This window comes from Prosthecodimorpha hirschii (assembly GCF_001305515.1).
Taxonomy (GTDB): Bacteria; Pseudomonadota; Alphaproteobacteria; order Rhizobiales; family Ancalomicrobiaceae; genus Prosthecodimorpha; species Prosthecodimorpha hirschii.
The window spans coordinates 5,805,034-5,861,495 of the sequence record NZ_LJYW01000001.1 but is presented as its reverse complement, the minus strand read 5'-3'; the positions used below and the strand labels follow the sequence as shown (position 1 = coordinate 5,861,495).

General features: G+C 68.8%; 52 protein-coding genes and 1 tRNA gene (1 of these 53 running past the window's edge). 28 read left to right on the top strand and 25 right to left on the bottom strand.

Going from position 1 to position 56,462, the window contains the following annotated elements; translation table 11 throughout:
- Positions 1-81 precede the first annotated feature (81 nt).
- The 16 genes from rpsB to coaD form a co-directional block, all read right to left on the bottom strand.
- Positions 82-846, bottom strand: coding sequence for a 30S ribosomal protein S2 (rpsB, locus tag ABB55_RS25725; RefSeq protein WP_054361381.1), 765 nt, complete (start codon positions 844-846; stop codon positions 82-84).
- Positions 847-1,108: 262 nt separating this feature from the next.
- Complete coding sequence (locus ABB55_RS25720) at positions 1,109-1,693, bottom strand: hypothetical protein (RefSeq protein WP_152982188.1); 585 nt, start codon at positions 1,691-1,693, stop codon at positions 1,109-1,111.
- Positions 1,690-2,307 (bottom strand): hypothetical protein, encoded by a 618-nt coding sequence (locus tag ABB55_RS25715; RefSeq protein ID WP_054361379.1) that lies wholly within the window; start codon positions 2,305-2,307, stop codon positions 1,690-1,692. The genes ABB55_RS25720 and ABB55_RS25715 overlap by 4 nt, the downstream gene beginning before the upstream one ends.
- Positions 2,308-2,335: 28 nt before the next feature.
- The gene (locus ABB55_RS25710; RefSeq protein WP_054361378.1) at positions 2,336-2,692 is read right to left on the bottom strand and encodes a bleomycin resistance protein; all 357 of its coding nucleotides are present in this window, start codon (positions 2,690-2,692) and stop codon (positions 2,336-2,338) included.
- A 30-nt stretch (positions 2,693-2,722) separates the two neighbouring features.
- The gene (locus ABB55_RS25705; protein WP_054361377.1) at positions 2,723-3,910 is read right to left on the bottom strand and encodes a DUF2325 domain-containing protein; all 1,188 of its coding nucleotides are present in this window, start codon (positions 3,908-3,910) and stop codon (positions 2,723-2,725) included.
- A 334-nt stretch (positions 3,911-4,244) separates the two neighbouring features.
- A complete protein-coding gene (locus ABB55_RS25700; RefSeq protein WP_054361376.1) occupies positions 4,245-5,108 on the bottom strand; it encodes an isocitrate lyase/PEP mutase family protein in 864 nt (287 codons plus the stop codon).
- 4 nt (positions 5,109-5,112) lie between these two features.
- A complete protein-coding gene (locus tag ABB55_RS25695; RefSeq protein ID WP_054361375.1) occupies positions 5,113-5,814 on the bottom strand; it encodes a GntR family transcriptional regulator in 702 nt (233 codons plus the stop codon).
- Complete coding sequence (locus tag ABB55_RS25690) at positions 5,814-7,319, bottom strand: tripartite tricarboxylate transporter permease (protein ID WP_054361374.1); 1,506 nt, start codon at positions 7,317-7,319, stop codon at positions 5,814-5,816. The genes ABB55_RS25695 and ABB55_RS25690 overlap by 1 nt, the downstream gene beginning before the upstream one ends.
- 11 nt (positions 7,320-7,330) lie before the next feature.
- On the bottom strand, positions 7,331-7,807 hold the full coding sequence (locus tag ABB55_RS25685) for a tripartite tricarboxylate transporter TctB family protein (protein ID WP_054361373.1): 477 nt from the start codon (positions 7,805-7,807) through the stop codon (positions 7,331-7,333).
- 101 nt (positions 7,808-7,908) lie between these two features.
- Positions 7,909-8,913, bottom strand: coding sequence for a tripartite tricarboxylate transporter substrate binding protein (locus tag ABB55_RS25680; protein ID WP_054361372.1), 1,005 nt, complete (start codon positions 8,911-8,913; stop codon positions 7,909-7,911).
- A 113-nt stretch (positions 8,914-9,026) separates the two neighbouring features.
- Positions 9,027-10,433 carry an FAD-binding oxidoreductase gene (locus ABB55_RS25675; protein ID WP_244472126.1) on the bottom strand — a complete coding sequence of 469 codons (1,407 nt, stop codon included), beginning with the start codon at positions 10,431-10,433 and terminating at the stop codon, positions 9,027-9,029.
- A 218-nt stretch (positions 10,434-10,651) separates the two neighbouring features.
- Positions 10,652-11,806, bottom strand: coding sequence for a tRNA guanosine(34) transglycosylase Tgt (gene tgt / locus ABB55_RS25670; protein ID WP_054361371.1), 1,155 nt, complete (start codon positions 11,804-11,806; stop codon positions 10,652-10,654).
- Positions 11,803-12,888: a tRNA preQ1(34) S-adenosylmethionine ribosyltransferase-isomerase QueA gene (gene queA / locus ABB55_RS25665; protein WP_054361370.1), complete on the bottom strand. Its 1,086-nt coding sequence runs from the start codon at positions 12,886-12,888 to the stop codon at positions 11,803-11,805. The genes tgt and queA overlap by 4 nt, the downstream gene beginning before the upstream one ends.
- A gap of 99 nt (positions 12,889-12,987) precedes the next feature.
- The gene (locus ABB55_RS25660) at positions 12,988-13,464 is read right to left on the bottom strand and encodes a peptidylprolyl isomerase (protein ID WP_054361369.1); all 477 of its coding nucleotides are present in this window, start codon (positions 13,462-13,464) and stop codon (positions 12,988-12,990) included.
- 141 nt (positions 13,465-13,605) lie between these two features.
- Positions 13,606-14,157 (bottom strand): peptidylprolyl isomerase, encoded by a 552-nt coding sequence (locus tag ABB55_RS25655; RefSeq protein WP_054361368.1) that lies wholly within the window; start codon positions 14,155-14,157, stop codon positions 13,606-13,608.
- 29 nt (positions 14,158-14,186) lie between these two features.
- Positions 14,187-14,684 (bottom strand): pantetheine-phosphate adenylyltransferase, encoded by a 498-nt coding sequence (gene coaD, locus ABB55_RS25650; protein WP_054361367.1) that lies wholly within the window; start codon positions 14,682-14,684, stop codon positions 14,187-14,189.
- Positions 14,685-15,054: 370 nt separating this feature from the next.
- Here coaD and ABB55_RS25645 point away from each other — a divergent pair, with 370 nt between their 5' ends.
- Complete coding sequence (locus ABB55_RS25645) at positions 15,055-15,378, top strand: hypothetical protein (protein ID WP_054361366.1); 324 nt, start codon at positions 15,055-15,057, stop codon at positions 15,376-15,378.
- Positions 15,379-15,641: 263 nt separating this feature from the next.
- On the opposite strand, the gene ABB55_RS25640 is transcribed toward ABB55_RS25645, so the two are convergent.
- On the bottom strand, positions 15,642-16,703 hold the full coding sequence (locus ABB55_RS25640) for a COX15/CtaA family protein (RefSeq protein ID WP_244472125.1): 1,062 nt from the start codon (positions 16,701-16,703) through the stop codon (positions 15,642-15,644).
- 144 nt (positions 16,704-16,847) lie between these two features.
- Here ABB55_RS25640 and ABB55_RS25635 point away from each other — a divergent pair, with 144 nt between their 5' ends.
- On the top strand, positions 16,848-17,063 hold the full coding sequence (locus ABB55_RS25635) for a DUF2842 domain-containing protein (protein ID WP_054361364.1): 216 nt from the start codon (positions 16,848-16,850) through the stop codon (positions 17,061-17,063).
- Between the two features lie 36 nt (positions 17,064-17,099).
- Here the strand turns inward: ABB55_RS25635 and ABB55_RS25630 are convergent, their stop codons facing one another.
- On the bottom strand, positions 17,100-18,152 hold the full coding sequence (locus ABB55_RS25630; RefSeq protein ID WP_083463950.1) for a polysaccharide deacetylase family protein: 1,053 nt from the start codon (positions 18,150-18,152) through the stop codon (positions 17,100-17,102).
- A 342-nt stretch (positions 18,153-18,494) separates the two neighbouring features.
- Here ABB55_RS25630 and ABB55_RS25625 point away from each other — a divergent pair, with 342 nt between their 5' ends.
- Positions 18,495-19,658 carry a GNAT family N-acetyltransferase gene (locus tag ABB55_RS25625; RefSeq protein ID WP_054361362.1) on the top strand — a complete coding sequence of 388 codons (1,164 nt, stop codon included), beginning with the start codon at positions 18,495-18,497 and terminating at the stop codon, positions 19,656-19,658.
- 46 nt (positions 19,659-19,704) lie between these two features.
- On the opposite strand, the gene ABB55_RS25620 is transcribed toward ABB55_RS25625, so the two are convergent.
- Complete coding sequence (locus ABB55_RS25620) at positions 19,705-22,182, bottom strand: GumC family protein (RefSeq protein WP_054361361.1); 2,478 nt, start codon at positions 22,180-22,182, stop codon at positions 19,705-19,707.
- Between the two features lie 173 nt (positions 22,183-22,355).
- Here ABB55_RS25620 and ABB55_RS25615 point away from each other — a divergent pair, with 173 nt between their 5' ends.
- The gene (locus ABB55_RS25615; protein ID WP_054361360.1) at positions 22,356-22,913 is read left to right on the top strand and encodes a polysaccharide biosynthesis/export family protein; all 558 of its coding nucleotides are present in this window, start codon (positions 22,356-22,358) and stop codon (positions 22,911-22,913) included.
- Between the two features lie 164 nt (positions 22,914-23,077).
- Here ABB55_RS25615 and ABB55_RS30020 read toward each other — a convergent pair whose 3' ends face one another.
- Positions 23,078-23,524, bottom strand: a complete 447-nt coding sequence (locus tag ABB55_RS30020) for a hypothetical protein (RefSeq protein ID WP_210168262.1) — start codon at positions 23,522-23,524, stop codon at positions 23,078-23,080.
- Between the two features lie 410 nt (positions 23,525-23,934).
- Between ABB55_RS30020 and ABB55_RS25610 the strand changes: the two genes are divergently transcribed.
- From ABB55_RS25610 to ABB55_RS25595, 4 genes are all read left to right on the top strand, one after another.
- Positions 23,935-25,149, top strand: coding sequence for a glycosyltransferase (locus ABB55_RS25610; RefSeq protein WP_244472124.1), 1,215 nt, complete (start codon positions 23,935-23,937; stop codon positions 25,147-25,149).
- A 13-nt stretch (positions 25,150-25,162) separates the two neighbouring features.
- Positions 25,163-26,740 carry an undecaprenyl-phosphate glucose phosphotransferase gene (locus tag ABB55_RS25605; RefSeq protein WP_083463948.1) on the top strand — a complete coding sequence of 526 codons (1,578 nt, stop codon included), beginning with the start codon at positions 25,163-25,165 and terminating at the stop codon, positions 26,738-26,740.
- Complete coding sequence (locus ABB55_RS25600; protein ID WP_054361358.1) at positions 26,737-28,011, top strand: O-antigen ligase family protein; 1,275 nt, start codon at positions 26,737-26,739, stop codon at positions 28,009-28,011. Before ABB55_RS25605 ends, ABB55_RS25600 begins: the two co-directional genes overlap by 4 nt.
- Before the next feature lie 227 nt (positions 28,012-28,238).
- Positions 28,239-29,240 (top strand): GlxA family transcriptional regulator, encoded by a 1,002-nt coding sequence (locus ABB55_RS25595; protein ID WP_054361357.1) that lies wholly within the window; start codon positions 28,239-28,241, stop codon positions 29,238-29,240.
- A gap of 70 nt (positions 29,241-29,310) precedes the next feature.
- On the opposite strand, the gene ABB55_RS25590 is transcribed toward ABB55_RS25595, so the two are convergent.
- Both ABB55_RS25590 and ABB55_RS25585 read right to left on the bottom strand, forming a co-directional pair.
- Complete coding sequence (locus ABB55_RS25590) at positions 29,311-29,976, bottom strand: TenA family protein (protein WP_054361356.1); 666 nt, start codon at positions 29,974-29,976, stop codon at positions 29,311-29,313.
- A gap of 269 nt (positions 29,977-30,245) precedes the next feature.
- Positions 30,246-30,986: a GntR family transcriptional regulator gene (locus ABB55_RS25585; protein ID WP_160321324.1), complete on the bottom strand. Its 741-nt coding sequence runs from the start codon at positions 30,984-30,986 to the stop codon at positions 30,246-30,248.
- Between the two features lie 248 nt (positions 30,987-31,234).
- On the opposite strand from ABB55_RS25585, the gene ABB55_RS25580 reads away from it, so the two are divergent.
- From ABB55_RS25580 to ABB55_RS25520, 13 genes are all read left to right on the top strand, one after another.
- On the top strand, positions 31,235-32,239 hold the full coding sequence (locus tag ABB55_RS25580) for a TRAP transporter substrate-binding protein (protein ID WP_054361355.1): 1,005 nt from the start codon (positions 31,235-31,237) through the stop codon (positions 32,237-32,239).
- Positions 32,240-32,243: 4 nt separating this feature from the next.
- Positions 32,244-32,714 (top strand): TRAP transporter small permease, encoded by a 471-nt coding sequence (locus ABB55_RS25575; RefSeq protein ID WP_054361354.1) that lies wholly within the window; start codon positions 32,244-32,246, stop codon positions 32,712-32,714.
- A complete protein-coding gene (locus ABB55_RS25570) occupies positions 32,711-33,988 on the top strand; it encodes a TRAP transporter large permease (protein ID WP_054361353.1) in 1,278 nt (425 codons plus the stop codon). Before ABB55_RS25575 ends, ABB55_RS25570 begins: the two co-directional genes overlap by 4 nt.
- Before the next feature lie 53 nt (positions 33,989-34,041).
- Positions 34,042-34,746 (top strand): hypothetical protein, encoded by a 705-nt coding sequence (locus ABB55_RS25565; protein ID WP_054361352.1) that lies wholly within the window; start codon positions 34,042-34,044, stop codon positions 34,744-34,746.
- Positions 34,743-35,654 carry an NAD-dependent epimerase/dehydratase family protein gene (locus tag ABB55_RS25560; protein WP_054361351.1) on the top strand — a complete coding sequence of 304 codons (912 nt, stop codon included), beginning with the start codon at positions 34,743-34,745 and terminating at the stop codon, positions 35,652-35,654. Before ABB55_RS25565 ends, ABB55_RS25560 begins: the two co-directional genes overlap by 4 nt.
- The gene (locus ABB55_RS25555) at positions 35,651-36,391 is read left to right on the top strand and encodes an SDR family NAD(P)-dependent oxidoreductase (protein ID WP_054361350.1); all 741 of its coding nucleotides are present in this window, start codon (positions 35,651-35,653) and stop codon (positions 36,389-36,391) included. Before ABB55_RS25560 ends, ABB55_RS25555 begins: the two co-directional genes overlap by 4 nt.
- A 149-nt stretch (positions 36,392-36,540) precedes the next feature.
- The gene (locus tag ABB55_RS25550; RefSeq protein ID WP_054361349.1) at positions 36,541-37,812 is read left to right on the top strand and encodes an MFS transporter; all 1,272 of its coding nucleotides are present in this window, start codon (positions 36,541-36,543) and stop codon (positions 37,810-37,812) included.
- Between the two features lie 538 nt (positions 37,813-38,350).
- Positions 38,351-39,877: an HD domain-containing phosphohydrolase gene (locus tag ABB55_RS25545; protein WP_054361348.1), complete on the top strand. Its 1,527-nt coding sequence runs from the start codon at positions 38,351-38,353 to the stop codon at positions 39,875-39,877.
- A 317-nt stretch (positions 39,878-40,194) separates the two neighbouring features.
- Positions 40,195-40,288, top strand: a tRNA-Ser gene (locus ABB55_RS25540).
- Between the two features lie 719 nt (positions 40,289-41,007).
- Positions 41,008-41,985 (top strand): Bug family tripartite tricarboxylate transporter substrate binding protein, encoded by a 978-nt coding sequence (locus tag ABB55_RS25535; RefSeq protein WP_160321323.1) that lies wholly within the window; start codon positions 41,008-41,010, stop codon positions 41,983-41,985.
- 49 nt (positions 41,986-42,034) lie between these two features.
- Positions 42,035-42,508, top strand: a complete 474-nt coding sequence (locus tag ABB55_RS25530) for a tripartite tricarboxylate transporter TctB family protein (protein WP_054361346.1) — start codon at positions 42,035-42,037, stop codon at positions 42,506-42,508.
- Positions 42,509-42,518: 10 nt separating this feature from the next.
- A complete protein-coding gene (locus ABB55_RS25525) occupies positions 42,519-44,027 on the top strand; it encodes a tripartite tricarboxylate transporter permease (protein ID WP_054361345.1) in 1,509 nt (502 codons plus the stop codon).
- A 72-nt stretch (positions 44,028-44,099) separates the two neighbouring features.
- Complete coding sequence (locus ABB55_RS25520; RefSeq protein WP_054361344.1) at positions 44,100-45,737, top strand: thiamine pyrophosphate-binding protein; 1,638 nt, start codon at positions 44,100-44,102, stop codon at positions 45,735-45,737.
- A 73-nt stretch (positions 45,738-45,810) separates the two neighbouring features.
- On the opposite strand, the gene ABB55_RS25515 is transcribed toward ABB55_RS25520, so the two are convergent.
- Both ABB55_RS25515 and ABB55_RS25510 read right to left on the bottom strand, forming a co-directional pair.
- A complete protein-coding gene (locus tag ABB55_RS25515) occupies positions 45,811-46,104 on the bottom strand; it encodes a chorismate mutase (protein WP_054361343.1) in 294 nt (97 codons plus the stop codon).
- Between the two features lie 440 nt (positions 46,105-46,544).
- Entirely contained in the window at positions 46,545-47,804 is a 1,260-nt protein-coding gene (locus ABB55_RS25510) for a CoA transferase (RefSeq protein WP_054361342.1), read from the bottom strand.
- 216 nt (positions 47,805-48,020) lie between these two features.
- Between ABB55_RS25510 and ABB55_RS25505 the strand changes: the two genes are divergently transcribed.
- From ABB55_RS25505 to ABB55_RS25490, 4 genes are all read left to right on the top strand, one after another.
- On the top strand, positions 48,021-48,842 hold the full coding sequence (locus tag ABB55_RS25505) for a transporter substrate-binding domain-containing protein (protein ID WP_054361341.1): 822 nt from the start codon (positions 48,021-48,023) through the stop codon (positions 48,840-48,842).
- A 39-nt stretch (positions 48,843-48,881) separates the two neighbouring features.
- Positions 48,882-49,589: an amino acid ABC transporter permease gene (locus ABB55_RS25500; RefSeq protein ID WP_054361340.1), complete on the top strand. Its 708-nt coding sequence runs from the start codon at positions 48,882-48,884 to the stop codon at positions 49,587-49,589.
- Entirely contained in the window at positions 49,586-50,272 is a 687-nt protein-coding gene (locus ABB55_RS25495) for an amino acid ABC transporter permease (protein ID WP_054361339.1), read from the top strand. Before ABB55_RS25500 ends, ABB55_RS25495 begins: the two co-directional genes overlap by 4 nt.
- 85 nt (positions 50,273-50,357) lie before the next feature.
- Positions 50,358-51,341: a Gfo/Idh/MocA family protein gene (locus tag ABB55_RS25490; protein WP_054361338.1), complete on the top strand. Its 984-nt coding sequence runs from the start codon at positions 50,358-50,360 to the stop codon at positions 51,339-51,341.
- Positions 51,342-51,467: 126 nt separating this feature from the next.
- On the opposite strand, the gene ABB55_RS25485 is transcribed toward ABB55_RS25490, so the two are convergent.
- Complete coding sequence (locus tag ABB55_RS25485) at positions 51,468-53,006, bottom strand: amidohydrolase family protein (protein ID WP_054361337.1); 1,539 nt, start codon at positions 53,004-53,006, stop codon at positions 51,468-51,470.
- Between the two features lie 397 nt (positions 53,007-53,403).
- On the opposite strand from ABB55_RS25485, the gene ABB55_RS25480 reads away from it, so the two are divergent.
- The 3 genes in view from ABB55_RS25480 to ABB55_RS25470 are tightly spaced (at most 35 nt apart) and all read left to right on the top strand, a layout consistent with a single transcriptional unit that may run on beyond the window.
- Positions 53,404-54,447, top strand: a complete 1,044-nt coding sequence (locus tag ABB55_RS25480; RefSeq protein ID WP_054361336.1) for an extracellular solute-binding protein — start codon at positions 53,404-53,406, stop codon at positions 54,445-54,447.
- A gap of 35 nt (positions 54,448-54,482) precedes the next feature.
- A complete protein-coding gene (locus tag ABB55_RS25475; protein ID WP_054361335.1) occupies positions 54,483-55,523 on the top strand; it encodes an ABC transporter substrate-binding protein in 1,041 nt (346 codons plus the stop codon).
- A 26-nt stretch (positions 55,524-55,549) separates the two neighbouring features.
- Positions 55,550-56,462: the 5' portion of an SIS domain-containing protein gene (locus ABB55_RS25470; RefSeq protein ID WP_054361334.1), read on the top strand. It continues 152 nt past the right edge of the window; only the first 913 of its 1,065 coding nucleotides appear in the window; its start codon is at positions 55,550-55,552; its stop codon lies off the right edge, out of view.

The following is a 56,462-nucleotide window of genomic DNA, read 5'->3' as shown; positions in this document are numbered from 1 at the left end:
GATCCTTTCGAATGCCGTCAACCCGTGACGGCCGCATGACGATGCGGCCGGCGGGGTTCACGCGAACCGACGGGGTCTTGGTCAGGCCGCTTCTTCGGCGACCGCGGACTCTTCCGGCGGCACTTCGGAGGCACCGACATCGATGCCGATGTCGCCCTGGGCGCGGCCGATGCCGTCGATCGCGGCGCGCGCGATCAGGTCGCAGTAGAGCGCGATGGCGCGGCCGGCGTCGTCGTTGCCCGGGATCGGGAAGGCGATGCCGTCCGGATCGCAGTTCGAATCGAGGATCGCGGCAACCGGAATGCCCAGACGGCGAGCTTCCTGGATGGCGATCGCCTCGCGATTGGTGTCGATGACGAAGATCAGGTCGGGCAGGCCGCCCATGTCCTTGATGCCGCCGAGGGCCTTCTCGAGCTTCTCACGCTCGCGGTCGAGCGTCAGGCGCTCCTTCTTGGTGAGGCCGGAGACCTCGCCCGAGAGCGTCTCTTCGAGCTTGCGCAGGCGCTGGATCGACTGCGAAATGGTCTTCCAGTTGGTCAGCATGCCGCCGAGCCAGCGGCTGTTGACGAAATACTGGGCCGAGCGGCGGGCCGCCTGGGCGACCGAGTCCTGCGCCTGACGCTTGGTGCCGACGATCAGCACGCGGCCGCCGCGGGCGACGGTGTCGCTGACGGTCTTGAGCGCCTGATGCAGCATCGGCACGGTCTGGGCCAGGTCGATGATGTGGATGTTGTTGCGCACGCCGAAGATGTACGGAGCCATCTTCGGGTTCCAGCGGTGCTTCTGGTGACCGAAATGGACACCGGCCTCGAGAAGCTGACGCATGCTGTAATCGGGCAGGGACATGCCTACCGTCTCCTTCTTTTCCGGTTCTGCCTCCGCGGGGTTCGCGTTTGGCCGGGCCTGGGGCTCGGAACAAACACCGGAAGGACGGTACGGCCAGGGTTTCACCCTTCGGCCGCCGCCCGACACCCGCGTGTGGAATGGCGCGGCTTATAGGCATCCGGGCGCCCGATTGCAAGCGCCGACACGGCCGCGGCCCTGCAAATCGCCCCGGCGGGGGCCGATCTTCGCCCTGCCGGCCGCCGCGGACGGCACGGCGGGCGCGTCAATGCCGGGTCGGCGGCGGCCCCGCCTCGACGGCATCGAGGTCGTCCGGTCCGATCGAACCGGCCCACTCGAGCCGGTCGAGCAATACGCCGAGCGCGCGGGCCGCCAGCCGGATCAACGGTGCGGTCTCCCGCCCGCCGAATCGGGCGGCGGTCCCATCGAGACCGACCGGCGTCCGGCCGCGGGCGGCTCGGAGCAGCCCGACGAGGTCCCGCTCGTCGGGCGAGAGTTCGCTGCAGGCGACGGGCAGAAACACGAAGGTGCCGACCCGCTCCGACCGCACCGCATGCACCAGCGCGATCACCCGGCCGAACACGGCCGGGCCGTCGACGGGGCCGAGAATTTCGCTGGTCGCGCTGAAGGCGGACTCCCAGCAGCCGAGCTGACCGGTCCGGTATCCGGACATGGCCAGGCGGACGATCGAGAGGGCGATCAGCTCGTGGCGGGTCTGGGCCGGATCCGAGGCTGCGCTCTCGGCGCCATCGGCGGCATCGGCCCCCTCCCCGTCGACCGCAACCATCGCCTCGTCGTCGTCCGCCCGTACGGCGCCGCCGTGATATTTCGGTTCCCTGCGACGCCTCATCGACCGGCCCCGGCCAACCGGGTCTCCCCGGGCCGCGGCCCCTCGGGCCCGGCCGTGCCCGTCTCGCCGGGCGCGCGGGCGCCGGCCTGGAGCGGGCAAGCCGCCATGCAGGCATGGCCGGTCAGGGTCAACAGGCCGCAGAAGGTATCGGCGACGGCGCAATATGTCTCCGGCAGGAGCGTCGCGGCCGCCAGCGTCCGGCCGGCGGCCGATGTCAGGCGTCCGACCGGCGGGGGCTCGTCGGCGGGTCCGATCCACGGCGCGGCCTCGCCGGCCGGGCGCGGATCGGTGCTGGCGAGCAGGCGATGGGCGGCGGCGATCAGCCGGGCTTCGTCGGGCGATTGGCGGGTGGCGCCCGGCGGATACCAGAGGAAGCCGTCGCCGGCTTCCCGGTCGATGCGGGCGATCAGGGCGTAGAGCTGGCCGAAGACGCGGCAGGCTTCGGCCTCCGGCAGGACGGCGCGGAGGTCCGCCAGGACCCGATCCGCCGGCACCGCCGCGCCGGTCAGGCGGGACCCGGCCAGGCGCCGGCACTGGTCGAGCAGGAAGAGTTCGGCCCGCCGGGCCGGTGGCAGAACCGGCGCGGCCGGCGTCAAAGGAACATGCTGGGTCATCGGTGATCCGCCTCCGCTCAGGAACGCGTCATTCGGCCCCGGGGTTCCGGCCGAACCTCAGGAGGTTTCCATGCGGGTCGTGAATGTAGAACTCGACCATGTCCCACGGGCGCAGTTCGAGCGCCGAGAGCCGTTCGATCCCGGCCGCGCGAAACTCTTCGTAGAGAAGGTCGATCTGGCCGCCGCGAATGTAGCAGGAGGTGTTCTCGGGAAAGCGGCGGTCGTCCGTCAGCCAGAAATGCAGCTCCATCGCATCGCGCCGGACGATCAGATAGCGGTCGTCCCGATAGACCACCGCGAAGCCGAGCCCGTCTGTGTAGAAGGCCTGCGTCTCGGCAAGATCGAGCGACGCGAGCACCGGAATCGTGATGGCGAGATCGGTCATGAGCGTGTCCCTGGACGGCGGCCGGCGCGGTCAGCCGTGGCCGGCGACATGTTCGCAGAGCGCCCGCTCGAAGCAGGCCATCGAGGAATTGCGCAGGGGAATGAACGGTTTCGACTGCTTCTGGCAGAGTTCCTTGACGACCCGGCAGGCGGCATGGCTGATGCAGTCGATCGGGCACATCAGGCAGTCGGCGCCGGTCACCAGGCATTCCAGCCGGTGGAAGTTGTCCTCGACGCCGCCGTCGTGATGGTCGAGTTCGAGCGCCCGTTCGGCGGCCAGCAGCCTGAGCCGCGCCACGACCCCGGCCCGCCCGCCGACATAGCCGATGCGGCGGAAGCGGGCGGCGGCGACGGCCTCCTCCGGCCGCGGCGCCGGCGCCGCCGACAGGCTGGCGCGCGTCTCCGCGAGATCGGCAAGCCGCTTCTTCAGTTCGGCGATTTCGGCGGCGGCCGCCGCCAAGGCGTCGTTGCGCTGGGCGACGAGCGCGCGGAGGGCACCGAGCCGCCGCGCCTCGCGGGAGCGGTCGCGGCGGATGCCGCCCTCCCCGACCGTCGGCGCGAGACCGAGCGGGCAGCCGGGCCGCGACCGCGCCGCCTGCGTCAGGTCCTCGATGCGGCGGTCGCGCTCGCGCAGGTCCTCATCATGGGTGCGGCGATCGCGCCGGATGCGCTCCTCCAGGGCCTGGACGCGCCGCTCCATCTCGGACGCATTGCGCCGGACCAGATGCACCGCCTGACCGTGCAGATGCGACATCATATGGATCTCGCCGTAGAGGCGGCGCTTCATCGCCTCGTCGACGGACGCCGCGGTCATGAAGGCCCAGAAGGCCGGCCCGACGCGGCCGGCGGCCATCAGGCCGTCCCAGACCGCCTGCCGGGCCGCCGCATCCGGCGCCCGGTCGAGCTGTCGGCAGGCGCCGTCGGCCTGCGTCGTCAGATGCTTGTCGACCAGCCGCGACAGCGGGTTGGCGACATGCATCGAGCCGACGAAATAGGTGTGCAGTTCGAATTCTTCCGCCGCGGCGACCCGGTTCAGGTCCATGCGGCGGGCGAAGCGGCGCAGATCCTCGATCGACAGGCAGGTGCCGATCACCGCGCAGTGGATCGAGCTTTCCAGCTCCCAGATGCGCAGGCGCTTGCGGCCGGGCGTGCCGCTCTCAGGCTCCCAGGCGGGCGCCGGCTCGGCGAGGGACAGGATGGGGGGCGTATCGATGGACATGACCGGGTGACTTGATGATGCACGGCCGGCGCGAACCGGGTCGGGCCGTCCTGCGGGACCGCCGAACGCACGGCACTGGCGATATCCGCCGGCACCGGGACGGGCGACGCATCCCGCCCGGAACGGCGGGTGGCATCGCGCTTCGTCCACGGCATCCGGCGGAAGAGCCACATCGGGCCGCCCCGCTGGAGACGATCCAAGCATTGCATCGATCTTGCGACAGGGTCAACGAAATTGAACCGCAAGACGTTCGATTATAATTCTTCAAAACGGAAGCTTATCTCTTCTTACTTGGAATGATTACAAATGAAGGCGCGTTCGGCAGGGACAGACTTCAGCCGAAGCGGTGGTCGAGATCCTGGTAGTGCGGCAGGTCGACCAGGGCCGAGAAGTCCGCATAGGTCATCAGGGCGGGGGCGGCCGCGGCCGGGGTTCCGTCGCGCTTCAGGACCGCGAGCGCGTCCGCCATGGCGCGGGCCGCCGCGAACAGCGCCGTGACCGCATAGAAGACGACCGAGAAGCCCATCTGCTCCAGGTCGGCGGCCTTGAGCGCGACGGTCTCGTTGCCGTCGACGATCGAGACGACTTTCGGCCCCTCGACATGGCGGGCGACCGCCTCGACCTCGGCGATGCGCTTGATGCCGTCGACGAAGACCAGATCGACGCCGGCATCCTGATAGAGTTTCGCCCGGCGGATCGCCTCCTCCGCTCCGACGGCCGGCATGGCGTCGGTGCGGCCGATCACCAGCGGGCCGCCGGCAGGCCGCGCGGCGAGCGCGCACTGAAGACGGCGCACGGCCTCCTCGGCCGGGATCAGGCGGATGCCGGCGAGCTGGCCGCAGCGCTTCGGCGCGACCTGGTCTTCGAGATGGATCGCCGCCACGCCGGCCTGGGCATATTCCTCCATCGTGCGGGCGATGTTGGCCGGTCCGCCATAGCCGGTATCGGCATCGGCGATGATCGGGATCGCGACGGCGCGGGCCATGTCGCGGGCATGGGTGGTCATCTCGGTCTGGGTCAGCAGGCCGATATCGGGCTTGCCGAGCCGGCTCGCCGTGGCGCCGAAGCCGGTCATGTAGACGGCTTCGAAGCCGGCCGCCTGGACGAGCCGGGCAGCGAGCGCATCCGGCGCGCCGGGCGCGGCGAGGATGCGGCCGGTGGCGAGGCGGGCGCTGAGGGCGTCGGCGGGGCGGGTCACGGCGTCATGTCTCCTTCAGGGTCAGGGCCGGACGGACCGGCGCGGCCGGCTCGGCCAGCGCCTCCCAATAGACCTTGCGGGTCCGGTCGATATGTTCGGCGAGCAGCGTCTCGAGCGCCGGGATGTCGCCGGCCTCGAACAGGTCGGCCATCGCCCGATGCTCCTCGTAGGAGGTGTCGCGGCGCGGGCGCGAACGCGCGGTCAGGTGGGTGCGCAAGGCCGCCACCTTGCCGGCGGCGAGCCGGTAGGCATCGGCCAGATAGGCATTGCCGCAATGGTCGAACAGCGCACGATGGAAGCGGCTGTCGGCGCGGCCATAGGCGACGGCATCGTCGGTGGAGGCGCGGTCCATCTCGGCGATCGCCTCGCGCCAGGACGCCAGGGCCTCCGTCCGGGCCCGCGCATGGCAGAGCCGCACGGCCTGGATCTCCAGGATGGTGCGGTACTCGCACAGGATCGCCGTATCCTCGATGGTCGGCTGGAAGACGAAGCTGCCCTTCTTGTTGAGGATCACCACCAGCCCTGTCCCGGCCAGCGCCGCCAGCGCATCGCGCACCGGCGTGCGGCTGACCCCGAAGGACTTGGCCAGCGTCTCCTCCGAGATCATCGCGCCGAGCCCGAACTCGCCCTCCACGATCGCCCGCTCCAGGCGATCGATGATCATGGCGGTCAAGGACCGGGGCGCCTCGATCCTCAGGTCGGGCATCAGGCGGCCGATCGCGGCTGGCGCGCGCGCAGGCGGCCGATGGCGATGCGCAGGAACGGCCAGGTCCAGACGACGAGCGTCGCAACCCCGAGCACGCCGGCGATCGGGCGTTCGAAGAAGTCGGCGACATGGCCGTCGGACTTGATCATCGACTTGACCAGGTTCTCCTCCAGCATCGGACCGAGCACCACGCCCAGGATGGCCGGTGCGACGGGGAAGTCGTTCTCCTCCAGGATATAGGCGACGAAGCCGGCGACCAGCATGATGCCGATATCGAAGGCCGCATTGTTCATCGCGAAGGAGCCGACGATGCAGAAGAGCAGGATGACGGGCATCAGGATGGCGCGCGGCACCGCCAGGATGCGCTTGGCGACCTTGATCGTGGCCCAGCCGAACGGCACCATGATCAGGTTGGCGAAGATGAACAGGATGTAGATCGCGTAGATGTTCTGCGGATTGGTCGTGAACAGCGTCGGGCCGGGATTGAGGTTCTTCATGTAGAGCACGCCGATCACGATCGCGGTCAGCGTGTCACCCGGAATGCCGAAAACCAGCGCCGGGATCCAGGCGCCGGCGAGCGCGCTGTTGTTGGCCGCGCCGGATTCGACGATGCCCTCGACATGGCCGGTGCCGAACTTCTCCGGTTCCTTGGAGAATTTCTTGGAGACCGCATAGCTCATCCAGGCGGCGATGTCCGAGCCCGCCCCCGGCAGGGCGCCGACGACGGTGCCGAGCACGCTGCCGCGGACGATCTGGACCGGATACTTGACGGTCAGCCGCCACATGCCGGCGAAGACATTGACGATCGGCTGGTCGATGATCGGCGGCCGGGCCTTGGTGTCGAGCGCGTAGCGGATGATCTCCGAGGTCGCGAACATGCCGATCAAGAGCGGCAGGAAGCCGATGCCGCCCATCAGGTCGGTGTTGCCGCCGGTGAAGCGCGGGAAGGCGGCCGGATTGCTCAATCCCACCGAGGCGACCAGGAAGCCGAGCACCAGCATGATGCCGCCCTTGAGCGGCCGGTCGGACGAGATGGCGATCGCGCAGGTGATGCCGAGCAGGATCAGCCAGAAATACTCGAAGGAGGTGAAGTTGAGGGCGAATTCGGCCAGGATCGGCGCGCAGGCGATCAGCACGACGGTGCCGAACAGGCCGCCGATGGCCGAGAAGACGAGGCCGGCGCCGAGCGCGGTGTCGGCATGGCCGTTGCGCGACATGGCGAAGGATTCGTCCGTATAGGCGGCCGAGGCGGCGGTGCCGGGCATGCGCAGCAGGCAGCCGGGAATGTCGCCGGCGAAGATCGCCATGGCGCTGGTCGTGACCATGGCGGCGAGCGCCGGGATCGGGTCCATGAAGAAGGTCAGCGGCACCAGCAGCGCCAGCGCCATGGTGGCGGTCAAGCCCGGCACGGCGCCGACGAACAGGCCGTAGATCGAGGAGGCGGCGATGATCAGGAGGGTTTCGGTGTTGAAGACCATCCCGAAGGCGGTGACGACGGCGTCCATGGCGGCCCCCTTCAGAAGGCGTAGCGGGTGAGGAGACCCCAGGGCAGTGGCACGCCGAGGACCTTGTAGAAGAGCCCCCACATGATCGCCGTGGTGAGCAGGGCCGAGACCAGCGCCGTCGGCCAGCGGATGCCGAGCGTCAGATGCCAGACGAACATCAGCGGCGGCACGACGATCAGGAATCCGAGCCGGTTGGCGAGCATCGTATAGGCCAGGATGCCGCCGAGCGTGGCGAGGCCGGCCAGGATATGGCGCGGCGAGGCGACCCAGGGGCCGACCTCGACCAGCCCGCGCATGCGCGCCGGCGCCAGCCGTCCCTTGACGAACAGCATCAGCCCGAACACCGTCAGAAGCGCCCCGGCCGTGCCGGGAAACACCGCCGGGCCGACATCCTGGCCGGGCATCTTCGGATAGCCGGAGACCGTGACCAGCACGGCCACCCCGATCAGGGCGAAGATCAGCCCGAGGATCGTGTCGTGGATTTTCATGAGGGTCCCCCGGGGGATCGGATCGCGACGGGCGGCAGCGACGGCGGTCGGCCCGGGACGGCGGCGAGGCCATCCCGGACCGGCACGTCCCGCCCGTGGGGTCACTTCTTCAGGCCGACCTCGGTCAGGGTCTCGCCGAGATTCTTGTCGTTGGCGACCATGAAGGCGCGGAAGCCCTCGCCGGGGGTCCAGCCGGTCGCGTAGCCCTTCGACTTCATGAAGTTCAGATAGTCGGCGGTCTCGACCGCCTTGCCGACCTCGGCCTGCAGGCGGGCGACGACCGGGGCCGGCGTGCCCTTCGGGGCGACGATGCCGCGCCAGGAGCCCATCGACCAGGCGAGGCCCGCCGCCTCCTGCAGGGTCGGCACGTCCGGCGCCGCGGCGTCGCGCTTCGGCGCCAGGATGGCGAGCGGACGGATGCGGCCGGCCGCCATCAGCGCGGCGGCTTCGGGCAGCGAGGCGGTGGCGATCTGCACGCCGCCGGCGGCGAGATCCTGCAGGCCCGGCGCCGCACCTTCGCTCGGCACCCAGGCGACGCGCGCGGTCGGAATGCCGGCGGCCTTCAGGAGACCGGCAAGCGCCAGGTGGTTGACCCCGCCCTGCGCGCTGCCCGAGGCCTTGAACTGGCGGTCGGAGCTCTTGGCGACCGCGTCGACCAGATCCTTGGCGGTCTTGTAGGGGCTGTCGGCGCGCACGAAGATCGCAGCCGGGTCGGAATTGTAGAGGCCGATCGGCTCGTAGGCCTCATGCGTCAGGGCGGTCAGGCCCTGGTGATGCATGCCGCCGATCTCCAGCGTGGCGATGCCGATGGTGTAGCCGTCCGGCTCGGCCGAGGCGATCGCCTGATGGCCGACCACGCCGGAGCCGCCGGTGCGGTTGACGACCGGGACCGGCACGCCGAGCTGCTTTTCCAGAAGCGAGGCGATCATGCGCGCGGTCGCGTCGGTGCCGCCGCCCGCGCCCCAGGGCACGATCATGGTGATCGGCCGGTTCGGCCAGGTCTGAGCCGCGGCCGGGCCGGCGGCGGCGAGCACGGCGGCACCGGCCAGCGCGGCGAGCAGGGTGCGGCGTCCGAAGGTCAGGGGAGAGACGTTCAGGGTGGTCATGGGTTTCCTCCGTTCCCAGTGTCGTTGAAAGGTGCCGGCCGCATGTTTCCGCGGCTTCGGGGCATTTCCGTCCGCGGCCCTCCGGTCGGGCCGGACGCGGCAGGCCGTCCCGATCAGGCCGGGTCCGGCAGAACCTTGCCGGGGTTGAGGATGCCGAGCGGATCCAGCGCCTGCTTGATGGCGCGCATCACCGCGATCCCCTCCCCGTGCTCCAGGGTCATGAACTTGCGCTTGCCCGAGCCGACGCCGTGCTCGCCGGTCGCGGTGCCCTCCATGGCGATGGCGCGGCGGACCAGGCGGTCGTTGAGCGCCTCGGCCTCGGCGAGTTCCGCCGGATCGGCCGGATCGATGACCAGGCCGAGATGGAAGTTGCCGTCGCCGACATGGCCGACGGTGGCGACGAAGAAGCTCGCCCCGGCCACGTCGTCGCGGGTGGCGCGGACCAGTTCGGTCAGGCGCGAGATCGGCACGCAGACATCGGTGCTCCAGACGCGCGCGCCCGGGCGCATGCCCTGGATGGCGTAATGGACATTGTGGCGGACATGCCAGAGCCGGTTCAAAGCCTCCTGGCCGGAAGCCCATTCGAAGCCGGCGCCGCCATGGTCGCGGGCGATCTCCTCGACCTGGGCGGCCTGCTCGTCGACGCCGGCACGGGTGCCCTGGAACTCGAAGAACAGCGTCGGCACCTCGGCGAAGGCCGCCTTGAAGTGCCGGTTGACCGCCGCCATCGTGTTGCCGTCGAGCAGTTCGACCCGGCTGACCGGGATGCCGCACTGGATCAGCGTGGTCACGGTCTGGACCGCGTCGGCGATGTCGTCGAAGCGGCAGGTCGCCGCCGAGATCGCCTCGGGGATGCCGTAGAGGCGCACCGTCAGTTCGGTGATGATGCCGAGCGTGCCTTCCGAGCCGACCAGCAGCCGGGTCAGGTCGTAGCCGGCGGAGGATTTGCGCGCCCGCCCTCCGGTGCGCACGATGCGGCCGTCCGCCATCACGGCGGTCAGCTGCACGACATTCTCGCGCATCGTGCCGTAGCGGACCGCATTGGTGCCGGAAGCGCGCGTCGCCGCCATGCCGCCGAGCGTCGCCTCGGAACCGGGATCGACCGGGAAGAACAGCCCGGCATCGCGCAGATGGGTGTTCAACTGCTGGCGCGTCACGCCGGCCTCGACGGTGGCGTCGAGATCGTCCGGCCGGACCGCCAGGATGCGGTTCATGCCCGCGAGGTCGATCGACAGGCCGCCCCGGGTCGCGCCGACATGGCCCTCGAGCGAGGTGCCGGCCCCGAAGGCGACGATCGGGGTCCTGTGCTGCGCCGCAAGACGGACGATCGCGGCGACCTCCTCGGTCGAGACCGCGCGGCAGACCCCGTCCGGCGGTTCGCCCGGGTGCCAGGATTCGCCGCGGCCGTGGCTCTCGCGATCCGCGGACGACATGGAAAACCGGTTTCCGAGCAAGGCCTTCAGCGCTTCGACGAGCGCCGGGTCGAGAGCGGGGCGGGGTTCGGGGACGACGATGGTCACGTCTGGGCTCGCGGCTGGATCGGCGTCCGGCAGGCCCGCCGGACATCGGGAGAGTGGCACCCCGCCGGCCGATCCGTCAACGGCTTGTATGTAAGGTATTTGACCTTAGTTGTGCTGCACCGCAGCGACGGCGCGGCCACCGAACGCGCATGCGCCGTCGCCCGGGCGCGCGGCCCGGCGACGGCAATCGGTGTTGAAGATGAAGCGGGATAGCCGGTTCAGAGCGCCGGCAGGTCGCCGCGGGCCCAGCCGTCCTTGACGGCGGCCTTGTGGTCCTGGAACCGGCCGGCCTCGATGGCGGCGCGCAGGCCGGCCATCAGGTCCTGGTAGTAGGACAGGTTGATCCAGGTCAGCAGCATGGCGCCGAGCGCCTCCTCGGCCTTGACCAGATGGTGCAGGTAGGCGCGCGAATAGTCCCGCGCCGCCGGACAGGTGGACTCCTCGTCGATCGGGCGCGGATCGTCGGCGTGGCGGGCATTGCGCAGGTTGACCTTGCCACGCCGCGTGAAGGCCTGGCCGTGGCGGCCGGCCCGGGTCGGCATGACGCAATCGAACATGTCGATGCCGCGGCCGACCGATTCGACGATGTCGTCGGGCGTGCCGACGCCCATCAGGTAGCGCGGCCGGTCGGCCGGCAGTTCGGGCGTGGTCGCCGACAGGATGCGCAACATGACGTCCTGCGGCTCGCCGACCGCCAGCCCGCCGACCGCGTAGCCGTGGAAACCGATCGCGGTCAGCGCGCGCGCCGATTCCACACGCAGCGCCTCGTCGTCGCCGCCCTGCACGATGGCGAACAGGCCGTGGCCGGGCTTGCCGAAGAAGGCCGCCTTGGAGCGTTCGGCCCAGCGCAGCGACAGCCGCATGGCACGCTCGATCTCGGCGCGCTCGGCCGGCAGCGCGACGCATTCGTCGAGTTGCATCTGGATGTCGGAGCCGAGCAGGCCCTGGATCTCCAGGCTGCGCTCCGGCGACAGCACATGGCGGCTGCCGTCGATATGGCTCTGGAAGGTGACCGCCTGCTCGTTGAGCTTGCGGAGCTTGGCCAGCGACATGACCTGGAAGCCGCCGGAATCGGTCAGGATCGGGTGCGGCCAGTTCATGAAGCGGTGCAGGCCGCCGAGCCGGTCGACGCGCTCGGCGGTCGGGCGCAGCATCAGGTGATAGGTGTTGCCGAGCAGGATGTCGGCGCCGAGCGCCCTCACCTGCTCGGGATACATGGTCTTCACCGTCGCCTGGGTGCCGACCGGCATGAAGGCCGGCGTGCGGATCGCGCCATGCGCGGTCGTCACCTCGCCGCGCCGGGCCATGCCGTCGGTGGCGATCAGGCGGAAGCCGAAGGCAGGCACTGCTGCGGGTTCAGTCGGAGCGGTCATCGGCCGGTGGCCCTGAAGAGCAGCGAGGTATCGCCGTAGGAATAGAAGCGATAGCCGGTTGCGATCGCCTGCGCATAGGCGGCCCGCATGCAGTCGAGCCCGGCAAAGGCCGAGACCAGCATGAACAGGGTCGAGCGCGGCAGGTGGAAATTGGTCATCAGCATGTCGACCGCGCGGATCGGCTTGCCGGGGGTGATGAAGATGTCGGTCTCGCCCGAGAAGGGTTGGATGCGCCCCTCCCCGTCGGCCGCGCTTTCCAGGAGCCGGAGCGAGGTCGTGCCCACCGCCACGATCCGCCCGCCGCGCGCCCGCACGGCGTTGAGCGCGTCCGCCGTCGCCACATCGATCGTGCCCCATTCGGAATGCATGCGGTGCTCGGCGGTGTCCTCGGCCTTGACCGGCAGGAAGGTGCCCGCGCCGACATGCAGCGTCACGAAATGCCGCTCGACGCCGGCCGCGTCGAGCCGCGCGATCAGGTCGGGCGTGAAATGCAGCCCGGCGGTCGGCGCCGCGACCGCACCCTCGGCACGGGCGTAGACGGTCTGGTAGTCGGCGAGGTCCTGCGCGTCGGCGGCGCGTTTCGACGAGATGTAGGGCGGCAGCGGCACGGTGCCGACGGCATGGATGGCCTGGTCGAGATCCGGGCCGGCGAGGTCGAAGGCGATCAGCACCTGCCCGTCCTCGGCCTTCTCGGCGACCGTCGCCCAGACCTCGCCGAGCAGGCAGGCCCGTCCCTGTTCGCCGAAGAGGATTCGATCGCCGACCTTCAACCGCTTGCCCGGCCGCGCGAAGGCGCGCCAGCGGTCCGCCCCCTCCCGCTTCAGGAGCGTGAAGGCGACGGCGACGCGGCCCTCGTCGCGGATGCGGGTGCCGTGCAGTTCGGCCGGGATCACCCGCGTGTCGTTGAAGACCAGCGCATCGCCCGGCCGGACCAATTCGGGCAGATCGCCGACGGTCCGGTCCTCGATCCGGCAGCCCTCGTCCGGGCGCACGACCATCAACCGCGCCGCCTCGCGCGGGCTCGCCGGCCGGAGCGCGATCCGCTCGGCCGGAAGGTCGAAATCGAACAGGTCGACGCGCAGGGCTCAACTCCCGGACATGCGGGCTTCAAAACGGCGACAGCCCCGCGCCGGCCGGAGCCGAGGCACGGGGCTTCGCTTGCAGTTCAGACGATCCGACCGTCAGGCGGCCTTTTCGTCGGCCAGGACGCGCAGCGACACGATCTTGTCCGGGTCGCGGACGGGCTCGCCGCGCTTGATCTTGTCGACATTCTCCATGCCTTCGGTGACCTTGCCCCAGACCGTGTACTGACGGTCGAGGAAGCGGGCGTCCTCGAAGCAGATGAAGAACTGCGAGTTGGCCGAATTCGGGTTCTGGGCCCGGGCCATCGAGCAGACGCCGCGCACATGCGGCTCGGTGTTGAACTCGGCCTTGAGGTCCGGGTAGCTCGAACCGCCGGTGCCGGTGCCGCGCGGGCAGCCGGTCTGGGCCATGAAGCCCTCGATCACGCGGTGGAAGACGATGCCGTCGTAGAACTTCTCGCGGGCGAGCTTCTTGATGCGCTCGACATGGCCGGGCGCGAGGTCCGGGCGCAGTTCGATGACGACACGGCCCTTGGTCGTCTCCATCACCAGCGTGTTTTCGGGATCGGCAGCCATCGTCTATCCTTGTCGTTGAGCGGCCGCGTCACGGCCATGCCTGTCGTGCGGCGGCCACAGGGAGCCGCGTCGGGCGGTCTTATCGACGAAAATGCCCCGGTCCGCAACCGAGCGGACCGGCACCGTTCCGCACAGACCGGCTCACTTCACGTCCGCGGCGACCTGCATCTTGACGATGATGTCCGGATCGGCGACCGCGCCGTTGTTCTCCTTGGTGCCCTTGCGGATCTGGTCGACGACCGCCATGCCGTCGATCACCTCGCCGAACACCGTATACTTGCCGTTGAGCCAGGGGCTGTCGGCAAGGCAGATGAAGAACTGCGAATTGGCGCTGTTCGGATCGTTCGAACGGGCCATGCCGAGCGTGCCGCGCTGGAACTTGGCGTCGGTGAACTCGGCCGGCAGGTTCGGCAGCGGCGAGCCGCCGGTGCCGTTGCCGCGCGGATCGCCGGTCTGGGCCATGAAGTCCGGGATCACCCGGTGGAACTTGAGGCCGTTGTAGAAGCCCTGGCGGGTCAAGGTCTTGATGCGCTCGACATGCTTCGGGGCCAGGCCCGGGCGCAGCATGATGGTGACGCGGCCATACTGCGTGTCGAGATAGAGCGTGTTCTCGGGATCGGGCTTCTCGGCGGCATGGACGGCGGGGATCAGCGCGGCCGCACCGAGGGCGGCCAGGAAAGTCCTGCGGAGCATCGAATGGATCCTTGTTCGGGTCGGTCGGGTCAGCCGCCGGCGGCGCGGGCGGCGAGCCTTGCGGCGACGCCTTCCGGCACGAACGGCGCCGGATCGCCGCCCATCTGGGCGATCTGCCGGACCAGCGTGGCGGTGATGTGGCGGACATGCGGTGAGGCCGGCAGGAAGATCGTGCGCACGGACGGCGCCATGATGCCGTTCATGCCGGCCATCTGCATTTCATAGTCGAGGTCGGTGCCGTCGCGCAGGCCGCGGATCAGGATCGAGGCGCCCCGCTCGGCCGCCACCTTCACAACCAGCCCCTGGAAGGCCATCACGTCGACCCGCGCCTGCGGGTGGCCGAGCGCGGCGACGGCCTCGCGGATCATCGTCTCGCGCTCCTCGAAGCTGAACAGCGGCTTCTTGGTGGCGCTGATGCCGATCGCGACGATCACCCGATCGGCGATGTCGAGCGCCTGGGCGAGAACGTCCACATGGCCGTTGGTGACGGGATCGAAGGAGCCGGGATAGAGCGCTGTACGGGTCATGCCGCCTCCTTAGCGCAACTCGCGCCCGGACGGAATCGCCAGGACGACGGAATCGCCAGGACGGCCGGGCCGGTCGATTCCCCCGGCAGACGGGACTCGAAGCGTTTCGACCGGCCCCGACCGCTGCGATTCCGCTGCCGCCCGTGTCGTTCCGGCCGGAATGTTTCGTCGTAGCCGGGATTGTTTCGTCCCCCTCCCATTCTGTTGCCGGTTCGAAACCCGATTGCCGAACGGACGCAAAGACGCCGACACGGAGCGCCGCTAGTCTCACCGGTGTCAGAGATGAAGACGACCTGAACGACCGGCTCCGAGACCATTCACGATCCGCGTGGAAAGGTCGGGGCCCAGACGAGAGAGACGGAGAGGAACGATGAGCCTCCAGAAGATGATCGCCACGATTGCCGCCGCGGCTGGCCTGACCGGATCGATCCTGTTCGGAGCCGCCCATGCCGAGCGCACCGAGACCGCCGGCAAGGCCGACCGGATCGCGATCGCCGCCACCAACGCCCGCATCGCCGCGGCGTTCGACCTGATCTCGGCCTGCACCGGCGCCGGCCATGAGGCCGCCCCGGACTGCGCCTCCGACGCCGACAACGGCATCCTGCCGGTCCGGACCATCACCATCGAGAAGCGCGACGAAGCCGCACGGACTTCGGTCCTCGTCCGCATGCCCGCCCCCGAGGTGAGCCGCTGAATTTCCGCCGTCGCGGCCGACCTGACCCGTCGCGCCGCCGGCACCCGAGCTTGGAGACCGGGGCGGCAACCCACCCGCACCCCCTGACCATCGCCGCTTCGGTCTCCAACACCCTTCGCCCGCGACCCCGGGCGCCTGATGTTCCCCCTTCGTGGCTAGCCATCCAGCCACCACCTGGGCCGCGCTTCGAACAGGAGCGCGGCCTTTTTCTTTTCCCCGGCGGTGGCCGGAACGGTCGAGACCCGACCGCTCCGCTATCGGCGTCAGACGTGGCGGGCCGCCTTCAGATGGGCGACGGCGATCCCGAGCACCACGACGGCGAGGCCCTGGTGGACGAGCGCGAGACCGAGCGGGACGACCATCAGCAGCGTCAGGATGCCGACGGCCGCCTGGGCGGTCACCGCGAGACCGAGCAGCAGGCCGCTCGCCCGGGCCGCACCGCCGGCCCGCATGGCGAGGCCCGCCTGGACGAGGGCGAGCGCGAACAGCGTATAGGCGCCGATCCGGTGGACGAACTGGACGAGGCCGTGATTCTCGAACAGGTTGCGCCAGGCCGGCTCCAGCGCCAGGGGCGCGTCCGGCAGGAAGCTGCCGTTCATCGACGGCCAGGTGTTGTAGACGAGACCGGCATCGTTGCCGGCGACCAGCCCGCCGAGGAAGATCTGCACGAAGACCGCGGCCGTCACGACCGTGGCGCCGACCGCCAGCCCGCGCCGGCGCCGGGCCGCCGCCGGGGTCTTCGAAGCCGGCTCGTCCAGCGACAGGGCGGTCCAGACCAGCATGGCGAAGATGAAGCAGGCGAGCGTCAGATGCGTCGCCAGCCGGTAGGGCGCGACGTCGACCCGGTCGACCAGCCCTGAGGCGACCATCCACCAGCCGACCGCCCCCTGCAGGCCGCCGAGGGCGAACAGCGTCACGAAGCGCGGCACCTGGCGGCGCGCGATCCGCCCGGTCGCGGCGAAGACCAGGAACGGCACCAGGAAGGCGACCCCGATGAAGCGGCCGAGGAAGCGGTGCGCCCATTCCCACCAGAAGATGACCTTGAACGCCTCCAGGCTCATGCCCTGGTTGACGAGCTTATACTGCGGGATCTGCCGGTACTTTTCGAAGGCCTCGTGCCAGGCCGCATCGGTCAGCGGCGGCAGGGCACCGAGCAGGGGCTGCCATTCGGTGATCGAAAGACCGGAATCGGTCAGCCGCGTCGCCCCGCCGACGATCACCATGGCGAAGACCAGGAAGGCGACGAAGCCGAGCCAGACCTTGACCGGCCCGGTTCCGGTCGATGCGGGCGCGGCCGACGGCGTGACGGACAGAGTGGCGGACATGGACATTCCTCAGGCGCGTTCGCCGGGGCTTTCCTCCGGGCGCGACGACCCGATATAGGAATTCGGTCCCTTCTTCCACAGCCGCCGCGGCAAAGGCGCCCGCCCGCCAAGGCCCGGCCGCCGCGTCACGGAGCCCTGCCCGCCATGCCGCCTCGCCTCAAGCGCCTCTTCGGGGTCGTCCTGCTGCTCGTCTTCGTGTTCTTCTACATCTGGGTGATGACCGATGTCGGCGCCGTCGTCATCAGCCGCGCCGAAGGGCCCTGGCGGATGCTCTACTTCGCCCTGGCCGGGATCGCATGGATCGTCCCGGCGGGCGCGATCATCTGGTGGATGTACCGGCCCCGCCGCACCGGCCCCTGATCGTCCTCCGTCCGCCCTGCCCTCCCGGGCCGGCGGTCAGGCCACGTCGAGGCGCCGGAACCGGTTCCAAAGCATGAAGGGTGCGCCCGACAGCAGCACGTCGAGATAGCGCAGATCCTGGAAATTGCCGTTGAGCGAGACCCGCGGCAGGGCCGTCCGATGACCGGCATGTTCGGCGTGCAGCATGCCGGGCCGCGTGGTCACCGCGAGATCGAAACCGGCCTCGCGCGCCAGGTCGAATTCGCGCGCACCGGCGGCGCGGTGCGATCCGTAGGGATAGGCGAAGAAGCGCGGCCGGGTGCCGATCATGCCGGCGAGGTCGTCGGCCGACCCGGCCATCTCCTGGAGCGCCGCCGCCCGGTCGAGACGCCGGAGGTTCGGGTGCGTCCGCGTGTGCGCGCCGATGGTGACCAGCGGGTCGGCGGCCAGCTCGGCCAGTTCGGCCCGCGTCATGATCTCGTGCCGGGTCGGACGCAACGGATCCAGTCCGACCTCCCCGGCGAGGCGCTCGACGCGCTCGAACACCAGGCCGGGATCGGCCGTCCGGGCCCAGCACAGGATCCGGTTGGCGACGCTTTCCTTCGTGGCGCGGCTGGCCGTCTCGAAGACCTCAGGTCCCGCGCCCAGGTCGAAGGTCAGCACCGGGACCATGCCGACGACCTCCTCGACCACCTTCCACCACAGCATGGTGGTGCGGTCGACGAAGCCGGACGTGACGAAGACCGTGAACGGAATGCCGTGCCGGCGGAAGATCGGCCGCGCGATCTCGCGATTGTCGCGATAGCCGTCGTCGAAGGTGACCACCGCAAAGCGCCGTGCCGCCGGATCCTCAAGCCGTCGGGCGGCCTCGGCCAGATCGACGAAATCGATGCCCCGCGCGCGGATGGACGTCAGCACGCCCTCGAGGAATTCGGGCGTGACCTCGAGTTCGCGGTTCGGCGCACAAGGTCCCGGCACGAAGGGGCGGACATGGTGCAGCGTCAGGATCAAGCCTTTGCCCGGACAGGCGAAAGGGTGGACGCGGAAGGCGCCGGTCAGCGCCAGAGCCTCCATCCCTCCTCTTTGCACCAGTGTTTTCAGTTTCTTCATGGCTCCCCCGAGTCATTTGCGCAACCATGACACGAACAGGCAAATGAACTCTGAACGTTTCGGTCGCGCACCGCGGCAGAACCAGTTGCCGTGCTCTTCATCTTAAAATAACCGGCCAGCCTTCAGGGTATCCGGCACGGCGGATTGCTGTCCCTATGGTTAACCGAGCCTGCCGTTAAATATATGCCGACATTGAAGGGCCTGGGTGCTGCGTGCTCGGCTTAACAATTTCGACAATCAACGGTATGCTTCCTGAGGATGAAGCCCGGATCGGAAAGCATGTCGATATCGACGGGAGTGCATGCCGGCAGGATAGCGGCCCGACCGCAGCGGGGCTTCGCCATGGCGTCGGCCATCGACCCGACCGTGACGATCGTGCGCACGCTTGCCGAGGCGGAAGCCGCGTGGCGGTGGCTGGAAGCCCGCGACGCGGTCCCGCCGTTCCAGCGCTACGACTGGGTCCGCCTCTGGCTCGACGAAATCGGCACCGACCGCGGCGTCGAACCGCTGATCGCGATCGGACGCCGTGGCCCTGACCTCGTCTTCCTGTGGCCGCTGATGGTGGTCCGCGAAGGCGCCGTCCGGGTCGGCCGATGGCTCGGCGACCGCAATGCGAACTACAATCCGGGCCTTTACGCTCCGGGAGAACGGGCACGGACGACGCGCGAGACGATCGCCTCCGCGCTTGACGAGATCGCCCGGAGCGCCGCGATCGACTGCTACCACCTGGAACGGCAGCCGCGGGTCTGGGCAGGCAGCGGCAATGCGCTGGCGACGATCCGGGGCTCGGTCGCCTCGCCGAGCAACGGCCATGTCGTCACCCTGGCGCCCTGCTTCGAGCAGCTGCTCGCGCGCCATCCCGGCTCGCACCGGCGCAAGCGGATGCGTCAGCGCGAACGCCATTTCGAGGCGCACGGCGACTATCGCATCGCGACGGCCGCAACCGCCGGCGAGGCCGCCGCGACGCTGGCCGTCTTTCTGGAGCAGAAGGCAAGGCGCTTCGCCGAAATGGGCGTGCCGAACGTGTTCGCGTCGGCCGGGGTCGCGGGCTTCCTGCGCCGGATGGCGACCGAGACTGGTCCGAACGGGGCGCCGCTGCTGCGGCTGCACGCACTCTGGGCGGGCGGTCGGATCCGCGCGGTGGCCGGCACGGCGACCGCCGGCGACAGCCGCTCCATCCTGTTCCTGTCCTTCGCCAATGACGAACTGGCCCGGTTCGGTCCCGGGACGACGCTGGTCTACCGGCTGGTCGAGGCCGGCTGCCGGGATGGCCTTGCCGGGCTCGATTTCGGCGTCGGCGAGGAGCCCTACAAGGAAAACTGGTGCGACCAGGAGATCGAACTGGCCGAGACCCTGCTGCCGGTGACGCTGAAAGGACATGCCTTTGCGGCCGCAACCCGGACGGCGCTCGGCCTGAAGCGCGCGGTCAAGCGCAATCCCGCCGCCTGGAAGCTCTACCGGCAGTTGCGCCTGCGCACCGCCCCGCTGCGCCGCGGCCCGCCCTGATCGCGATCGGCCGCGCGCCGATCATTGCGGGCGATCGGCGCCGCCGTCACGCTGCCCTGACCGCGCCGGCCGCCAGCGTCTCCGTGGCCAGGATCGAGACCCGGCCGGGATCGCCGTGACCGAGCGCTGCGGCCACCATCCGGGACGGCGCATCGGCTTCGGACCGTTCGGTCGCCACCACGACGTGGTCGGCGATCCCCGCCAGGGCGATACCGACCGGGTCGGCCGATGTCAGGCTGCCGACCACGACGACGACATGCTCGTAGGAGAGTTGCAGCGCCTCGACGACGGCGAGGCTGCGATCATGGTCGAGCGGGGTCGCCTCGGCCGCACCGGGCGGCACGACATGGGCCAGCGAACCGGAATCGCGGTGGATCGCGGCGCCGAAGCCGCAGCGGCCGGCGACCAGATCGGCAAAGCCCGGCCGGTCCCGGCCGTCCAGCACATGCTCGGCATCGAAGCCCTCGCCCGCCAGAACCACGAGGCAGACCGGGATGGCCGCAGCCGCGCCGGTGCGGACCAGACCCAGGGCAGCCCGTTGCGCGACGGCATTGTCGGCGGCCGCCACCACCGCCACCAGGCGCGCATCCCGGCCCGGACCGTCGATGCGGCGCCAGATTTCGAGCGGACCGACCGAGGCCGAGGGCCCGGGCCTGGCGTCGGCCGCCTCGACCGGCCCGGCCTGGCCGACCGGCGCCTGACCGGAGACGGCAGCGGCGGGCGGCACGGGCGGCGGCGCCGCGGCCTCGGCTTTCGAACCCGCCGTGGCAACCGCCGCGACCGGGTCCGGCTGGCCGGCATCGGCGCGTTCGATCGCCTTGGCGGCCTCGATCAGCGCGCTTGCCGCCGCCACCACGCCGGGCGGCCCCTTGTCCGAGCCGGAGGCCGGGGCGGCGGCCGAGGCCGCTGCGACGGGCCGGTCCTCGGCTGCCGTCGCGGCCGGGGCCGGATCGCCGGCCGAATGCCGCATCAGGCCGAGGATCGGGGCGTCCGCATCGGTCGCGCTCTCGCGCGCCGGGGCTGAGGGATCGACGGGGTCCTGTCTGCGCGGGGGAATATCGGGCGACGCGACCACGACCGGGCCGCGCGCCGCAGCCGACCGGCCCCGCGGCGGCTGATCCGTCAGTGATGCGCCGGCGACGGCCGTGGCAGCGAGGAGCTCGCGCAGGATGACGATCGTGCCGCAGAGCAGGAACACGGCGAGCGTCACCACCGAGGTGATCGGAACGACCTTCGGGAAATAGGGACGGCTCGGCGGCGAGGCCTGCGAGATGACGCGCGCATCCGGCGGCTCGCTGCCGAGATTGGCGCGCGTCGCCGCCTCGCGATAGCGCGCGAGCAGGCTTTCGAGCAGGTCGCGCTGTGCCTTGGCATCGCGCTCCAGGGCGCGCAGCTGCACATCCTCCTGGTTGGCGCGCGTCGCCTGGCCCTTGAACTCGCCGAGCTGGCCGCGCAGCTCGCGGATGCGCTGGTCGGCGACCTTCACGTCGTTTTCGAGATTGGCCAGCGTCTTGCGCGCCTCGGCCCGCAGCTGGCCGTCGATGTCGCGCAATTGCGAATTGAGGGTCTGGATCTGCGGATGGCCCGGCAGGTAGATCGCCGACAGCTCCGCGATGCGGCTGCGCAACGCGATCTGCCGCTCGCGCAGGCGCTGGAACATCGGCTGGACGACGATCTCGGTGGCGGCATCGAGCGAGCCGCCCTCCGTGACGATCTTGCGCAGCTGCGCGCTCTTCGCCTCGGCATCGGACTTCACGCCGCGCGCGGCGGTCAACTGGCTGTTCAGCTCGGACAGCTGCTGCTGGAACAGGGTCGTGTTGTTGGTCGACGACAGGAACAGCTCGCTCGACGAGCGGTAGGTTTCGACGCGGCCCTCGGACTCGGCGACCTTGGTGCGCAGCGCGGCAATCTCGCCTTCGAGCCAGCGGGTGGTCTCGGCATTGTCCTTGACCTTCGATTCCCCCTGGAGCCGCAGATAGGCGGTCGTGATCGCATTGGCGATGCGGGAGGCCACGTCCGGATCATGGGCCCAGAACTCGACCTGGATGACGCGCGACTTCTCGACCTGAAAGGCCGTGAAGCGCTCCAGAAAGGTTTCCAGGGCCCGCTCTTCCGGCGAAATCGAACGGCCGCCGGTGAGCCCGAGCGCCGCGACAAGGCCGCCGAGGAAGCCGCGCGACGACGCGAATTCAGGGTGGTCGAGGAGATGTTCGGCCGCGATCACCCGGCGGGCGAGATCGCGCGAGGTGATCAGCTGGACCTGGCTGACGACGCCTTCCTGGTCGAGCAGGGCGCGATCCTGCTCGGCCGTGCGCTGGTCGTTGGTGCGCAGCACCAGCGGCCGGGATTCGATCAGCAGGCGCGCCTCGGCCTTGTAGCGCGGTGCCATCAGGCTGACGCCGACGAAGGTGCCGACCGCCACCAGAAGGACGAGCGGAACGATCCACAGCTTCGCCCGCCAGAGCGCGCTCAGGATCCCGCCGAGATCGATCGACGGCTCTTCCGGCTGTTGGGCGACATTCATGGACACCGCGACTCCCGCACTCTCCTTGTCGGCGACTGTGCGCCGACAGGGTAACCGGTGGGTTAACGCCTCATCCCTGCCGCAACACGCGATTGACCATATTGGCGCGTCTTTCAACCTTTCTTAACCATGACCGGGCAGTTTGGCGGCAGGTTCAGACGGGTCATCATGTCATGGGTTGGCGCCGCGCCATTGCTGTTTCGCTGTCACTGGCGCTCGCCGGATGCGCCGGCTACGTGCCGCCGCCGCCCGCCTTCCATGCCGTGCTCAACGAGCCCTATCGCTTCGATTCCGGCGATCGTCTGCGCATCACCGTGTTCGAGCAGCCGAGCCTGACCAACAGCTACGTGGTCGATCAGGCCGGCTATATCGCCTTCCCGCTGGTCAATCTGGTGCCCGCGCGCGGCCGCACCGCCGACCAGCTCGCCGCCGAACTCGGCCTCAAGCTCCGCAACGGTTTCCTGCGCAACCCGGACGTCTCGGTCGAGGTCGACCAGTATCGCCCGTTCTTCGTGATGGGCGAGGTGCGCAATGCCGGCCAGTATCCCTACGTGCCCGGCATGACTGCACAGAACGCGATCGCCATCGCGGGCGGCTTCACGGCCCGCGGCAATCAATCCGCCGTCGACATCACCCGGCAGATCAACGGCGAGGTCATGACCGGCCGCGTGCCGACTTCGGACCCGATCCGCGCCGGCGATACGATCTATGTCCGCGAGCGCCTGTTCTGAGGCCGGGCGCCCTCCCCGACAGAGGCGCAGAGACATCTCGAAATCAGAGAAATTCTTGACTTCACCAGTGGACCCCGGTCAGCCGGCGCGACCACAAGGTGAATTCAGATATTTGCTCCGTGAGTAGTTGTTACCTTCTGCTATTCTCAATTTTACATAATTTTCTAGCGCAATATATCCAAAAGAGAATTTGCGAACGTATTTTCTTCATCCTTATTATAATAGATTTCTATTACAATAGCAAAATCATTCGGATCCCGCTGCGTGCAAACGGGTTCATAGATATTCTTAAAAATCGGAATCTGCCATTTATATACATCATAGGTTGCTTTGTTGTTGATTCTCTTCCACGTTCCCCCCGTTATACCCAAATATGAGACTCGCACGATTTCGCCGGACCACTGATCGATGTCAACGATATCGAGATGAACGTCAGCGATCTCGACAAAAAATACTTTTCCGAGAAGCGTATTGCCTTTCTTTGACTTTCGAAGAACAAGATAAGGCGCAACAAGACCCTCCGAGAGCGGGACGCCATAAATCATCCCAGGCTCAATCTGTTTCCACAAATGCGCAATCTGCCGGAAGCCCACCATAGAACTCCATTTCAAAACGCAAAAAGGCTCCTGCCAACGTCGGTGATCCCGGTCAATTCAATAAAATATTGCCACAAGACCTGCCTCGAAAGCAGTCCTGACGGTTCCCGGAGTCATGCTTGGTCTCGACTATATTTCGATCCCCAACCAAGACAATCCCCACCGGAGCAAACTAATCTGAAATATTAGTATTTAAACAATCAGTAGCCACCGCGACCTTCGCAAGGGTCACAGTAGAGAATTCCGCTTCACCGGCAATCTGAAGTGGCACTGCGGCGATCCGGGAATCCATTTTAACCGCTTTGGCAGAACCGTTCTTAAGGTTAATTTTATTTTACTGCCGCCGCGGGCGCGTTCATGTCTCCGAATAAACCCCTGGCTCACGGACTTCCGCTTATCTAGTCGAAACCAGATGCGAAACGCGCATGGTTTCGAGGACGGACATGGCCGACGGCAAGTCCCTGCGTATCGTGCATTGTCTCCGGGCACCGGTCGGCGGTGTCTTCCGGCATGTCGAGGATCTGGTCCGTCACCAGGCGGCGGCCGGACACGCGGTCGGCCTCGTCTGCGCGGCCGGCTCGGCGACCGGCCACGAAGCGCAGCGCCTCGACGATCTCGCCGGCGATCTGGCCCTCGGCGTCCACCGCGTGCCCATGGGCCGCTCGATCGGCCCGCGCGATCTGGTCGCCGCGGCGCGGTTGTGGCGCCGACTGTCGCCGCTCCGGCCCGACATCCTGCACGGCCACGGCGCCAAGGGCGGCACCTTCGCGCGCCTCGTCGGCCAGGCTCTGCGCGCCGGCGGCATCCCGGTCGCCCGGCTCTATTCGCCGCATGGCGGCTCGCTGCACTTCGCGCCGGCAAGCCTGGAGGGCCGCGTCTATTTCGCGGTCGAGCGGGCGCTGGAGCGGCTGACCGAGAGCCTGGTCTTCGTCTCCCGCTTCGAGGAGGCCGCCTACCGGGCCAAGGTCGGCGCGCCGCGCTGCCGGTCGAGCCTGATCTATAACGGGGTCTCGGCGGCGGAGTTCGAGCCGGTCGCGGCCGATCCCGATGCGGCGGATTTCGTCTGCGTCGGCGAGATGCGCGACCTGAAGGGCACCGACCTGGTCATCGAGGCGGTGGCACGCCTGCGGGCGGCGGGCCGGCCCGTGACGGCCGCGCTGATCGGTCCCGGCACCGAACGCGCCCGCTACGAGGCCCTGGCCAGGGAGCGCGGATTGCAGGGGGTCGTCACCTTCGGCGAGTCCCAGCCGATCCGGCGCGCGCTGGCCCGGGGCCGGACCGTGCTGGTGCCCTCGCGCGCCGAGTCCCTGCCCTATGTCGTGCTGGAAACGATCGCCGCCGCGCGTCCGCTGATCGCCACCGCGGTCGGCGGCATTCCGGAGATCTTCGCGGCCGAGGCCGGCCGCCTGATCGCGCCCGGCGCGGTCGAACCGCTGGCCGACGCCATGGCGGCGGCGCTCGACGATCCGACCGGCCATCAGGACCGCGCCGTGCGCCTTGCCGCCGCGATCCGCCCGACCTTTTCGAGCGCCGCCATGGCGGGTTCGATGGAAGCCCTCTACCGCAGCCTGGTGGCGCAGCGCACCGCCACCGTTCCCGATCCAACGTCAAGTCTGCCGGTCACAAGCCGCAACCGCTGAACCGGAATCGTCCATGTCCGTACAGCCGACCCATATCGACCCGAAGCCTGCCGCCACGCCCTCCGCCGAGGGAGAACCGAACCTGCGCCTGGTCCATCCCGCGCCGGAACCTGCCGCCGGCAAGACCGGCGACCCGGCGCTGGCTTCCGCGGTCTCGGCGCTGGTGGCGAAATGCCTGACCGACAAGCCGATGTCGATGTCGATCCTGGCCGGTGCGGTGCGCGCGCTGGATTTCGCTGCCGTCTTCGCGCTCGGGGCGCTGACCTTCTGGATCTACGTGCCCGATCCGGAGGCCGACCGGGCGCTCTACTTCTCGGTCGCGCTGCTCGCGGCGGTCGTCAACACGATGTATGTGCATTCGTCCGGCGGCTACACGCTGCCCGGCATCCTGCCCTATGCGCGCACGGTGCGCCGGGTCCTGGCGGCGTGGTCGGCGGTCTTCGCGACGCTCGCCGTGGTCGTCTTCTTCATGAAGATCGGCACCGATCTGTCGCGCGTCTGGCTGGCGCTGTGGTTCCTGTCGGGCGCCGCCTTCCTGGCCTTCGAGCGCGCCGTGCTGGCCTCGGTGGCGCGACGCTGGATCCGGATGGGACGGCTGGCGCGGCGGGCCGTGATCGTCGGCGGCGGCCAGGCGGCGGCCGACCTGATCCTGTCGCTCGAGGCGCAGCCCGACAACGACATCCGCATCTGCGGCGTCTTCGACGACCGCAAGGACAGCCGCTCGCCCGCCGTGGTGGCTGGCTATCCGCGCCTCGGCACGATCGACGAACTGGTCGAGTTCGGTCGCATCGGCAAGATCGACATGCTGATCGTGACCCTGCCGCTGACCGCGGAGGCGCGCGTCCTGCAGCTGCTCAAGAAGCTCTGGGTGCTGCCGGTCGACATCCGCCTGTCGGCCCATGCCAGCAAGCTGAAGTTCCGGCCGCGCTCCTATTCCTATGTCGGCTCGGTGCCGCTGTTCGACGTGGTCGACAAGCCGCTCGCCGACTGGGACCGGGTCATGAAGCGCGCCTTCGACCTGACCTTCGGCCTTCTGGCGCTTCTCGCCCTGATGCCGATCATGGTCGGCGCCGCGATCGCCATCAAGCTCGACAGCCGCGGCCCGATCTTCTTCCGGCAGAAGCGCTACGGCTTCAACAACGAGCTGATCGACGTCTGGAAGTTCCGCTCGATGTATGTCGATCAGGCCGATGCCGACGCGGCCCGGCTGGTCACGCGCGGCGATCCGCGCGTGACGCGGGTCGGCCGCTTCATCCGGCGCACCTCGATCGACGAATTGCCGCAGCTCTTCAACGTCATCGCCGGCACCCTGTCGCTGGTCGGCCCGCGTCCGCACGCCCTCTCGGCGAAGGCCGACAACCAGCTCTACGAGCAGGTCGTCGACAGCTATTTCGCCCGCCACCGCGTCAAGCCCGGCGTCACCGGCTGGGCGCAGATCAACGGCTGGCGCGGCGAGACCGACACCTCCGACAAGATCGAACGGCGCGTGGAATGCGACCTCTACTATATCGAGAACTGGTCGATCGCCTTTGATCTCTACATCCTGTTCGCGACGCCCTTGAGGCTCCTGTCGAGCGAGAACGCCTATTGAGCGTCGCGGCCGCCCCGATCCAGGCCGGCGCCGGCTGGCCGCGCATCGGCCTCGCCCGGTTCGGCGACGCGATGCTGTTTCTCGGCGTCGCCTCCGGCTCGGTCGTGATGATCGAGCCGGCGCCCTACGACCTGATCCTGGTCGCGATGGGCCTGTTCGCCTTCGTGCTCGGCCTGCGCATCCCGCGCGCCATGGGACCGCTGCTCGTTCTCCTGCTGCTGTTTGAGGTCGGCGGCCTCCTGGTCATGACGCAGCCGCTGCTGGAGACCGAGAAGTCGCCCCAGTTCGTGGCGATCTCGCTGTTCCTGGCCTTCACCTGCATCTTCTTCGCCGCCACCGTCGCCGACCGGCCGCAGCGCATCGAGCTGATCGTCCGCGCCATGATCCTGGCGGCCCTGATCGCCGCGGTACTCGGCATCTTGGGCTACCTGCTGCACATCGAATCCCTGACCCGCTACGACCGCGCCAAGGGCGCCTTCAAGGATCCGAACGTCTTCGGGCCGTTCATGATGCTGCCGCTCCTGGTGCTGGCGCGCGAATTCCTGACCCGGCCCTTCGGGCAGGTCTGGTGGAAGGCCGGCCCGATCCTGGTCATCCTGGTCGGCGTGCTGTTCTCCTTCTCGCGCGCGGCCTGGTTCCTGGCCGTGTTCGGCCTGGTGCTGCTCGCCTTCGTCGTCTTCCTCAACGAGCGCTCGGTGAAGGGCCGGCTCCGGCTGATCGGCATCGCGGCGGCCGGCGCGGCGGCGGTCGTCTTGGTGCTGGTCGCGATCCTCGCCGACGAGACGACGCGCGAGTTCCTGATGAACCGCGCCAAGCTGGTGCAGGACTATGACGGCGCCCGCCTCGGCCGCCTCGCCCGGCATCTGATCGGCTTCCTGTGGGTCACGGAACTGCCGCTCGGGCTCGGGCCGCTCGATTTCGGCTACTATTACGGCGAGGATCCGCACAACGTCTATCTGAAGGGCTTCCTGGCCTATGGCTGGCTCGGCGGCCTCTCCTATCTGGTCCTGGTCTTCTGGACCATCGGCGCGCTGTTCCCGCTGATGTTCAAGCCGCGCCCCTGGCAGCCCTACGCCCAGGTGGTCTGGGTCTGCCTGATCGGCCATCTGATCGTCGGCTGGATCATCGACAGCGACCACTGGCGCCACTTCTTCATGCTCTGGGGTCTCGCCTGGGGGATGGTCGCGCTGGAGGCGGCGCATCGGCGCAGGATGGCGCGGACCCTGCCGGCGCGGCCCGCCATCGGCGCATTCGAGGCCGCCCGGACTTGACGGTGTCGATTTCCCGACGCCTCATGTCGTCCTGCAGCCAGCCTGATGCCCTCACCTCGCCTTGACTGCATAGCGGCCGGCGCGGCGTCGGCGGGACTCGAAGCCCCTCATGACGCCATGACAAAAATGCGGTCGCGCTCGGACAAGGGATGATGTCCGATCGACGGGCGGAAAAGTCGCTGGTGGGACAGGGGCGGTCGCACGGATCGACGGCTGGGAGGCGCGCGATGAACATCAGACCCGAGATCGGTTCGACGCATACGATCGGGTTTCTCCTGGTCCCGAACTTTTCGATGATCGCCTTCGCATCGGCGATCGAGGTGCTGCGGCTGGCCAACTACGTCACCGGCCAGAAGCTGTTCGCCTGGAAGCTCTATTCGCCGGAGGGCGTGCCGGTCGAGGCCTCGAACGGCGTCTCGGTCTCGGTCGACGGATCCTATCGCGACATCGGGCCGATGCCGGAGATCATCGTCTCCGCCGGCCTCGACGTGCAGAAATACGACCACTCCATCCTGATCGCGAAGCTGCGCAAGCTGGCTTTCTACGGCGTCTCGATCGGCGCCGTCTGTACCGGCACCTATGTGCTGGCCAAGGCCGGTCTGCTCGATGGCTACCGCTGCGCCATCCACTGGGAGAATTACGACAGCTTCCGCGAGGAGTTCCCCGAGATCGAGGTGACCCAGGAACTGTTCGAGTTCGACCGCAACCGCTTCACCTGCGCGGGCGGCACGGCGGCGGTCGACATGATGCTGGCGCTGGTGGCGACCAAGAAGGGCCAGGCGGTCGCAGCCCTGGTCACCGACGAGATGATCCACCACCGCATGCGCGACAGCCACGAGCGCCAGCGCATGGAATTGAGGGCGCGGCTCGGCGTGTCGCACCCGAAACTGCTCGCGGTCATCGCCGAAATGGACAAGCGGCTCGAACGGCCGCTCTCCTGCGCCCAGCTCGCCAAACTGGTCAGCCTGTCGCCGCGGCAGCTCGAGCGTCTGTTCCAGCGCTATCTCGACGCCACCCCGACCCGCTACTATCTCGGCCTGCGCCTCAACCGCGCCCGCCACCTGATCCGCCAGACCTCGATGCCGATCCTGTCGGTCGGGCTCGCCTGCGGGTTCGTCTCCGCCTCGCATTTCTCCAAATGCTACAGCGAGTTCTTCAAGCGCACGCCGTCCGAGGAGCGCAACGGCATGCGCAACGAGAAGCGCGTCGAGGTGCTGGAGGCGCCCTGAGCGCGGAGCCGGCTGGGCTCCGATCGCCCCTGGTCGCCGGCGCGGGGCCGGCCGCCCCGGCGCCGGCCGGTCAGCCGAGCACGTCGAAGCCCTGGCTCCAGAAGTCGGCTTCCAGGCGGCTCGCCCGGCCGAAGGTCTCCGCCAGATCGTCGAAGCGGGCTTCGGTCAGCGCGAGACGGGCGAGCCGGTCGAGATTGGCGCGCGCCGATCTCGCGACCTCCTGATAGAGCGGACCGGAATATTCCAGGATCCAGTCGCGATAAGGATTGCTCTCGGAAATCCCGCCCGGCCGTCGGGCAAGCGCCGCGGCGATCTCGGCATAGCCGACGACGCAGGGCGCCAGCGCGACATAGAGATCGAGCAGGTCGCCGCGCTGGCCGCAATCGAGCACGAAGCGCGTATAGGCGATCGTCGCCCGGCCTTCCGGCGCGCGCTCCAGCTCGGACGGGCCGAGGCCCCAGCCGGCGCAGAGCCGGACATGCAGATCCATCTCGGTATCGAGGATCGCCTTCACGCCCGACAAGGCGGTGCGCATCTCGTCGAGCGTGCGGCTCTTGTAGATGGCAAGCGCATAGGCGCGGGCGAACTGGATCAGGAACAGGTAGTCCTGCACCAGATAGGACTGGAAGGCGGCGGCCGGCAGGGTGCCGTCGCCGAGGCCGTCGACGAAGGGATGGGCCACATAGGCGCGCCAGTCGTCCGGACGGGCGGCGCGCAGGCGGTCGAACAGATCCATGGGGTGTCTTCCGGCTCGCTCGAGGGGCGCTGGATGCCGCCGGCCCGAGAGCGATGGCGGCGGCGGAGATCGGCGGCAAAGGATTCGGGAGGCAAGTGGTTTTGGGGGGCCAACGGTTCGGAGGGCAGCGTGGTCGGGTCGTCGCGACGCAGGCGCCACCGGCCCGACCCTTCGCCCCAGCGGGACGCTCCGAGCCTGATACCGATCCGCACCGGCGGCCGCAATCGGCACGCTGCCCACTGCGCGTCCGGACCGGCCGCCGCCGCCTCTCAGCGGACCGACCCGGTCTCCTTCAGCGCCCCGACATAATTGTCGGTCATGGCCAGAATGTGCCGGCCGAGCACCGCCAGCAGGCGCTTGCGGTCGACGGCCCGGAAGGCCTCGATCATGTCGAGATGGTCGGCATGGGCGCGGCTGCGGTGCATGGTCAGGGGCGCGGCGAGATGGGCGCGCAGGGCCGCCAGCCGGCCCGATGCGATGCCGTAGGCCTCCGACAGGTAGCGGTTGCCGCAATGGGTGAAGAAGGCCTGATGGAACAGCGAGTCGGCGCGGGCGAAGTCGAGCGGGTGGTCCTCGGCGCGCGCCGCCTCCATCATCGCGACCGACGCGGCGAGATCGCGCAGCGTCGCCTCCGGTGCCACCGAAAGCGCCAACGGGGCGGCCGCCATTTCCAGGATGTGCCGGTAGGCGACCAGCGCGGCGATATCCTCGGCGTCGGGCTTGAAGACGAAGGAGCCGCGCTGCGGCTTGATGTCGATCAGCCCCTGCAGCTGCAGCATGGTCAGCGCCTCGCGCACCGGCGTGCGGCTGACATTCATGGTCGCGGCGATCTGCTCCTCGGAGAGGGCCTGGCCGAGCTGCAGCTCGGTGCTGACGATCGCCTCGCGCAGCCGCTCGGCGACCAGCACGGCGAGCGATTTCGGGCGGTCGATGCCGAGGCCCTCGACCGATCCCGAGCGCTTCGCGACCGCCCCCCGTTCGCCGAACTGCCCCCGCCGGACCTCGCCCATCCACCCACCCCGTCTGCCGTTCCCGACCGCGCCGCAGTCACCCCAGCCATAGCGCGAAACGGCGCCGGGCGAGACTCCCCCCGCCGGCCTCGGCCGACCCGCGCCTGCCATGCACGCATTTCACTCGCATACTGTACCTCAGTATCTTGACATACTGTACCTCAGTTCGTCTACGATGCCGTCGCCTCGCCGGACGGCGGGCCAGAACGGCGACAAGCCGTCGCTCCATCACACCCGGGAGGGACCCCATGATCTCCAGACGACGCGCCGTGCTGGCGCTGAATGCGCTTGTGCTTGCCGCCGGACTGACCGGCATCGCCACCGCGGCGGGCGCCCAGACGGCGAAGCCGATCACCATGCGCATCGCCCATGCCCTTCCGGAAACGCACGGCTACAGCCTGTGGCTCGCCGACTTCAAGAAGGAGCTCGACACGCTGGCCCAAGGCCGTGTCGACGTGCAGGTGTTCCCGAATGCGCAGCTCGGCAAGGAGACGGAATATCTGGAAGGCATGAAGCTCGGCGCGATCGACGGCGCCGTGATGGGCCGCCACGGCCAGATCGATCCGCGTCTCGACGTGCTCAACCTGCCGATGATCTATCGCGACGAGGCCCATGTCAGCGCGGTCCTGCACCGCGACGGCCCGGTGCGCGAGAAGGTCGACGCGATCATGCTGGAGAAGGGCTTCAAGGTGCTCGGCTGGGGCGAGCTCGGCTTCCGCAACATCACCACCAAGACCGGTCCGGTCGCCAAGGCCTCGGACCTGAAGGGCATCGTCATCCGCGTGCCCAATGTCGAGCCGTGGCTCGCCGCCTTCCGCGCCTGGGGCGCCAATCCGACGCCGATGGACTTCTCGGAGCTCTATTCCGCGCTCCAGCAGGGTGTCGTCACCGCGCAGGAGAATCCGCCGGAACTGATCTACACCTCGAAATTCTACGAGGTGCAGAAGTTCCTGAGCCTGACCCAGCACGCCAACATCCCGAGCCAGTTCGTGGTCTCGAAGGCCTATTGGGACAAGCTGCCCGACGATCTGAAGCCGATCGTGCTGAAGGCCGCCCGGGCGAGCCAGGACCGGCAGGTCGCCGCCACCCGCGCCGCCAACGCCAAGCTGGTCGCCGATCTGGAAAAGGCCGGCATGACCGTCGTGCGCAATGTCGACAAGGAGAGCTTCCGGGCCGGCGCCGAGGTCTCCTGGAAGGCCTTCGAAGCCAAGTATGGCGGCGACCTGATCAAGGCGATCCAGGACACCAAGTGATCCCATGACCTTCGTCTCGATCGCCCTGCGCTGGGTCTGCGGCGCGCTCCTGGCGGCGCTCGTCGCCATCGTCTCGATCGCGGTCTTCTACCGCTACGCCCTCAACGCGTCGCTCTACTGGGCGACCGAGGTGCCCAACTTCATCCTGGTCTGGATGGTGTTCCTGGGCAGCGTCGTCGCCTTTCACGAGAAGAAGCACATCGCCTTCGATCTCGTGACCTCGTCGAGCCCGCCGCCCATGCGGCGGACGCTCGAGGCGCTGTCGGCCCTGACGGTGATCGGCTTCCTGGGGCTGATGATCCATTTCGGCGTCAAGCTGGTCGCCAGCACGATGGACAGCCCCTCGGAGGCGCTCAAGATCCCGCAAGGGTGGCTCTATCTCTGCCTGCCGCTCTCCGCCGGCCTGATGATGGCCAGCGCCCTGCAGCAGCTCTGGGCCACCCTGACCGGGCGCGGGACGGAGGCCGGCGCATGACCGCGATCCTGTTCGCCGCCTTCTTCGTCACGCTCGCCATCGGCGTGCCGATCGCCTTCGGCATGGGCGTCGCCACCGTGGTGGCGCTCGCCTGGGGCGGGACGATCCCGCTGTCGATCGCCCCGCACAAGATGGTCAACGCGGTCAACTCGTTCCCGCTGGTCGCGTTGCCGCTGTTCATCCTGGCCGGCGCGCTCGCCGGCGAGACCTCGATCGCACCGCGTCTGGTGCGCTTCGCCAATGCCCTGGTCGGCCATATCCGCGGCGGCCTCGGCCACGTCAATGTGGCCGCCTCGATGTTCTTCGGCGGCATCTCGGGCTCCGCCGTCGCCGACGTGGCGGCGATCGGCAGCCTGATGATCCCGGCCATGGAGAAGCAGGGCTACACCCGCACCGATGCCGGCGCGATCACCATCACGGCCTCGGTGATCGGCATCCTGATCCCGCCCTCGATCCCGATGGTGCTCTACGGGGTCACGGTCGGCGAATCGATCGGCGCGCTGTTTCTCGCCGGCCTCGTCCCCGGCATCCTGGTCGGGCTGGCGCTGATGACCGCCGTCTTCTTCATGTCGAAGCGCAAGGGCTGGCCGCAATCGGAGCGCCGGGCCAGTGCGGGCGAACTTTGGGCGAGCTTCACGGCCGCCTTCCCGTCCCTGCTGCTGCCGGTCTTCCTGCTCGGCTCGATCGTCTCGGGCGTCGTGACGGCGACCGAGGCCGGCGTGATCGGCGTCGCCTATGCGCTGTTCCTCGGCGGGGTCGTCTACCGCGACTACACGCCCGGCGAACTGTTCCGCATCCTGATCGACACGGCGATCTCGACCGCGATCCCGCTCCTGGTGCTCGCGACCACCTCGGTGGCCGCCTGGATCATCGCCATCGAGCGCTTCCCGGCGGCGATCGTCGGCTTCTTCAATCAGGCCCAGCTCGGCCCGATCGCCGTGCTGGCGCTGATCAACGTCTTCCTGCTGATCGTCGGCATGCTGATGGACCTGGTGCCGGCGCTGATCCTGTTCGCTCCGATCCTGCTCCCCGTCGCCAAGGCCGCCGGCATGGAGCCGATCCAGTTCGGCGTGCTGATGGTGGTCAATCTGGGCATCGGGCTGGTCACCCCACCGGTCGGCAACTGCCTGTTCGTCGGCGCGGTCATCGCCCGGGTGCCGGTGATGCAGCTGGTCAGGGCCGCCCTGCCCTTCATCGCCGTCAACATCGCGGTGCTCGGCCTGGTCACCTATGTGCCGGCCATCAGCCTGTGGCTGCCGAAACTGTTCTACTGAGCCTCGCGCTTCCCGTCCCCACCCCGATCCCTTATCGCCAGCGAGTAGCAATCATGACCGGACTTCTGGGGCGCGGCGCCCTGGTCAACTGGGGCGGCGTCGTCGCCGAACAGGAAGACGACTACAACATGTGGCACAGCCGCGAGCACATGCCCGAGCGCCTCGCCGTGCCGGGCTTCCGCCGGGGCCGGCGCGGCGTGGCGCCCGAGGGCACCCCGGCCGCGCGCAAGTATTTCATGATGTACGAGGCGGTCGACGCGGAGGTCTTCATCTCCGCCCCCTATCTCGCCCGCCTCAACGATCCGACGCCGTGGACCCGGCGCATCCTCTCCGCCTATATCGAGCCGTCGCGGACGGTCTGCCGGGTCGTCGCCGACAAGGGTGACGGCGTCGGCGGCTGGCTCGCCACGCTGCAGTTCTGGGCCTCCGACGTGACCGGCCTGCGCGCCTTCGCCGCCTCGGACTGGATCGACCGGGTGATGGCGCTGAACGGCATCCTCGGCGCCAGCGCGCTCGAAGGCGACCGCGCGCTCGGCCAGCAGCCGACCGCCGAGAAGACCTTCCGGGAGAGCCGCGGCGACCGCGACCGCACGGTCGACTTCGCCCTCCTGGTCGAAGGCTTCGACCAGGCGCCGACCGAGGCCGCCGCCCACGGCCTCGCCGCGGAGGCCGAGGCGGCGACCGGGCTCGCGCCGGTCGTGACGCTCTACCGGATGCAGCATGTCATCACCAATGTCGACGTGGCGGCGACGGCATGAGGGTCCTGGTCACCGGCGGCGGCGGCTTCATCGGCGCCTGGATCGTGCGTGCGCTCGCGGCGGCGGGCCATGAGCCGCGCATCTTCGATCTCGGCAGCGACCGGCGCATTCTCCGATTCATCGCCGGCGATGCGCTGGCCGGGCGGACCGAATGGGTCAGCGGCGACATCGCCGACACGACCGCCGTCGAGGCGGCTGCGGAGGGAACCGACGCCGTCATCCATCTCGCCGGCCTGCTGACGCCCGCCTGCCGGGCCGATCCGGTGCTCGGTGCCCAGGTCAACCTGATCGGCACGCTGAACGCCTTCCTGGCGGCGCGCCGGCACGGCATCGGCCGGGTGCTCTACATGAGCAGCATCGGCGTGTTCGGCCCGGAGGGCGGCGCCCTGCCGGCTCCGACGACGCTCTACGGCGCCTTCAAGCTCGGCGGCGAATATGCCGCGCGCGCCTTCCATGCCGACGACCGCATCGCCAGCATCGGCTTCCGCCCCTATGTGGTCTATGGACCCGGCCGCGAGGCGGGCCTTTCGGCCGGTCCGTCGCTCGCCGCCCGCGCGGTCGCCCGCGGCGAGGCCTATACGATCCCGTTCACCGGCACGGTCGACCTGATCCATGTCGAGGATGTCGCCGACGCCTTCCTGCGCGCCCTGACGGTTCCGCTCGACGGCGCCGCCGTGGTCAATCTGTGGGGCGAACGGCTCGATGCCGCCGGCATGCTGGCCGCCATCCGGGCGGCGCGGCCGGACGCGCGCATCGCCGCGGAGGGTCCGTCCATGCCGATCGAACCGCCGCCGGCCGACGGCGAGGCCGTCCGTCTCCTGCCGGGTTTCTCGTCGCGCCGCTTCGCGAGCGGGTTCGCCGCGTCGGTCGCCTTCCTCGAACAGGCCGAACGGGAGGCCGGGATATGACCGGCCGCTTCCAGGATCAGGGCGTGATCGTCACCGGCGGCGCGCGCGGCATCGGCCTCGGCATCGCCGCCCGGCTGGCCGCGGAAGGCGCCCGGGTCGCGATCTGGGATCTGGCGCCGGAGGCCTTCGATGTCGACCGGGCCGGCTTCGAGCCCGCCGCCCTGCTGCCCGTCGACATCGCCGACGAGGCCTCGGTCGCCCACGCGGCCGAGGCCTCGCTCGCGCGTCTCGGCCGGATCGACGTGCTCGTCTGCAATGCCGGCATCAACGGCCCGGTCGTCGAGACCGTCGCCTATCCGCTGGAAACCTGGAACCGCGTGCTCGCCGTCAACCTGACCGGCACCTTCCTGTGCTGCCGCGCCGTGGTGCCGCACATGACCGCCCGCGGCTACGGCCGCATCGTCAACGTCGCCTCGATCGGCGGCAAGGAGGGCGTGCCGGGCATTTCCGCCTACACCGCCGCCAAGGCCGGCGTGATCGGCTTCACCCGGACGCTCGCGCGCGAACTCGCCACCACCGGCGTCCTGGTCAATGCCGTCGCTCCCGCCATGGTCGAGACGGAACTCCTCAGCCAGATGACGCCGGCCCATATCGAGGCGAGCCGCGCCAAGATCCCGATGGGCCGCTTTCTCGCCATCCCCGAACTCGCCGCCGTCGTCGCCTTCGCGGCCAGCCCGGAGAACGCCTTCACGACCGGCTTCACCTTCGACGCCACCGGCGGCCGCGCGGACTACTGATCGGACCGAGGCGGATCAGCCCCGCACGGCCTGCGGTTGACGCCGCCGGGTCCCGAGCGTAAGCGGCAGCTACGCCTTTCGGGCCGGCCGAGCGGGCGCCACGCTGTGCGTCGGGCCTCGCCTCGCGCCTTTCCGCCAGGGATGCCCCGATGCCTCGCCTGCCGCTGTCCCCGACCGCCGTCGTCTGGATGCTCGGGGCAACCCAGATCCTCGGCTACGGCACCGTCTACTACAGCTTCGCGATCCTGGCCGCGCCGATCGCGACCTCGCTCGGGCTCTCGGTATCGACCGTGTTCGGCCTGTTCTCGCTGTCGCTCCTGGTCGGCGGCGCGATCGCGCCCTTTGTCGGCCGGCGGATGGACCGCCATGGCGCGCCGGCCGTGATGGCGGCCGGCTCCGTGGCGGTCGGCCTGCTGCTCGCCGCGACGGCCTGGGCGCCGGGCGTGGTCGGCTTCGCGATCGCCCTGACCGCGCTGCAGACCGCCGCGCCGGCGATCCTCTACGATGCCGCCTTCACGACCCTGGTCCAGGCCAGCGACGGCGGCGCGCGGCGGCGCATCACCCATCTGACCCTGATCGCCGGCTTCGCCTCCACGCTGTTCTGGCCGCTGACCTCCTGGCTGGCCGCCCACATGGACTGGCGCGGCGTGCTCATGGTCTTCGCCGCCCTCAACCTCCTCGTCTGCGCGCCGGCCCATATGCTGATCGCGCGAGCGCCCAGCCGGACCGGTCGCGCCGTGCCGCTCGCCGAGCCGGACGCGCCCGCTCCCGAAGCCCCCGCGGCGGGTGCCCCCGCGGCAGGCGCCCCGGAGGCTGCCGCCCTTTTGCCCGAGGCGATCGCCGGGCGCGTCTACGGGCTGATGACGCTCGGCTTCGCGCTGAGCGGCTTCATGCTGTCCGCCCTCCTCGCCCAGATGGTGCCGGCCCTGACGGCGCTCGGCCTCGGCGGCGCCGCCCTGGTGGTCTCCACGCTGTTCGGCCCGGCGCAAGTCATCGTCCGCTTCGCCGACATGTTCGTCGCCGGGCGCCGCGACCCGCTGCTCGTGACGCTGTTCGCGATGGCAATGTTCCCGCTCGCCGGCACGATCCTCGCCGCCACGGCCCCCTCGGTCGCAGGGGCGGCCGTCTTCGCCGTTCTGCTCGGCTTCGGATCGGGCCTGAAGAGCATCCTGCAGGGTACCCTTCCGCTCGCCCTGTTCGGGCGGGCCGCCTACGGTGCCCGTCTCGGCCGCATGACGCTCGCCCGCCAGTTCCTGGCCGCCGCCGCGCCCTTCCTGTTCGCCTGGATCCTGGAACGGCTCGGGGCGTCCGTGGCGCTGCTGTCGATCGCGGCGGTCGGCATCGCCGGTGTCGCCTGCTTCGTCGAGATCGCGAGACTGCGTCGCCGGCATCCGACCGCGGCGTCTCCCGGCCGGCCCTGACGCCCAGCCACCATCGCCCGGGCCTCCATCGCCCCGGCCCAACCCAGAAGTACCCGGGCGCCCGAGGGCGAAGGCCGGCCGCCCGGCGCCGTCGCCGGTCTCCAAGGATCGGCTCATTTTTACGCGACATTCAGAGGATGCGAATAATCTCCATCCGAGCCGACCTGACACTTGGACGATCGGGATGAAGAGCATGGCCGCCGCGTTGTTGGCATACTTCCGATCGACCGACCGGGTCCCGGGTGGGAGACCGGAGGGAAGTACCCACAAGATCCATCATTTCGCTACTGAAATACCGGCGACAACCAGTCCGGGATCCGACCGTCCTCGGCACTTCGGCACTTTGACGGCCGGCCTTGAGACCGGCGACGGCATCGACCGCCTCGTCTCCGTCGCCGGCCGGGCCATCCGTGCCGTGCGCAGCCCCCCGGCGAACCGCGACAGCCCTCCGATCGCGGAAACCGCTGGCGCGCCCCCGGCCTCGCCATCCGTGCGCCGTCGACCGCCATCTCCGATCCCAGGATAGACGAGAACTCCGATGCGCCTCTCGGTCCGACATTCGCTGATGATCGGCATGGCCGTGCTGGTCGGCCTGATCATCGCCCAGGCGCTGGTCGGCATCGGCGTGCTCGAGGCCGGCCGCCAGTCCACCCGCCTGATCGTCGTCGATACGATCCCGTCGATCCGCCTGCTCGGCGAGATCAACCTTCAGGCGACCCGCCACCGGCTGCGAACCACCCGGCATGTCCTGAACAGCGACCCCGCGGTCATGACCCGGATCGAAGGGCAACTGGCCGAGGCCGAGACCACCCTCGATCGGTTGTTCGCGGAATTCGAGGCCCATCTTTCGACACCGAGCGAAACCAAGGTCTGGCGCCAGTTCCGCACCGAGTGGGCGCAGTATCTCGATCTCCAGCGACAGGCGATCCAGGAAAGCCGCAAGGGCGCGAAGGCGGCGGCGACCGCAACAATCGAAAGACAGCGGGACGACTTTCTGGAAGCAGTCGAAAAGGTTCGGGGTCTGATCCAGGCCCATGACGGCCACGTCGTGCAGGCGCTGGACGGGATCGAACGGCGTTTCGATTTTGCCCTGATCGGCTTTCTGGTTCTGTCCGCGGCCGCCGTCCTGTTCGCGCTCGGGGCCTGGAGGCTGTTCGTGACCCGCACCGTGGTCGCCCTCGATCAGATGACCAAGGCGATGCGCGAGATCGCCGCCGGCCGGCTCGACGTGCCGGTGCCGGCGTCGGAGCGTCACGACGAGATCGGCGCGATGGCCGAGGCTCTGTCGGTCTTCCGCGACAGCCTTGTCGAGACGACGGAGCTGCGCGCCCAGCAGGTCGAGATGGATGCGGCCAATCTGCGCCTGATGAGCGAAATCCAGGAAGCCCTGTCGGTCCAGGCCGCCCGCCTCGACGCGGAGGTCGCCGAAAAGACCGGCGAGCTCGCCGACCGGGAACGCGAGATCGTCTGGCGCCTGTCGCGGGCGACCGATCGGCGCGACACCGACACCGGCGACCACATCGTCCGCATGTCGCGCGTCTGCGGCATCATCGCGGAAGGGCTGGGCCTGCCCGAAGAGGAATCCCGGATGATCGAGATCGCCGCCCAGATGCACGATGTCGGCAAGGTCGGCATTCCGGACGACATCCTGTTCAAGCCCGGCAAGCTGACCGCGGAAGAACGCGCCGTGATGGAAACCCATGTCCTGCTCGGCTGGCAGATCCTGAAGGGCTCCAAGTCCCCCCTGATCCAGCTCGCGGCCGACATCGCCTACAGCCACCACGAACGCTGGGACGGCAACGGCTACCCGAATCGGCTCGCCGGCGACGCCATTCCGCTGGCCGGCCGCATCGCCGCGCTGGCCGACGTGTTCGACGCCCTGGTTTCCGAACGGCCCTACAAGAAGGCCTGGCCGCTCGACGAGGCGCGCGCCTTCATCGAAGCCAATGCCGGCGAACACTTCGACCCCGACTGCGTCGTCGCGTTCCTCGCCCGCTGGGACGAGATCGCCGCCGTGATCGATCCTCCGCCGAGCTCGACCCGAGGCACCTCGATCGCCGCCTGAACGCCGCCATCAGGCAAGCGCGCATCGGCCGCAGCGCGAGCCCGGCCCACCGTCGGGCCACTACACGGCCAACCGCCCGGCCTACCGCCCGCCGCCCCTGCCCCCGGCCCGCCGTCCGCCCTACTGCCCCGGCCCATTGCCAGGCCCGCCGTCCGGCCCCCTGCCCGGCCCGCCGTCCAGCCCCCTGTCCGGCCGCTTCCGCGCGCGGCGCGTCTGCCGTCGCCGGACCCGTTGCGCGCCGCCAAAGAGCCCGTATCTTGTGGATTCCGCCGGCCCGGGTTGCCCCGCCCCGCCGCACGGGCTAGGGGTTTCACGTCGGAGCCGTGGCCGAGAGGCTGAAGGCGGCGGTTTGCTAAACCGTTATACGGGCTTAAACCCGTATCGAGGGTTCGAATCCCTCCGGCTCCGCCATTTCCGCAGATAGTGCGACCTCTCCCGGCGATCGCCATGGCCGAAGGCACCCGTTTGCCTGCGGATTCTCCGGGTACCTCATGACGTCTTGCGCATGGCCGGGCTGAGGCGCGCAGGCGCGGATGTGTAGCGCGCAAGATCGAATGGCCGAGCGCGCGAGATCGGATGGCGGCGATTTTCCGGCTTCGAGCATTTCCGGTCGCCGGGATCCTCAGATGATCCGTTCGCCCGCTCCCGCGACGTTGCCGGAACCGGAGCCGGAACCGACCGTATAGGTCGCGTCGGCCGTCTCCAGGGGGACGCCAGAGACGGTGCGACGCGCGTCCGGATGGCGGCCGGACGCTTGCCATCCGCCGCACGGGTGCGGCCGGCGACGGCACCCTGACGTCGCTCCGCCTGACCGCCATTATGTCGACAGATAGCCGCTATGCACGGATGATGCTTGCATTCGAACCGGGCCGCCGGAATGCCGGGTCGAAGGAACATTCTTCTGCCTCCATCGCAGAGAAACGGCAGAATATCACTCACTTTGCCGCGCGATCTCCGACTCTTCGGCCCTCTCCGAGTGACCTGGAGCGGGTCGACGTGTGCAAGCAAGCCGCGCATCGCGGCCACGGCGTGAAACAAAGTGTCGACAAATTGGACCTCAGGCGACATAGTTTGGCGATCAAAACAAACATTGCGGGCAGCCTGCGGGCATGGTCGCACGGGAGGAAGCGATGAACCGACGTCATGCCTTGATGGCCCTCGCGATCGCCTCGCTCGCGGTCACCGGAACCGCGGGTGCCGCCTCGGCCCAGTCCTGGCCGACCAAACCGGTCGTCATGGTGGTGCCCTTTGCACCCGGCGGCGCGACCGACGTCTCGGCGCGGCTCGTCGCGGAGGGGCTGAGCAAGGAACTGGGACAATCGGTCGTGGTGGAGAACCGCACCGGCGCGGCCGGCAATATCGGCGTCGCCTACGCCGTCGGTGCACGCCCGGACGGCTACACGCTGCTCTTTGCCACCATGGGAACGCTCACCACCAATCCGCATCTCTACAAGGAGACGTTCGACGTTCAGAAGGATCTCGTTCCGATCAGCAAGACCTTCGAAGTCGACCATGTCCTGGTCGTCAAGCCGAGCCTCGGCGTCAACTCCATCCAGGAGTTGGTCGCGCTCGCCAAGTCCAAGCCCGGCGAACTCACCTACGGCTCGGCCGGCATCGGCTCTTCCGTGCAGATGTTTGCCGTCATGCTCAACATGATGGCCGGGATCGACGTCCGTCAGGTGCCCTACAAGGGCTCGGCCGAGGCGCGGGTCGCCGTGGTTGGCGGCGAAATCGATATGGTCATGGACTCGCCCCCCTCCGCGCTCGCCCAGATCCGGTCCGGCGCCCTGAAGGCGCTTGCCGTGACGAACGACAAGCGGAACGAGACCCTTCCAGACGTCCCCACGATGGCAGAAGCCGGAATCACCGGCTATGCGGCGTCCGCCTGGGGGGCATTGCTCGCGCCGGCCGGAACGCCGCAACCGATCGTCGACCGTCTCGCCACCGCGACACGCAAGGTGCTCGCCGATCCGGCCGTGATCGAAAAGTACAAGAAGACCGGGCTCGGCGCGGTCTCCTCGTCGCCCGAAGAATTGCGCGCCCTGATCGCTGCCGACACCAAACGCTGGGGTGACATGGTCAAGGCGGCCGGGATCAAGGTCGAGTGATCCGACGCCGGCTGCGGCGGCCGAGCAAACCCGGGCGGGAGTGGAAAGCGTGAAGAACGGCGATCTTTGGGGCGGGCTCGCGCTCATCGCCTTTGCGGCGCTCTACGCCTGGGCCGGCAGCGACCTCAAGCTTGTCAGCTCGCTGGGGATCGGACCCGGGCTCTTCCCCCGCCTCCTGGCCGGCATCCTGGGGCTCCTCGGCGTCCTTATCGCTGCCCAGGCCGTGGTCTTCCGCAATGCGGAGGCGGCCGAGGACAGCGACCCGCCCGATCCGGTACCGCTGCGCAGCCTCCTGCTCGTCTCGGCCGGGCCGGCGGCCTTCGCCGTGATGGCCGTTCCTCTCGGCGTCGTGCCGGCCCTGGCCGGGGCGGTATTCGTTTCGGCCTTCGCCAGCCGAGAAATCTCGGTCGTCGAGGCATTCGTGACCACCGTGGTTCTGGTTGCCGCCTGCGTTCTGCTGTTCCGATACGGCCTCGGGCTGCCGCTGGTGCTGTTCGGCGACCTCCTGACCGGCGCGGAATGAGGGGCACCCCATGGACATGAGCCAACTTGCCCTCGGCTTCGCCGCCGCTCTCACGCCGGAGAGCCTGTTCTACTGCTTCCTCGGCGCATTCCTCGGCACGGCCATCGGCGTCCTGCCGGGCATCGGCGCGACCGCCACCATCGCCCTCCTGCTGCCGATCACCCTGTCGCTCGGGCCGCTGTCGGCCATCATCATGCTGTCGGGCATCTATTACGGCTCGCAATATGGCGGGTCGACCACCGCGATCCTGATCCGCATCCCGGGCGAGGGTTCCTCGGTGGTCACGGCGATCGACGGCTACCGGATGGCGCAGCGCGGTGAAGCCGGCGTGGCGCTGGCGACCGCGGCGATCGGGTCGGTCGTCGCCGGTTCGTTCGCGACGCTGCTGATCGGCGCACTGGCCCTTCCGCTGTCGGCCGTGGCGCTGAAGTTCGGCGCGCCGGAATATTTCGCCCTGATCACCCTCGGCCTGATCGCCTCCGTCACGCTGGCGCATGGTTCGGTGCCGAAGTCGCTCGCCATGGTGATTGTCGGCATCATGCTCAGCATGGTCGGCACCGACCTCTATACCGGCACACGCCGTCTGACCTTCGGCGAGCGCAGTCTGGCCGACGGCATCAGCTTCGTGGTCATCTCGGTCGGCATCTTCGGATTGGGCGAAGTCATCCGAACCATCGGGGCCCCGACCGACCGCGACCTCATCACCGCGAAGGTGCAAGGGCTGTTCCCGACCCGCGCCCAGTTCCGCCAGATGGCCGCGCCGATCCTGCGCGGCACGGCCATCGGTTCGCTGCTCGGCCTGTTGCCCGGCGCCGGGGCGACCCTGTCGAGCTTCGCCGCCTATGCGGCGGAGAAGCGCTTCGTCCGCGGTCCGCACAAGCTCGGGCACGGGGCGATCGAAGGGGTCGCCGCCCCGGAGGCGGCAAACAACGCGGCCGCCCAGACCTCCTTCATCCCCATGCTGACGCTCGGCCTCCCGGCCAACCCGGTGATGGCGCTGATGATCGGCGCGCTGGTGATCCAGGGGATCCGGCCCGGTCCCAACGTGATCTCGGCGAACCCGACCCTGTTCTGGGGCCTGGTCGCCTCGATGTGGATCGGCAACCTCATCCTGGTCGTGCTCAACCTGCCGCTGATCCGGCTCTGGGTGATGCTCCTGCGCATCCCCTACCGCTATCTCGCCCCGGCGATCGTGGCGCTGTGCGTGATGGGCGTCTACGGCACCGCCTTCAGCGTCGCCGAGGTCTGGTTGATCACGGGTTTCGCAGCCTTCGGCTATGCGCTCTACCGGTTCGGCTTCGAACCGGCGCCGCTCCTGATGGGCTTCGTTCTCGGACCGCTGCTCGAAGAGCAACTGCGCCGGGCCCTGATCATCTCCAAGGGAAGCCCGCTGATCTTCGTCGAGCGCCCGATCAGCGCCGCCCTGCTGGCGCTGTCGGTGTTGGTCCTGGCCGCCATGATGCTGCCGAGGCTGCGTCGCCGCCGCGCCACCGTCTTCCAGGAGCCCGAGGCGATCTGACTGCGTTCCGGCCCCCGGTCCGGCGCCGCCAGGCCGGATGGGCCTTCAGGAGACCGCGAGGAGAATTCAGGAATGACCGTGAAGGGATACGAACTGTTCGGACGGGCCGTGCAGGCCGAAGGGGCCGACACCGGCTTCTTCATCATGGGTGGGCCGAGCAACGACGCCATCAAGGCCTGCGAGGCCGGCGGGATCCGCATGATCGACGTGCGGCATGAGCAGGCCGCCGCCATGATGGCCAACGCCTATGCGCGCGTCCGGGCGCGGCCGGCATTCTGCATCGCCGCGTCCGGCCCCGGAACCATCAATCTGACCACCGGCCTCGCCCATGCCCTGGTCGACTGCGCCCCGCTGGTGGCTTTCGGCGGCGCGAGTGCGGTCGGCCAGTACCAGCGCGGGTCGTTTCAGGAGATCGACCAGGTCGCCATCATGGCTCCGGTGACCAAGCATGCCGAACGCGTCTACGATGCGCGCCGCATCCCCGAATATGTCGCCCGCGCCTTCCGGATCGCCTGTTCGGGCAAGCCGGGGCCCGTCTATCTCGATCTGCCGGGCGATGTCCTCTACGCGGACGTCGAGGAGAGCGAAGTGGTCTGGCCTGCGGCCCCCGCTCCGCGCCCGCGCCCGCCGGCACATCCGCACGACCTCGACACGCTCGTCGGTCTGCTGCGGTCGTGCGAACGACCGCTCCTGCTGACCGGGAGCGGCATCCTGTGGTCGGAGGCCTCCGAGGCGCTGAACCGGTTCGTCGATCTCACCGGCATTCCCTTCTACACGACCCCTCAAGGCCGCGGGGTCGTACCGGAGGATCACGAAGCCTGCTTCCCGCTCGCGCGGAGCCAGGCCTTCAAGGAAGCCGACCTCGTCGTCGTGGTCGGAACCCGGCTGAACTACGTGGTCTCCAACGTCGAACCCCCACGCTTCTCGGCAACCGCTCGGGTGGTGCGCATCGACATCGATCCGGAAGAGATCGCCGGATCGCTGCGTCTGACGCTCGGCATCGTCGGCGATGCCCGGGTCGTCCTCGAACAGCTTCACGCCGAACTGACGGCCGAAGACGGCGCCCGCTACGCGGCCTGGCGGGAGCGGCTCGGCGCCATTCACACGAGCAAGCTTGCCAAGCATGAGGCGTCGCTCGCCGTCGACCAGTCGCCGATCCATCCGCTGCGCCTGTGCAAGGAAGTCCGCGACCTGATCGGCCGCGACACCATCCTGTGCGTCGATGGCCAGGAAATCCTGAACTACGGCCGTCAATCGATCCCGAGCTACCGGCCTGGCCACCGCCTGAATTCGGGTCCGTTCGGCACCATGGGTGTCGGCATGCCGTTCGGCGTCGGCGCCAAGGCGGCGCGGCCGGACAAGACGGTCGTCGTTCTGCACGGCGACGGTTCGTTCGGCCTCAACGCCATGGAGGTCGACACCGCCCTGCGTCACAATCTGCCGATGCTGGTCGTGATCAGCCTCAACGGCGGCTGGACCGCCGATCCGGAAGGCAAGAAGCCAGGCCGCTATTTGGGCTATCAGCGATACGACCTGATGATGGCGGCGCTCGGCTGTCACGCCGAATATGTCGAGAGGCCGGAGGATATTCGTCCGGCCTTGGAGCGCGCCGCCGCTGCGGTGGCGGACGGCAAGGTGGCGGTGGTCAACGTGGTGACCGACTGGCGGGCCCGATCCGGCACGGCCGCCTTCACCAACTACACGACCTGACGGCCCGGGAGACCGGGGATCGGTCGGGTCGGCAGGGTGCTGCCGACCCGGATCGATGGCCGCGAAAGACCCGTCAGCGGACCGCCTCGTGGTGCCGGATCACTTCGGCGATCACGAAGTTCAGGAACTTCTCGGCGAATACCGGATCGAACTGGGCATCCACCGACAGGCGCCGCAAGCGCTCGATCTGCTGCTTCTCGCGCGCCGGGTCGGAGGGCGGCAGGTCGTACTCGGCCTTGAGGAGGCCGACCTGTTTGGTGCACTTGAAGCGCTCGGCGAGAAGATAGATCAGGGCGGCGTCGATGTTGTCGATGCTGTCGCGGATCCGGCGCAATTCCGTCGTGACCGGATTGTTCTCGCTGACCATGCTGGGCTTTCCTTGCTTGCGATCCGACGCCTATGCCACAGCGCGGCCCGTCCGGGTAGGGAAGACCTGCGTCTCCGCCCGCCTGCGTCCTCGGGGCCCGCCGGGTCCGGATCGAAGAGTACCGGACCGGACAGGCTCAAAACAGCGCGTTCGGGGCATGTCCTCGACGATTGGGAAATTCCGTTCCATCGGGAAATGCTCCGTTGGCTCGGTTTCACGAGACGGGTGGTGGCCGTCCGCTCGCGAAACCGAACCGGTCCGTCTGGGATTGCCCGGTCAATCGGGTCCGACATTTGCGGGACGCAGATGCCGGATTGCGACCGCGGCCGGTGTCGCCGGTCGGCGCCGTCCTGGGCGCTGACCGGACTTCGCGCCGGCGCCGACGGCGCCTGCGTCACCGCGCCGGTCAGGCTGTCGCCGGCCGGCGCGCGCCGCGCCATTCAGATCGCCTTGTCGCTCTTCAGCGCGGCGAGTTTCTCGGCCGACAAGCCGAGCAGGCCGCCATAGACGCCCTCGTTGTCCGCCCCCAGAAGGGGCGCGGCGGTCGGCCGGTTGGGCGATCCGGACATGCGCACCGGGCAGCCCGGCATGACGAAGTCGCCGCGCACCGCATGGTCAAGCGTGACGAAGGTTCCCTGCCGGCGCAGCTCTTCGTCCTCGTAGAGTTCGAGGGTGTCATAGACGGCGCTCGCCGGTACCCCGGCGTCGCCGAGCAGCTTCATGCAGGTGCGCTTGTCGCGCTGCAGCGTCCAGGCCGTGATGACCTCGTTGATTTCCTGCGAATTCTGGAAGCGGAGTGCCGGCGCGGCGTAACGTGGGTCCGCCTTCAAGTCCTCCCGGCCGATCACCTTCAGGAGCGCTTCCCATTGGTGATTGCCGGCCCGGCTCGTATAGATGAGGCAATAGTCGTTCGGACCGCCGCCTTTGCACGGAAACACCTCGCAGGGCGCGCTCGCGCCCATGATGTGGGCGTTGCCGCGGCGCGGTACGGCCTTTCCGAAGATCGCCTGCGCGGCGTAGAGGATGCGGCCGAAATTGATCACCACCTCCTGCATGATGATTTCGATGCGCTGACCGACGCCCGTGGTCTGGCGCTGGAACAATGCGGCCAGGATGCCGACCGAGCAGTGCAGGCCGCTGCCGGTGTCGCCCACATTCACGCCCGGGGTCAGCGGACGCCCGTCGGCATCGCCGGTGACCGAAAGACTGCCGCCCGCCGCCTGGGCGATGTTGTCGAAGGCGAGCAGGTTGGCATTTGAGCTCCCGGCGTCGAAGCCCTTGACCTGCGCGTAGATAATTCTGGGATTGAGCGCCCGGACCTCCTCGTAGCCGAAGCCGAGGCGCTCGATCACGCCCGGTCCGAAATTCTCGATGAACACGTCCGCTTCTCGGATCAGGGCCCGCAACAGTTCACGGCCCTTCTCGTGCTTCAGATTGCAGGTGACGCTCTTCTTGTTGGCGTTGAGCAGCATGAAGTAGACGGAATCGAGATCGGGATCCTCGGTCGAGGCGCGGCGGCCCTGCTCGCCCTTGCCCGGCGGCTCGACCTTGATCACCTCCGCGCCGAGCCAGCCGAGCATTTGCGTGCAGGACGGACCTGCCTCGAACTGGGTGAGGTCCACGATCCTGACGCCCGTGAGCGCCTGGCGGGGCATCCCCGCCGCCGTCGCCGCATCGCCGCTGATCTGCTGGTCCAACATTCCATTCCTCCCCTGCGCGGCCGCCCTTGCGGGCCGCTTTCCCTTGCCGCTCGTCCGCGCAACCATAGCGCCGCCGCCCCAATCTGTCGACATTATGAGCCTAAACGCGGTCTTCTCCGGCGTATTTCGGCTATGCACGATCGATAGCGTCGACACTATTTGACAATGCGGCGGCAGGGTGGGATCGTTTCCGAAACCTGCCGGGAGAAAACGACCATGAAACGCACCGTCATCCGGTGGCTCGCTGCCGCCTTCGTGGCAGCCGCCGCCGCGCCGCCGGCCCATGCCGACCAGCTGGCCGACATCAAGGCGAAGGGCACGCTGACGTGCGGCCTCACCATCGTGCAACCCTTCGCCTATACGGATCCGAAGTCGCGCGAAGTGATCGGCTACGAGGTCGACCTGTGCGGCGCGCTCGCTGCCGATCTCGGCGTCAAGGCGGAATACAAGGTGGTCGCCGCCGACGTGCGCGTGCCCGAGCTGACGCAGGGGCGCATCGACCTTCTGGTCGCCCTGATGAGCTACACCAAGGAGCGCGCCGAGGTCATCGACTTCAGCAATGCCTATGTGGAAGACGGATTCTACTTCATCACGCTGCGGGATTCCGACATCAAGGCGGTCGATGAACTGTCCGACAAGCGGATTTCAGCCGCCAAGGGCTCGCTCTACGCGACCATCGCGGCGCGCAAGTTCCCCAATGCCCAGGTCATCACCTTTGATGACGGGCCTCTCGCCTTCCTGGCCATGAAGCAGGGGAAGGTCGACGCCACCATCCAGCGCTCGTCGGCGGCCGTTGGTCTGCAATTGCGCTCGCCGGCCGGAAGCCCGGACATCCGTCTGCTCGACCCCCCGCTGGTCGTGCAGGGCTCGGGCTTCGGCCTGCGCAAGGGAGAGCCCGCCCTCCTCGCCTACCTGAACGGCTTTCTCGACAAGATGGAAGCGGCCGGCAATGCGCAAGTCCTGTGGGACAAGTGGCTCGGCAAGGATTCGCCCTACAAGCTCGAACGCAAGTTCAAGTTTGGCCGGAAGATGACTTGATCCTGCCGTGTCGGCAGCCGCGGCGTGACGGATCGGGCCATGTACGAGTTGAGCTACGACCTCATCTTTGGCAACACCTACGGCACGAAACTGCTTGCCGGCATTCGCGTCACGCTTTTTCTCTTCGTCCTGTGCTTCACGGCGGCCTTTCTTCTGGCCGTCGTGATCGCAACGCTGCAGGCGGTTCAGTCCCGGATCCTGAGCGGCCTTCTCTATGTCTTCGTCGAGTACCAGCGCAACGTACCCCTGCTGGTTCATCTGCTGGTCTGGTATTTCGGTATTGCCAACCTGCTGCCGCCGAAGGCGGCGCTGATGCTGAACCGCTACAACGCCGAGTTCATTTGGGCCGCGCTCGCGCTGACCCTCTACTATGCCGCCTTTCTGTCCGAAGATCTTCGCAGCGGCATGCGCGCCATCCCGCGCGGCCAGTTTGAGAGCGCCTGGTCTCTGGGCCTGAACTGGTGGAAGACGATCCGGCTGGTCATTCTCCCGCAGATCGTCCGGGTCGCCCTGCCGCCGACCGTCAACCAGGCCCTGTCGCTGTTCAAGAATACCAGCGTGGCCGCCGCGCTCGGCGTCGCGGAACTGATGTACCGGACCCGAGAGATCGCGACCGACACGTTCCGTGTCTTCGAGGCCTTCTCTGTGGCCACCGCCATCTATGCCACCGGTTCACTGGCCATCGTATGGACGGGGCTCTACCTCGAGCGTCGGTTGCGCATCCCGACGGGAGCCGGCGCGCGATGATCGAGGTCCTACGCGACAACGGCTTCTATCTGCTCGTCGGCGAGTTCCCGCACGGGCCACCGGGCGGGCTCCTGCTGACGCTCCTGCTGGCGGCGTGCACCATGGCGCTGGTCCTTCCGGGGGCCGTCCTCGTGGCGCTGGCGCGGACGAGCGGCCGGCCTTGGTTTGCCCGCCCCGCGCTCGCCTTCGTGTCGATCATCCGGGCGGTGCCGGTCCTCCTCATCATCTTCTGGACCTATCTGTTCGTGCCTGTGCTGACCGGTGTGGCGATCAGCGGCTTCGTGACGATCGTTGCCGCGATCACCATCTATCAGACGGCCTATCTCTCCGAGGTGATCCGCGCCGGCATCGAGGCCCTGCCGCGGGGCCAGATCGAAGCCGGTCGTGCGCTCGGTCTGCGCTACTGGACGATCATGCTGCGCATCGTCCTGCCGCAGGTGCTCGTCAACACCAGCCCGGGCATTCTCAACGTCCTGATCATCGTCGTGAAGGAAACCTCGCTCGGCTACATGGTCGGCCTGGGCGAGCTCACCCTGACGGCCAGTCACGTGAACAGCCTCACGCTGACGCGGCCACTCGAAGTCTTCGCCATCCTGTCGCTGATGTATTTCGTGATCTGCTACAGCCTGGGCCGGATCGTGAAGCAGCTAGAGAAACGTGTCGGGACCGCCGCCGGGCACTGATCCGACCGGTCCGCCAGCGCAATGTTCGGCGGGTCGACGCGGCCGCTCGATCTCGTCACCCTGGCCCACCCTTGAGGAGATTGGAATGCGGATTGCGTTCATCGGGGCCTCGCACTGGCACCTGCCCCTCTATCTCGAGCCCGCACTCGCGATTCCCGGCGTCGCGGTCGTCGGCGTCTCCGATCCGGATGCGCGGGTGACCACGGCGCTCGCCGCGCAACTCGGCTGTGTCGGCGACCCCGACTATCGGGAGCTTTGCCGAAGGGTGAAGCCGGATTTCGTGTTCGCGCTCGGCCGTCACGTCGACATGCCGGACGAGGCCCGCTTTCTGATCGCCGAGGGCATCCCCTTTGCGCTGGAGAAGCCCTGCGGGATGACCGCCGCCGATGCGGCAGCACTGGCGAAGGCCGCCGCCGGGTCCTTTGCGGCGGTCCCGCTGGTGATGCGGGACGGCGACTATGTCCCCTTCCTGGTCGACGAAGCCGCCCGCGGCGGAGCCCAGTATGCGACCTTCCGCTTCATGGCCGGCTTCGCATCCCGCTACACTGCAGCCGGATGCGACTGGATGCTCGATCCCGCGCTCGCCGGCGGCGGCGCCGCCATCAATCTCGGGATCCATTTCTTTGACCTGGCGCTGCAGCTTCTCGGTCCCGATGTCACCGTCGGACAGGCAACGATGTCCAATGCCGCCTGGGGTCATCCGATCGAGGATTATGCCGCGGTGACCTTCCGTAACGGCAGTCGAGTGATGCTGATGGAGACCGGCTATGTGTTTCCGGGTCCGACAAGCACATTCGACATGCATTTCGTCGTGAGGACGCCCAACCGCTACATTGTCGCGCCCGACCAGCAGACCGTCGACGTCTACGAACTCGATGGCCGCGTCGAGCGCCGCAGCATGGGCACCACCAACGTGCCCTGCTACCCCCGCTTCGTGCGCGACGTTCTCGCCCGCGCGCGCGACGATCGCCCGCCGGTCGCCAGCTTGGCCGACATGGTGCCGATCATGAATCTGGTCGAGGCAGCCTATGCGGCCGCCGGCTGGCACGGTGGCCGCGCGCCGTCGTGACGACCGGCGCGCGCCATACGCGGCATCGGGGCGAGCTTCGCCGGCCTGGGCAGGTCGGCCGGCGCCGATTGCGAAACGTCCCGGCCCGACGGTCGAACCGGCGCTTGCGGCCGTCGGGCCGGCCGGTCAGCGGACTGCGTTGGGCCGGTAGAAGGGCTCGGCGGGCTCGCCGGCGAGCCAGCCGTCGTAGAAGCGGCGGACATGCGGCAGCACCGCCCTGGACAGTTCGATCCGCTCCAGCTCCTGCGCGGTGCGCGGGCGTGACAGCGCGGCCGCGATCTCCTCCAGCACGGCCTCCCGGCTGATCCGCGTGAACGCGCCGTCCGCGAACAGGATTTCGCCCGCGACCATCACGGTCTTGACCGCCGCCGTGCGGGCGCGATGGACCAGCACGTCGACCAGCGGCGTGGTCTCGTCCTGGTAGGGCCAGGTCACCCCGCCCCAGTCGAACATCACCAGATCGGCCTCGAACCCCGGCGAGAGCCGGCCGATCCGGCCGGCGAAGGGCGTCGTCGCCGCGCCGTGCTCGGTCGCCATCCGCATGACCTGCGCGGAGGTCGGATGCGGGGCGTCGATGCCCGGCTCGCGGTGGGCGCGCAGCACGAGCCGCATCTCCTGCAGCATGTCGCGGTCCTCGTTGATGCCGGCCTCGTCGATGCCGATGGCGACCGGGATGCCCTGGGCGAGGAAGCGGTTGACGGGCGCGATGCCGCTCTTCAGCCGGAAATTGGACGAGCAGTTGTGGCAGACATGCGCGCCTGAATGCGCGCAGAGCTCGATATCGGCCTCGCTCATCCAGACGCCGTGCCCGACCGTGAAGCGCGGCCCGACCAGCCCGAAGCGGTCCAGATAGGCGATGGCCGAGCCGCCGGTGCGGCGTGCGGCATATTCCTTCTGGTAGGGCGTCTCGAGCACATGCATGTGGATCGGCAGGTCGTGGCGTCGCGACAGATCGGCCGACGCCTCGAGGGCGGCGTCGCTCAGCCAATGCAGGTTCGCGGGCGCGACCTGCACGGCGATCCGCCCATCGCACGCGCCGCTCTGCCGCAAGGCCTCGAAGATCGCGAGCTGGTCGGCAAGCGGAATGGTGAAGCGCTCGAAATAGGCCGCCATGGCCGGCTTCAGGGCCTCGGGCAGGCCGGCGGTGAAGACCGCGTCGTCCTCGTAGACGAGCCGGTTCTGGTCGCGCAGCGCCATCGAATAGGAGGCGCGCATGCCGACTTCCCGGTAGGCGTCCATGACCTTGCAGCCGGCGGCCACCACCTGATCCGGGCCTCCGGCCGCCCGGCTGTGCAGGTGCTGGACGGTCGTGACGCCGCTCGCGAGCATCTCGAAGGCCGAATAGAGCGTGTCGAGCCTGAGATCGACATCGCGCAGGGCGAGGCGCGAGGCGAACCAGAGTTCGAGCGGGTGATCCGGCGAGCCGAGCTGAAACGGCGTCAGTCCGACATGATGGTGCGCGTTGACGAAACCGGGCACGACCACCCGTCCGGCCCCGCCGATCACCGGCGCCGCCGGTTGGGCGCGCCGGATGTCGTCGGCGCTGCCGATCGCCGCGACCTTGCCGTCCCGGACGAGAATCGCCGCGTCCCGATGCAGGATCGGCGTTCCGTCAGGGCCGAAACCCTCGAGGACATGGTCGGCGGCGATGATGAGTTCGGTCATGACGTCCTCGGTGAATGATCATCGGGCGGGCAGGCTCTGCCGAAAGATCGGTCTTGCGCAAGGGGGACCATCCTGACAACATTTGAGCATGGACCGATCGTCGCCACAGACGCCCCGCTTCAAACGCATGCGCCGCTCGCGGCGTGCGTGGGCCGCGCGATCGCATTCCTGCCGCAGCTTCGTGGCTGGGCTGAAAGCCGCCAACCGAACGACCGTCTGACCTTGACCCCGGCGCCCGTTTCGCCGGGTCGGTTCGCTGCCTGACGGCGGCGGGAGCGCGGCGGCATCGATCCGCCCTCATCGGTACGGTCCGGGGACTGAAGTCCCGTTCGTCCCTCCATGCGCGATCCGCCATCTGCAGGCCGTCCTTCGCCGTTCATCGAGGGGGGTATCAGCCATGTCCCAATCCATCACCCGCAGGACATTCGTCGCCGCGGCCTCGGCGGCCGCATTCGCGGCGCCGTCGATCGCCCGATCCCAGCAGGCCCGCGAATTCGTCGTGGTGACCTATCCCGGCCGGCTTTCCGAGCCGCACCGCTGGCTGGCCGACCAGATGGAGGCCCGGCATCCCGGCCTGCGCGTCCGGCTCGTGCCGTCCGACAGCCAGGATATCGTCGCCCAGATCAAGGCGGGACAGGGCTTCTCCCCCTTCGACGCCATGCCGAACGACGAGCCGCCCCACATCACCGCGATGACGGAAGGCTACATCGCCAGGCGGGACGACACGAAACTCAAGAATCTCGGCAACGTCTTCCCGGAACTGCTCGCCAAGTCCCAGGGTTTCGGCGTTCCGGCCACCTATTCGCTGATCGGCATCGCCTATAACAGCCAGCTGATCAAGGACCCGCCGAAATCCTGGGCCGACCTGTGGCGCCCGGATCTGCGCGGCAAGGTCGGCATCGCGCGGACCTCGTCCAATCTCGGCCTCGCCACGCTGGCCATCGCGGCCAAGAGCTTCGGCGGATCGGAGACCGCGCTCGAGGTCGGCTGGGAGAAGCTGCGGGCGCTGGAGCCGAAGGCGGCGCGGTCGCCCGCCATCCTGACCCAGATGCTCGAACGCGAGGAAATCGCGGTCGCGCCGCTCTGGAACAACAACACCGCGTCGGCGGCCGAAAAGGGCCTGCCGATCCGCTTCGCGATGCCGGCGCCCGGCGCCATCGCCATCCTGTCGTTCTTCTCCGGCATCGCCCGGTCCCAGAACCCGGACCTGATCGCCGAGTGGCTCGACGGCATCCTGACGCCCGAATACCAGGCCCGCGCCGCCGGCGCGCCCTACTTCTTCGGCCCGACCATTCGCGGCGTCACCGTGCCGGAAGCCGCGCGCCCCTACACGCCCTCGACCCCGGCCGAGGTGCTCGCCCTGCAGACGATCGACTGGCCGAAGATCGCGCCCCAGCGCGGCGGTCTGGTCGAACGCTTCGACCGCACCTTCGCGATCTGACCGATCGCCAGACCACCCCCAATCGGAGATCCGCCATGTCGACCGCATTCACCCGCAGGACGCTTCTCGCCGGCGTGGGCGCCACGCTCGCGCTCCCCGCCATCGTCCGCGCCCAGGGCGCGAAGGAACTGGTCATCGTCTCTTTCGCCGGCCAGTTGCAGGAGCCGCACCAGTGGCTCGCGCGCAAGATGGAGGCGAAGCATCCCGGCCTGCGCATCCGCCTCGTGCCGAGCGAGAGCCAGGACATCGTGGCGCAGATCAAGGCCGCGCAGGGCTTCTCGCCCTTCGACGCCATGCCCAACGGCGAGCCGCCGCACCTGACCGCCCAGCGCGAAGGCTATATCCAGAAGCTCGATCCGTCGAAGGTGCCGAACGCCGCCAATGTCGTGCCCGAGCTGATGGCCAAGTCGGGCGGCTTCGGCGTGCCGGCGAGCTATTCGCTGATCGGCATCGCCTATAACGAGAAGCTCCTCAAGACGGCGCCGAAAAGCTGGGCCGACCTCTGGAACCCGGAATATCGCGGCAAGGTGGCCATCCCGCGCGCCTCCTCCAATCTCGGCCTCGGCGTTCTGGCGATCGCGGCCAAGATCTATGGCGGCTCCGAGGACAACCTGGAGCCCGGCTGGGCCAAGCTGCAGGAGCTGAAGCCGATGGTCGGCCGGTCCCCGACCGCGCTGATCCAGATGCTGGAGCGCGAGGAGATCGCCCTCGCCCCGATCTGGAACAACGACGCCGCCGGTGCCGCCGCCAAGGGCCTGCCGATCAAGTTCGTCCAGCCCGATCCGGGTCCGGTCGCCATCATCTCGTTCATGTCGGCCATCGCCAAGACGCGCGAACCGGATCTGGTGAACGAGTGGATGAACGAGATCCTGTCGCCCGAATACCAGCAGTTCGCCGCCAACGCGCCGTACTTCTTCGGCCCGACCGTTCGCGGCGTCGCCGTGCCGGAGGCCGCCAAGGCCTACACGCCTTCGACCCCCGCCGAAATCGCCAAGCTGCAGACCGTCGACTGGAGCAAGATCGCGCCGCAGCGCGGCAAGATCGTCGAGCAGTTCGATCGGCTGTTCGCGTCATGACCACGGCGTTTGAAAGCACGCCGCCCATGCTTCGCGACATCGCGCGCCAGCCCGATGTCCTGCGCGGCCTGGGCGCGCGGGCGGACGCGTTCGCGGCGCTCGGCCGCGCCGTGCTGGCACCCGGCCCGCGTGGCCGGGTGTTCGTGGCCGGCTGCGGCGACGGCGTGTTCGCGGCGGAAGCCGCGGCACACCGGGCGGCGGAACTCGGGCTCGACTGGCGGGCGATCGGGGCGCTCGATCTGGTGCTGTCGGCCGGCCGCCTGCGCCCCGACGATCGGGTCGTCTGCATCTCCATGTCGGGCAATGTCGACCGGACGGTCGAGGCGGCGCGCGCCGTCTCGGCGGCCGGCATTCCGCTGCTGGCGCTGGTCAACGGCAGCGGCGGGCGGCTCGGCGAAATCGCAACCCGCAAGGTCTCGCTGGATCTGCCGGATATCGCGCCGTTCCTGTGCGGCACGGCGAGCTACACCGCCACCCTGTTCGCGCTGATGCTTCTGGCCGCCGGGGCCGCGGGTTCGTCGGACCCGATCGACCTCATGCGGATCGCCGAGGCGCAGGCTTCGGCCGAACGGGCCGCGTCCGCGGTCCTGCCCGGTCTCGGCACGCCCGTGCCGACCGGCATCCGCATCCTCTCGGCCGGTGCGGACCGCGGAACCGCGCGTTACGGGGCGGCGAAATTCGTCGAGCTGACGCGCCTGCCGGTCTGGTCCGGCGATCTGGAGGAATTCGCCCACAGCCAGTATTGGGCGATGCCGGTCACCGATCTGGTCGTCGTCGTCGCGGCCGATCCGGCCCTGGCCGAATACGCCGACGCGTCCTGCGCGGCGCTGGCGCGGCTCGGCGTGCCGACGCTGGCGATCGACACGGACGCGACCCCGGTCGCCTCCGCCGCCCATCGCATCACCTTGCCGGCCGTCCCCGTGTCGCTCGCTCCGCTGA

Bases quoted from the DNA above. Each gene is read 5' to 3' on its own strand.
- coaD (WP_054361367.1), bottom strand. From the start codon at position 14,684: ATGACCCGTACAGCGCTCTATCCCGGCTCCTTCGATCCCGTCACCAAC.
- ABB55_RS25475 (WP_054361335.1), top strand. From the start codon at position 54,483: ATGTCGACCGCATTCACCCGCAGGACGCTTCTCGCCGGCGTGGGCGCC.
- ABB55_RS25570 (WP_054361353.1), top strand. From the start codon at position 32,711: ATGACCGCGATCCTGTTCGCCGCCTTCTTCGTCACGCTCGCCATCGGC.
- ABB55_RS25695 (WP_054361375.1), bottom strand. From the start codon at position 5,814: ATGCCCGACCTGAGGATCGAGGCGCCCCGGTCCTTGACCGCCATGATC.
- ABB55_RS25525 (WP_054361345.1), top strand. From the start codon at position 42,519: ATGGACATGAGCCAACTTGCCCTCGGCTTCGCCGCCGCTCTCACGCCG.
- ABB55_RS25520 (WP_054361344.1), top strand. From the start codon at position 44,100: ATGACCGTGAAGGGATACGAACTGTTCGGACGGGCCGTGCAGGCCGAA.
- ABB55_RS25560 (WP_054361351.1), top strand. From the start codon at position 34,743: ATGAGGGTCCTGGTCACCGGCGGCGGCGGCTTCATCGGCGCCTGGATC.
- ABB55_RS25630 (WP_083463950.1), bottom strand. From the start codon at position 18,152: ATGAAGAAACTGAAAACACTGGTGCAAAGAGGAGGGATGGAGGCTCTG.
- ABB55_RS25545 (WP_054361348.1), top strand. From the start codon at position 38,351: ATGCGCCTCTCGGTCCGACATTCGCTGATGATCGGCATGGCCGTGCTG.
- ABB55_RS25615 (WP_054361360.1), top strand. From the start codon at position 22,356: ATGGGTTGGCGCCGCGCCATTGCTGTTTCGCTGTCACTGGCGCTCGCC.
- ABB55_RS25480 (WP_054361336.1), top strand. From the start codon at position 53,404: ATGTCCCAATCCATCACCCGCAGGACATTCGTCGCCGCGGCCTCGGCG.
- ABB55_RS25550 (WP_054361349.1), top strand. From the start codon at position 36,541: ATGCCTCGCCTGCCGCTGTCCCCGACCGCCGTCGTCTGGATGCTCGGG.
- ABB55_RS25590 (WP_054361356.1), bottom strand. From the start codon at position 29,976: ATGGATCTGTTCGACCGCCTGCGCGCCGCCCGTCCGGACGACTGGCGC.
- ABB55_RS25635 (WP_054361364.1), top strand. From the start codon at position 16,848: ATGCCGCCTCGCCTCAAGCGCCTCTTCGGGGTCGTCCTGCTGCTCGTC.
- ABB55_RS25605 (WP_083463948.1), top strand. From the start codon at position 25,163: ATGTCCGTACAGCCGACCCATATCGACCCGAAGCCTGCCGCCACGCCC.
- tgt (WP_054361371.1), bottom strand. From the start codon at position 11,806: ATGACCGCTCCGACTGAACCCGCAGCAGTGCCTGCCTTCGGCTTCCGC.
- ABB55_RS25580 (WP_054361355.1), top strand. From the start codon at position 31,235: ATGATCTCCAGACGACGCGCCGTGCTGGCGCTGAATGCGCTTGTGCTT.
- ABB55_RS25705 (WP_054361377.1), bottom strand. From the start codon at position 3,910: ATGTCCATCGATACGCCCCCCATCCTGTCCCTCGCCGAGCCGGCGCCC.
- ABB55_RS25555 (WP_054361350.1), top strand. From the start codon at position 35,651: ATGACCGGCCGCTTCCAGGATCAGGGCGTGATCGTCACCGGCGGCGCG.
- ABB55_RS25610 (WP_244472124.1), top strand. From the start codon at position 23,935: ATGGTTTCGAGGACGGACATGGCCGACGGCAAGTCCCTGCGTATCGTG.
- ABB55_RS25625 (WP_054361362.1), top strand. From the start codon at position 18,495: ATGGCGTCGGCCATCGACCCGACCGTGACGATCGTGCGCACGCTTGCC.
- ABB55_RS25595 (WP_054361357.1), top strand. From the start codon at position 28,239: ATGAACATCAGACCCGAGATCGGTTCGACGCATACGATCGGGTTTCTC.
- ABB55_RS25690 (WP_054361374.1), bottom strand. From the start codon at position 7,319: ATGGACGCCGTCGTCACCGCCTTCGGGATGGTCTTCAACACCGAAACC.
- ABB55_RS25640 (WP_244472125.1), bottom strand. From the start codon at position 16,703: ATGTCCGCCACTCTGTCCGTCACGCCGTCGGCCGCGCCCGCATCGACC.
- ABB55_RS25645 (WP_054361366.1), top strand. From the start codon at position 15,055: ATGAGCCTCCAGAAGATGATCGCCACGATTGCCGCCGCGGCTGGCCTG.
- ABB55_RS25585 (WP_160321324.1), bottom strand. From the start codon at position 30,986: ATGGGCGAGGTCCGGCGGGGGCAGTTCGGCGAACGGGGGGCGGTCGCG.
- ABB55_RS25660 (WP_054361369.1), bottom strand. From the start codon at position 13,464: ATGGCTGCCGATCCCGAAAACACGCTGGTGATGGAGACGACCAAGGGC.
- ABB55_RS25500 (WP_054361340.1), top strand. From the start codon at position 48,882: ATGTACGAGTTGAGCTACGACCTCATCTTTGGCAACACCTACGGCACG.
- ABB55_RS25535 (WP_160321323.1), top strand. From the start codon at position 41,008: ATGAACCGACGTCATGCCTTGATGGCCCTCGCGATCGCCTCGCTCGCG.
- ABB55_RS25710 (WP_054361378.1), bottom strand. From the start codon at position 2,692: ATGACCGATCTCGCCATCACGATTCCGGTGCTCGCGTCGCTCGATCTT.
- ABB55_RS25715 (WP_054361379.1), bottom strand. From the start codon at position 2,307: ATGACCCAGCATGTTCCTTTGACGCCGGCCGCGCCGGTTCTGCCACCG.
- ABB55_RS25495 (WP_054361339.1), top strand. From the start codon at position 49,586: ATGATCGAGGTCCTACGCGACAACGGCTTCTATCTGCTCGTCGGCGAG.
- ABB55_RS25485 (WP_054361337.1), bottom strand. From the start codon at position 53,006: ATGACCGAACTCATCATCGCCGCCGACCATGTCCTCGAGGGTTTCGGC.
- ABB55_RS25680 (WP_054361372.1), bottom strand. From the start codon at position 8,913: ATGACCACCCTGAACGTCTCTCCCCTGACCTTCGGACGCCGCACCCTG.
- ABB55_RS25510 (WP_054361342.1), bottom strand. From the start codon at position 47,804: ATGTTGGACCAGCAGATCAGCGGCGATGCGGCGACGGCGGCGGGGATG.
- ABB55_RS25505 (WP_054361341.1), top strand. From the start codon at position 48,021: ATGAAACGCACCGTCATCCGGTGGCTCGCTGCCGCCTTCGTGGCAGCC.
- ABB55_RS25565 (WP_054361352.1), top strand. From the start codon at position 34,042: ATGACCGGACTTCTGGGGCGCGGCGCCCTGGTCAACTGGGGCGGCGTC.
- ABB55_RS25620 (WP_054361361.1), bottom strand. From the start codon at position 22,182: ATGAATGTCGCCCAACAGCCGGAAGAGCCGTCGATCGATCTCGGCGGG.
- ABB55_RS25515 (WP_054361343.1), bottom strand. From the start codon at position 46,104: ATGGTCAGCGAGAACAATCCGGTCACGACGGAATTGCGCCGGATCCGC.
- ABB55_RS25575 (WP_054361354.1), top strand. From the start codon at position 32,244: ATGACCTTCGTCTCGATCGCCCTGCGCTGGGTCTGCGGCGCGCTCCTG.
- ABB55_RS25490 (WP_054361338.1), top strand. From the start codon at position 50,358: ATGCGGATTGCGTTCATCGGGGCCTCGCACTGGCACCTGCCCCTCTAT.
- rpsB (WP_054361381.1), bottom strand. From the start codon at position 846: ATGTCCCTGCCCGATTACAGCATGCGTCAGCTTCTCGAGGCCGGTGTC.
- ABB55_RS25720 (WP_152982188.1), bottom strand. From the start codon at position 1,693: ATGAGGCGTCGCAGGGAACCGAAATATCACGGCGGCGCCGTACGGGCG.
- ABB55_RS25655 (WP_054361368.1), bottom strand. From the start codon at position 14,157: ATGCTCCGCAGGACTTTCCTGGCCGCCCTCGGTGCGGCCGCGCTGATC.
- ABB55_RS25685 (WP_054361373.1), bottom strand. From the start codon at position 7,807: ATGAAAATCCACGACACGATCCTCGGGCTGATCTTCGCCCTGATCGGG.